We start from the raw sequence: 57,671 nt of genomic DNA, 5'->3' as shown, positions 1-57,671 counted from the left end.
TAGACGGCGCGGTCGACAATGCGACCGCTTTCCTTGAGCGGCCAGACCGGCGCAACGCGGCGGAAATTGAAGCCGATGCAATTATGCTCGGCCAGATCGTCAACCGAGCGCGGCGTGCCGCAGCGCTCCAGATAAGCGGGGGCCGCCACGATCTTGCGCCGCGCCAGACCGATCTTGCGCATCATCATGCTGGAATTTGCAAGCTTGCCGGTGCGAAAAGCCACATCGGTCCGGTCGCGATAGAGGTCGACAATCTCGTCGTTGAGCGACAGATCCACCACGATATTCGGATAGGCGCTAAGAAACTCCGGCAGCACCGGCTCCAGCCCCAGTGTGCCGAGTGCAACCGATGTGGTGATGCGCACCGTGCCGCCGGTGCTGGCCGAGCCTTGCGATAGTTCGCGCTCGATCTCGTCAAAGTCGTGCAGCAGCCCCTGACTGCGCTCATAATAGATGCGCCCTTCGGCGGTGAGCGACAGGCGGCGGGACGACCGCTCCAAAAGCCGCACGCCAAGCCGCGTCTCGATGCGGGAAATCAGCTTGCTGATCGTCGATGGATTCATGCGCAAAAGACGCGCAGCCTCCGAGAAGCTGCCCGCGTCCACGACCCGCAGGAACACCTGCATCTCACCGGCGCGATTATCCATCCATGACCCCATCTGTGAAATTGTTTCATAGATAATGTGGAACGACAGCGGATTTTCAAGTGGGAATGTTGGGCCTATCTCTTTGTGCATCACAGGATTCTAATGGATTCCTGACTGGAAGCGTTTGCCTCCCAAGCTTCGTGCGCCTCCGCGCGAAACGCCTCCAGCCAGTCAACAGGAGTTACAATGAAGATCGTCAACGCACACGGCGCGGCTATTCCCGCGCTCGGTTTCGGCGTTTTCCGTATGTCGGACGCCGAAGTGGAAGCCGTCATTCCAGCCGCACTGGAAACAGGTTTCCGCCATTTCGATACCGCTCAGATCTATCAGAACGAAGCAGCCCTTGGCCTAGCCTTGCAGAAGGCTGGCGCGCGTCGCGATGATCTGTTCCTGACCACCAAGGTCTGGGTCGATAATTATAGCGAAGAGAAGTTCGCTTCTTCCGTGACCGAAAGCCTCGACAAGCTGCAAGTCGATCAGGTCGACCTTTTGCTGCTGCACTGGCCAGCGCACAAAGTGTCGATTACCGAACAGGTCGATTTGCTGAATGCGGTTCAGGCTTCGGGCAAGACGCGCTTTATCGGCGTCAGCAACCAGAATATCGCGCAGATGAAAGAATCGATTGAACGCAGCCAAGCGCCAATCGTGACCAACCAGATCGAGGTTCACCCTTATCTCGACCAGAACGCGATTGCTGCTGCCGCCAAGGAAGCAGGCGTTGCCATCACTGCCTATTTCGGCATGGCCGATGGCGCGGTTCCGCGTGATCCGGCTTTGCAGGCCATCGGTGCGAAATACGGCAAGACCGCCGCACAGGTTGCGCTGCGCTGGCTCATCGAACGCGGTTTCATCGCGCTTTCGAAGACCGCCAAGCCGGAACGTGTCGCGGAAAACTTCGACCTGTTCGACTTTGAACTCAATTCTGAAGACATGGCGGCGATTGCAAAGCTCGCCCGTCCTGACGGACGTCTGGTCAGCCCTCCCGAGCTGGCGCCTGTCTGGGACAAGTAACACGGAGATTTCGCTATGAGTGCTTCAAACGCTCAGACAAGCGCAACCCAGGCGGCCGGTTTCAACTGGCCGCTTCTTGCGCTTGCAATCGGTGCCTTCGGCATCGGCACCACCGAATTTGCGCCAATGGGCCTGCTGCCCGTCATCGCCGATGGTGTGAATGTATCGATCCCGACCGCTGGCCTGCTGGTCAGCGCCTATGCGATTGGCGTCATGATCGGCGCGCCGATCATGACTCTGGCGTTCGGGCGTTTCGGCAAGCGCACCGCGCTGATGCTGCTGATGGCGATCTTCACCATCGGCAACATCCTGTCGGCCTTTGCACCGGATTACTGGACGCTTCTGGCTGCTCGTCTCGTGACGAGCCTCAACCACGGCGCGTTCTTCGGTCTCGGCTCCATCGTTGCAGCCAGCGTCGTGCCGCCAGAAAAGCGGGCCAGTGCTGTTGCGACCATGTTCATGGGTCTCACCATCGCCAATATTGGCGGCGTCCCGGCAGCAACCTGGATCGGCCAGCAGATCGGCTGGCGCATGTCATTTGCGGGAACTGCGGTTCTCGGCCTCGTCGCCATTGCCGCCCTGTGGCTTTCACTGCCGCGCGGTGAAGCGGGCAAGATGCCCGATATCCGTAAGGAAGTGGGTGTTCTGTTGCGTCCAACCGTGTTGAAGTCGCTGGCGACAACCGTGATGGGTGCAGGCGCGATGTTCACGCTCTACACCTATGTTGCCGCCGTTCTGGCTGATCGCACCGGCGCTTCGGAAGGTTTCGTGACGCTGGCGCTCGTCATTATCGGCGTGGGCTTTACCGTCGGCAATGCGCTGGGTGGCCGTCTGGCCGACTGGTCGCTGAATGGCGCAACGCGGATCTTCCTCGGCCTGCTCGCTGTCATCAGCTTCGTGCTGCCGCTCGCGCTCAACAGCCATGTCGGCGCGCTCATCAGCCTGCTGGCGTGGGGTGCTGCTGCATTCGCCATCGTGCCGCCGGTTCAGATGCGCGTGATGCAGGCTGCATCCGAAGCACCGGGTCTGGCTTCGTCGATCAATATCGGCGCATTCAACCTTGGCAATGCAGTGGGTGCCGCTCTCGGTGGCGCGGTGCTGAGCGCGGGCTACGGCTATGCGGCCATCCCGGTGGCAGGTGGCCTTCTGGCAGCGGCGGGTCTGCTGTTCACACTGTCACGCCGCCCGAAGGTGGAGCTTGCCCCCACAGCTTGCTGATAGATTTGCCCCGGCGCGCGCCTGATCAATCGAGCGTGCGCCGGAAGCGCAACAGAGCCATCGTGGCAAACAGAATAACGAACAGGATCAGCGCATTCACCTCGCCGGCAATATCGGCAAGGGTTGCGCCTTTCAGCATGACGGCGCGCACGATGCGCAGGAAATGCGTGAGCGGGAAAATCTCGCCCAAGGTCTGCGCCCAGTCGGGCATGCCCCTGAACGGAAACATGAAGCCCGACAGCATCAGCGACGGCAGAAAAAAGAAGAAGGTCAGCTGCATGGCCTGCATCTGCGTGCGCGAAGCGGTCGAAATCGTATAGCCGAGCAACACCAGCGACAAAACGAAGATCAGCACGCAAGCCAGAAGCAGCGCCAGCGATCCGATGAACGGCACGCCGAACAAAAGCTTTGCCGCAACCAGCACGACCACCACCTGCACCGCCCCCACAGCGAGAAACGGCAGCACCTTGCCCAGCATGATCTCGGCAGGCGTGGCAGGCATGGCCAGCAGGTTTTCCATGGTGCCACGCTCGGTTTCACGGGTCAGCGCCATGGCCGTCATCATCACCATCGTCATTTGCAAAATGACGCCGAGCAGGCCGGGCACGATATTATATTGCGACACGCCTTCCGGATTGTACCGACGATGCACGATCACCTGTAGCTGGCTGCGCGCGGCCTCCGTCGCTTCGGCCTGCTTGCCCTGCTCGCGCAACAGCGCCTGACTGGCCACAGTGCTCAGCGTCGAAATTGCCCCGCTTGCCACAGAAGGGTCGGTCGCATCGGCTTCGATGAGAATTTGCGGTGCATCGCCTGCATCCACCCGCCGTGCAAAGTCGGACGGGATGGTGACGACAAAGGAGACCGTGCCATTGGCAATCAGCGCTTCGGCTTCGGCGGCGCTTTGAACCACATGATCGAAGCGGTAATAGCCGGTGGTTTCCAGCGCCGAAATCATCGCCCGGGTGTAATGATCCTGACTGGTGACGACCACGGCGCTTGGCAAGCTTTTCGGGTCATTGTTGATCGCAAAGCCGAACAGCAGAAGCTGCATCAGCGGCACAACCAGCATCATGGCGAAGGTAATGCGGTCGCGCCGCATCTGGATGAATTCCTTCATCAGCATCGCGCCAAGACGCTCGAATGAAAACCAGCTGCCCGTCGTCATCCTTTGCTGCTCCCGGCCTTGTTACTCCCGGTGCTGGCTGCTTTCGACATATTGTCCTGCGCATTGGCCATGAACTGGATGAAGACATCCTCAAGGCTGGTTTCGCCCGCCTCGACGGTAATCCCGTCACGATGCCTGATCTTGTCGAGCGCAATTTCAAGCTTGGCCCGGTCGGAGCCGACAACGTGCAGCGTCGCCCCGAATGGCGCCACTTGCAGAACGCCCGGCTCATTCTCCAGTTCGCGCGCAACATCGCCCAACCGCTGGCCGCTGACGATGAAAGTCGTAAGACCCGCCTCGGCGATCACATCCCTGACCGTTCCCGTCGCCAGAAGCTTGCCATAGGAAATATAGCTGATGCGGTGGCAGCGCTCGGCTTCGTCCATGTAGTGGGTTGAAACCAGCACCGTCAGGCCACCATCGGCAAGGCGATGAATCTCGTCCCAGAAATCACGCCGCGCCTTGGGGTCGACACCGGCGGTCGGCTCATCCAGCAGCAGAAGCCTGGGCTTGTGCATGATACAGGCGGCAAGCGCCAGCCGTTGTTTCCAGCCGCCGGAAAGCGTGCCGGCAAGCTGATTGCCGCGCGATGTCAGCCCAAGCTCTTCCAGCGTGCGCGCCACATGGTGCCGCACCGGCTTCAGACGATAAAGCCGCGCCACGAATTCAAGATTTTCGGCGATGGTCAGGTCTTCGTAGAAGGAGAAGCGCTGCGTCATGTAACCGACCTCGCGCTTGATCTTCAGCCCTTCCGTGCGCAGGTCGAAACCCAGCACCTGCCCCTCGCCTTCATCGGGCGTCAGCAGGCCACACATCATGCGGATGGTCGTAGTCTTGCCGGAACCGTTCGGCCCCAGAAAGCCGACAATCTCGCCCTCCGCCACCGACATGCTCACATGATCGACGACAGTTGCGTCGCCAAACCGCTTCACCAGACCTTTGACATCAATGGCGTTCGACATGGCCGCCTCCGCCTACCGGGCAACCAGATCGACATCGACGATCTGGCCCGGCTGGAGCGGCGAAGCCGGATCGACTGGATGCGCCTCGACGAGATAGACAAGCTTCTGGCGTGTTTCGAGCGAATAGATCACCGGCGGGGTGAATTCCGGGTCGGGCGACCATAGCTCACCTTCGCCTTGAGGTCTGCTGCGCAGCCGTCGCAACGGACCGAGAGCAAATCTCCAACCCGGACAGAAGAGAACTTGGCTTCAGGAATATAGACTTTCAGTCTCACCGCGCCGTCCGGCAGCATGGTCAACACTGGCGCGGTCGGTCCGGCGGTGTCGCCCGGATTGCGGATGACATCGGTGATCCGCCCGGCAGCGGGCGCAACAATGGTACGCTTGGTCAGATGCCAGCGTGCGGAATCGAGCTGTGCGGCAGCGCTCTTGACCGCGTTTTCAGCGGCCTTGATTTCTTCCGGGCGGGCAGGCAAACGCCCCACGGCCAGATTGGCCATGCTCTGATTGATGGACGCTTCGGCCACTTCCACGCTGGTTTTGGCATCGTCCAGCTGGGCCTGCGTCATGACCCCGCGCTTTGTCAGGTCCTGCGTGCGCAAAAGCGTGCGCCGCGCATCGTCGGCCTGCGCATTGGCGGTACGCACCGACGCCTCCAGAACCGCAATTTCATCCGGGCGCTTGCCAACCTGCAAATCGGCAAGCTGCGCCTGGGCCTGCGCCAAAGCGGCTTCTGCCTGCGCAACGGCAATCTTCGCATCCGTCTCTTCGGTGAGCGCAATCGGCTTGTCCGGTTCCACACGGTCGCCGCGCTTCACCATGACGGATTGCACCTGCGCAACTTCCAGCGGGGCAAGCTGTACGAACTCGCCTTCGACATAGCCGACAGCCAGCGGCTGGCTGCTGCACGCCGCGAACAGATAGGACGCGAAAGGAACGATACAGAGAAGGCTCATTGCACTTCGTCCTTATTATGCTGTTCATCGCGGGCAGCGAGAATGGCAAACAGATTTTGCCGCGCGATGGCTGCAACCGCCTTGGCTTCATCGGGACCGAAAGCCGCCCAGCCCATGCGCCGCTTCACCGCCTCCTGCCCGATCCGGAAATAAACGACCTGTCCAAGCAGCGTGAAAACGGTAAGACGCGTTTGCTCGCTTTCTGCCGGTTCGCCAGTCGCCGCTTCCCAGACGGCGCAAAGCCGTTTGTGTGTCGGCTCGAAAACGCCGGAATAGATGCGGTCTAGCGCCGCTGTCGGATGCGCCAGCTCGCGCAACAGAAACTGAACGATTTCGCCGGATGCCGGTTGCGCCACGATAAACTGCACCATCCGCTCCAGCGCGAAACCCAGCTGCTGACGCGCAGCTTCCTTCGTGGTCGCAGGGGCACCAATTGCCCCGTAATGGCCAAGCGCCTGACCGGCAACACCTTGTATCGTCTCGACAATATAGTCGGCAGCAGCAAGCCGCAGCCCTTCCTTGCCGCCGAAATGATAGGCGATGGAGCCGATATTCGCCTTGGCATAAGCCGCGATCTCACGCGTCGAGGTGGCGTCGAAGCCTTTCGAACCGAACAGCTGCAAAGCCGCATGGATCAGCGCCATGCGCGTCTGGTCACTGGATAGTGACGGTTCGCTTTGGGCGGGGTTGGTGACGGTGCCAGTATTGCGCGGTTTTTTCATAATATAATTTAATCAATCGATTGATTAAATGTCAAGCAATCGAAAACTGCGTGAGGACATCGCGCAGTTTTCGGTCAGATTCGGCGAGGTTTTACGAAGGCCTCTCGCCCATCATTTCGCGCTGGCGATAACTTTCTCCAGCCGCGTCTGGACGATCTTCGGCTTCTTGGCGGCAACGATCTGTTCTAGATTCGCCGGATTATCACCGACTGCAATCACCGCAACCATGCCCATGGCGAAGTGCGGCGTGCATTTGACGAGATAGGCGCCTGGCTCCGTGACGGTCAGCACATAGTTCTCGTTCATCTTGCTTTTGAACGGGGCCACGCCTGCCGGGAGCATGTCCTTGACCGACTCGACATAATGCCCCTTGTCCACCGAGATGAAGGTTACCGTGTCGCCCGGTTTAGCCTTGATATAGGCCGGTTCGAACACCATGACGCCTTCAGCGCCCTTGTTCAGCATGTGCACTTCAATATTCTCAGCGAAAGCGGGGGCAGCAAGCAGGCCCAAGACACCGGCGGCAAGTCCCAACGCGGTCATACGCATTTTCATCTCGATCTCCATCACGAGCGCCGCGGCTGCCCAAGCGGACAGGCCGAAAGCGCCCAAACATGCGGGCAAAGCAGCCCGCAATCGGAAATCTAGTCCCTTCATTTCAGCTTTTCCTTGATTGCAATCAAGGAAGCAGAATGACAAACGGGTTCAGTGCAGGCCAAGATAGGCCTTGCGCACCTCAGCATTGTCCAGAAGCGAAGCGCTGTCACCTGACAGATGAATGCGGCCATTGACCATGACATAGGCGCGCTGCGACAGTTTCAGTGCGTGATTGGCATTCTGCTCGACCAGAAAAATGGTCTTGCCCATCGCGGCAATCTCTCCCAGCACCTCGAAGACGCGCTTCACGACCAGCGGTGCCAGCCCCAGCGAAGGCTCATCGAACAGGATCAACTCGGGCCGCGCCATCATGGCGCGCGCAATGGCCAGCATCTGCTGCTCACCGCCGGACATGGTGCCCGCAACCTGATTGCGACGCTCCTTGAGGCGGGGAAACAATTCAAACATGGTCGCGCGGTCGGCGTCGAAATGCTCCATCCCGACAGGCGTGGTGCCCATCATCATGTTCTCCTCGACCGACATTTCCTGATAGATTTGCCGCCCTTCCGGCACCAGCGCCACGCCCCGTCTGGAAATACGGTTGGTCGCCAGCCGGGAAATGTCCTCGCCACGATGAACGATCCTGCCTTTCGACGCGCGCGGCGAGCCGAAGATTGTCGAAAGCAGCGTGGTCTTGCCTGCGCCATTCGCGCCAATCAGGCTGACAATCTCGCCCTTGGAAATATGCACATTGACCGAGCGCAGCGCTTCCACCGCACCATAATGCGCGTGCACATCCACCAGCTCCAGAAGCTTGTCGGTTGCGCCCTGCCCGTTTGGTTCCGCCACCTGGCTCACGATTGCACCTCTTCTTCGCTGACACCGAGATAGGCAGCGATCACTGCCGGATCATTGGCCACCTGTTCAGGCGTTCCATCGGCAATGACCTCGCCGTGATCCAGCACGACAATGTGGTTCGATATACGCATCACCAGCCCCATATCGTGCTCGATCACCAGCACGGTCAGTTCCTGTTCGGCGCAAAGCCGCTGGATGATCTGGGAAAGCTCATGCGTTTCGGATGGATTCAGCCCCGCCGCCGGTTCGTCGAGACAGATAAGCTGCGGCCCGGTACACATGGCGCGGGCGATCTCCAGCCGTCGCTGCCGGCCATAGGGAAGTTCGCCAGCCAGCCGGTTGGCGTCTTCAAGCAGGTTCATCTGGCCGAGCCAGTAATAGGCGCGGTCCACCGCTTCGGTTTCCGCCTTGCGGAAGGCCGATGTTTTGAAGATGCCGCTCAACAGCCCGTTGCGGGTGGCAAGATGCTGGGCAACCAGCAGGTTCTCCACCACCGACATTTCCTTGAACAGCCGGATGTTCTGGAATGTGCGGGCGATGCCCGCCCGCGTCACCTGATGGGAGCCGCCGGTGATCGGCTTGTCCATATAAGCGCCGATGTCACGCGGGCCTTCCGGACCGTTGAGCACGATGCGGCCTTCGCTCGCGCGATAAAAGCCGGTGATGCAGTTGAACATCGTCGTCTTGCCAGCGCCGTTGGGACCGATCAGCGCGGTAATGCCGCCTTTCGCCACCGAGAAATTGACCCCGCGATTGGCGACGATGCCGCCAAACCGCATGGTGACATTTTGAACTTCGAGGATAGGCGCGTTCATCGGCTGGCCTCCATGGTCAATTGATCCGGCTTGGAGGAAAGCCCCGCCGTTACCACCGCCTCCGACGACGGGAAGAACGCCGGGCGCGTGACCCGCACCAGACCGCGCGGCTTCCAGATCATCATGACGACCATCAGCACGCCGAAAATGAAGACGCGATATTCTGCGAAGTCGCGCAGCAGTTCCGGCAGGATGGTCAGGACCAGCGCGGCGAGAATGACACCCACCGTCGAGCCGAGACCACCCAGCACCACGATGGCGAGGATGAGCGCGGATTCGAAGAAGGTGAAGGATGTCGGGTTCACGAAGCCCTGATGCGCCGCGAAGAACACGCCTGCAATCCCGCCCGTCGATGCGCCAAGCATGAAGGCGGAAAGCTTGATGAAGACGTGATTGACGCCAAGCGACCGGCAGGCAATCTCATCCTCGCGCAGCGCTTCCCACATGCGCCCCAGCGGCATGACGCGCAGGCGCTCCACCGTGTAGATCACCCCACAGACGACGAGGAACAGCACGAAATACAGAAACCAGAACTTGTAATCGGAATTATAGGCGATGCCGAAGAAGTCGTGGAACGGCGTGCCGCCCTGCTTTGCGGTCCGGCTGAACTCCAACCCGAAGAGCGTGGGCGCGGGCGCGGGGGCGCCGTTCGGTCCTCCGGTGAAGTCCAGCCAGTTGTTGAGCACAAGGCGAATGATCTCGCCGAAACCCAGTGTCACGATGGCGAGGTAATCGCCATGCATCTTGAGCACCGGAAAGCCGAGAATCATGCCGCAAAGGCCTGCGAGAAACGGCGCGATGACCAGCGCGCTCCAGAAGCCCAGCCCCAGATATTGCGAGCCGAGCGCCAGAAGATAGGCCCCCACTGCATAGAAGGCCACGAAGCCCAGATCGAGCAGGCCAGCCAGCCCGACGACGATGTTCAGCCCCAGACCCAGGAGGCAGTAGATCAGCGCCAGAATGGCGATGCCGAGGAAATATTTGTCGGCCACGAATGGCAGCATCAGCCCTGCCAGAAAAATCACCGCCAACAGCGGGGCTGCGGATTTTTCCTTGCCGGTCCTGACCGTGACGCCGCCGTTATTGCTGGACAAAAGGGCTTTCAGCCTCGCGCCAAACGGGCTCATGCCGATCAGCGAAAATATCAGCCGTCCGGCTGTGACGATGGCAGCAAGCGTGACGGCCCGCATCAACTCATTGCGGAAGGAAAAGCCGTCCAGCACGAGACCGGAGATAGGCCCAAGCAGGATCAGCGAAATCGTGAAAGTCAGCAGCGCTTCCTTGAAAAGCGCGAGAAGACGGTCGTTCAGCATGGTTTCCGGCCCCCTCAGACTTTCTGGATTTCCGGACGACCAAGCAGGCCGTAAGGACGGAAGAACAGAAGAACAATCAGCAAGGCAAAGGCAAAGACGTCCTTGTAGTCCGTGCTGACATAGCCGGCGAACAGTGCTTCGGTGAGGCCAAGCAATATGCCGCCGAGCACTGCGCCCGGCAGAGAGCCAATGCCGCCAAGTACTGCCGCCGTGAAGGCCTTGATGCCCATCACGAAGCCGATGAAGAAATTGAACGAACCATAGTTGAAGGTCACCAGCACGCCGCCGACGGCAGCCGTTGCTGCACCGATCACGAAGACGGTGGAGATGGTGCGGTCCGTGTTGACGCCGAGGATCGCAGAAATGCGGATATTCTGCTGGGTCGCGCGGCACTCCCGGCCAATGCGCGTATAGCCGATCACATAGGTCAGAATGCCCATGGCGACCAATGAGGCCAGCAGGATCACGGTCTGCATATAGGTGATCTGGGCGAAGTGCTGTTCGGTGCCGAACCGGAAAGCGCCCTGGATCAGCGTCGGCACGCCCTGATCGCGCGCGCCTTGTGAAATCTGAACATAGCTTTGCAGCATCAGCGATATGCCGATCGCCGAAATCAGCGGCGCCAGTTTGGTGGAGCCGCGCAACGGCCTGTAGGCCACGCGCTCGATCACCCACCCGTAGACCGCCGTGATGGCGCAGGTGATGATCAGGATCGAGATCAGCGCGAAAGGAACCGACTGAACGCCGAAGAAGCCCAGCACCGCAAGCGTGATCGCGGCAATATAGGCCGACACCATATAGACGTCGCCATGAGCGAAATTGATCATGCGGATGACCCCGTAGACCATCGTGTAGCCGACAGCGATCAGTCCGTAGATAGCGCCCAGCGTGATCCCATTGATCAGCTGCTGGGCCAGAATATAGAAGTCCATGGCAACCCCTTTTGCATTCAGAGCGACATGCGATCTGAACTCTTGGTCCGACGCATCCAGCCGAACAGCGTGACGTGCTGTGGATGCGGTTCAGGCAAGGAGGAACCAGCCAGACCGCAGGGTCTGGCTGGAGCTGGTAGAGCCTTAATTGACGAGAATTGGGGTTCCCTTGTCGTCGAAATTATAGAAGACGAACTTGAAATCCTTGATGTCGCCCTTCTCGTCCCACGTGATCTTGCCAATGGCGGAATCAACCGTGTTGTTACGCAGCCAGTTGGTCTGGGCCTTGATGTCGTCACCCGCCTTCAACGCAGCCACGATGGCCTGCGCATTGGCATAGCCATAGAGCGTGTAGTTGGCTGGCGTGATATTCGCCTTCTTCAGCGCATCCTGAACGCCCTTGGTCGACGGATCGGCCAGCGGGTCCGGCGTTGCCGAATAATAGACGTTCTTGAGATTGGCCGCGCCGCCAGCCGCCGCAATCAGCTCGGTCTGCGCGAAGGAATCGCCGCTCACCACGATCACATCCAGCCCCTGTTCCTTGATCTGGCGGATCAGCGGGCCGCCTTCCGGAATCAGACCGCCGAAATAAACCGCCGTTGCGCCGGAGCTCTTGATCTTGGTCACCAGCGCATTGAAGTCGCGTTCGCCGCGCGTCAGTCCTTCATAGAGAACCGGCTTGATGCCGCGTGCTTCGATGGTCTTCTTGACTGCATCGACCAGGCCCTGACCATAGGTGTCCTTGTCGTGGATCAGCGCGATCTTGTCCCGCTTCAACGTGTCAAGAATGAACGAACCGGCGACGACTGCCTGCTGATCGTCGCGCCCGCAACCGCGAAACACGGTTTCAAGACCACGCTCGGTCACCGTTGGATTGGTGGATGCAGGAGCCATCTCCAGAATGCCCGCATCGTTATAGATTTCAGAAGCGGGGATGGTGCTCGACGAGCAGAAGTGGCCGATCACCGCCTGAACCTTGTCCTGATCGACAAAACGGTTGGCAACGGCAATCGCCTGCTTCGGTTCACAGGCATCGTCGCCCTTCACCAGTTCGATCTGCTTGCCATTGATGCCGCCGTGTGCGTTCACATCGTTCACATAAGCGGAAACGCCGCTGTAAACCTGTTCGCCGAATGTCGCATTGGGGCCTGTCATCGGGCCTGCGACACCGATCTTGATCGTATCGGCGGCAAAGGCCTGCGACAGCAGAAGACCGGACGCGATGGCCGATCCGGCGAGAAGTCTTGCGATGGATTTCATGGAGTTTCCCTCTGGTTTTAACCGTTGTTCTTATCGAAGCGATTTCTGTTCCGATGGAAGTGTTCGAACCGCTCCAACTCTTTGCTTGCATGCATTTTCGGGGCAAAATCGCTTTATATTCTGACTGGAAAGGTTCTGGCCGCTTTCGGCCCTCACCATTTCCTCGCGACTGGTCGCATCGCGCCAATCATCTGATTTTGCTTGCCTATTACCTCCACCAAACAAAAGCCGGCCAGCTGAATCGCCGTTTTTGCGGCTTGTTTTCATGTTGACACATATATGATAAGTGACGTATTTAAAGATCGTCAAGTGGAAATACGAATGAGCGTGGCCCGACACCATCAAGACGCATCAATTCCAGACCCCGACGGCCCGATCTTCCACCCGCCTCCATACGACCCAGCACAAAGAAACGCCGTGATCGGCGACACGCCAGGAACCACAGGCCAGGGAGCCCAGACATGAACATGATCGCGTTCGAAAGCCGGCGCGCGGCGACCATCAAATCCTCACCGTCGATGGCCGTTTCGATGGCGGCCAAGGCCATGCGGGCCAGAGGCGAAAACGTCCTCGACCTGTCGCTCGGCGAGCCGGATTTTGATACGCCGTCGCATATTGTCGAGGCGGCAATCGGCGCGATGAGCAGCGGCATCACGCGCTATACCGCACCTGACGGCCTGCCGGAGCTGCGCCAGGCCATTGTCGATAAGTTCAAGCGCGAGAACGGTCTCGACTATGCGCTGGACGAAATTTCGATCGGTAATGGCGCAAAGCAGATCCTGTTCAACGCCTTTCTCGGCACGCTGGAGCCGGGCGATGAAGTGATCGTTCCTGCTCCTTACTGGGTGTCTTATACCGATCTGGTGATCCTGCATGGCGGCCTGCCGAAAGCGATCGCCTGCGGTGTGGAAGACGATTTCAAGATCACGCCGGAGCGGCTGGAAGCGGCAATCACCCCGAAAACCCGCTGGTTTCTGTTCAACTCGCCGTCCAATCCAACCGGCGCGATCTATACGGCGGATGAATTGAAGGCGCTGGGCGAAGTGCTGGCACGCCATCCGCGCGTCGCGATCATGTCGGATGAAATCTACGAACATATCGTCTGCGGCGACACACCCTTCACGTCATTCGCCATTGCCTGCCCCGATCTGCGCGACCGCACATTGATCATCAACGGCGTTTCCAAGGCCTATGCCATGACCGGCTGGCGCCTCGGCTATGCGGCGGGTCCGAAGGAACTGACCAAGGTGCTCAACAAGCTGCAATCGCAGAGCACCACCTGCCCCTCCTCCATCACGCAGGTTGCGGCCGCGGCCGCCCTCAACGGCCCGCAGGATTTCGTGCGGAAGGCGGTTGCGGAATACAAGGCGCGTGGCGAACTGGTGACAAAGGGCTTTGGCGCCATTGCGGGGCTTGAAGTGCGCGCGCCGGAAGGTGCATTCTATCTCTTCCCGAAATGCGCCGCCTATATCGGTAAAGTGACGCCGGACGGCACTCTGATTGCGAATGATACGATGCTCGCTTCCTATCTTCTGACCGAAGGCAAGGTCGCCACTGTGCCCGGCGCGGCTTTTGGCGTTGAACCTTATATCCGCCTCTCTTTTGCGACCTCCCGGGAAAACCTGACCGCAGCCATCGAGCGCACATCCGTTGCCCTCGCAAAACTTCGCTAATTAGGACCTCTTCATGACCCACTTTCAAAGAACGCTGTTGACCGGTGCTGCCGGTCGCCTCGGATCGGAGCTGCGCAAATCGGGAACACGGCTGGGCCAGACCGTACGCTTGTCGGCGCTGGAACCGTGTCAGGATCTCGCGCCGCATGAAGAGGACTTCCCCGCCGATCTCGCGGACTTTGACGCGGTTTCGCGCGCTGTCGAAGGCTGCGACGCCATCATACATATGGGCGGGCAGTCGGTGGAAGCGCCCTGGAAGACCATCCTCGATTCCAACATTTCCGGCGGCTACAATATTTACGAGGCAGCCCGCCGCCATGGCGTGAAGCGCATTGTCTTTGCAAGCTCCGTCCATGCCATCGGCTATTACGAGCGGACGGATACCATTGACGGCAATGTTCAGACGCGACCGGATAGCCTTTATGGCGTCTCCAAAACCTTCGTGGAAAATCTGGCCCGCTATTACTTCGACAAGTTCGGCATCGAAACCGTCTGCATCCGCATCGGCTCCTCCTTTCCGGAACCGACCGACCGTCGCCATCTGATCACCTGGCTGTCCTTCGAAGACTGCCGCCAGCTGGTCGAGAAGTGCCTGTCGGCACCGCGTGTTGGCTTCATGGTCGCCTATGGCATGTCGAACAACAGCGAATCCTTCTGGGACAACCGCACCGCTGCCGTGCTCGGCTACAAGGCCAAGGACAGCGCCGACGATTATCGCGACGCGGTTTTCGCCAAGACGCCGCAGGGCGATCCCAACGATCCGGCAGTCCGGTTTCAGGGTGGCAGCTTCTGCGCCGCCGGTCATTTCGAAGACGAAAACAAGTAGGCTTACAATGCAGGCTTCCAAGACTTCCTATGATGTCGTCATTGTCGGCGGCGCAGTTGTGGGCAGCGCGACCGCCTATTTTCTGGCGACCAACCCCGATTTCAACGGCACCATACTGGTGATCGAAAAGGACTGGACCTATCAGCGCTCGGCAACGGCGCTGTCGTCCAGCTCCATCCGCCATCAGTTTTCCAATGCCATTAATGTGCAGGTTTCGCGCTTCGGCACGGAATTCATCCGCAATTTCCGCGAAAACGTGGCCGTCGATGACGACACGCCGGAAATCGGCTTCCACGAAGCAGGCTATCTGTTCCTCGCCGCCGATGACCGCGGCGATCAGGTTCTGCGACGCAATCATGAAACGCAGGTTTCCTGCGGCGCGGAAGTTTCGCTGTTGGATGTGGATGGCCTTGGCCAGCGCTTTCCCTGGCTCAATCTTGAGGGGCTGACGCTTGGCAGCACCGGCGAACGCGGCGAAGGCTGGTTCGACAGTTCCGCGCTCATGCAGGGTTTCCGCAAGAAGGCGCGCTCGCTCGGCGTCGAATATATCGAGGACGAGGTGGTGGCCGTCAACCGTGAGGGCGACCGCATTGTTTCCGTGACCACCAAAAGCGGGCAGACGATTGCCTGCGGCACGATGGTCAACACGTCCGGCACCAACGGCAAGAAAGTCGCCCGCATGGCCGGGCTGGACATTCCGGTCGAACCACGCCGCCGTTCGCTGTTCGTCGTCGATTGCCGCACACCGCTGGAAGGCAAGGTGGGCCTGACCATCGACCCAAGCGGCGTGTTCTTCCGGCCTGAAGGCAAGTTCTATCTGATGGGCACCTATCCCAAGCACGACCCGGAAGTCGACCCGAACGATTTCGATGTCATGCATGACGAGTTTGACGAGGAAATCTGGCCGACCTTGGCCAATCGCGTTCCGGCTTTCGAGGCGATCAAGGTCGTCAACTCATGGGCTGGCCATTACGACTATTGCACGCTCGATCACAATGTCATTCTGGGACCGCATACCGAGGTGAAGAACTTCCTGTTCGCCAACGGGTTTTCCGGTCACGGATTGCAGCAGTCGCCAGCCATGGGACGCGGCTTGAGCGAACTGATCATCTATGGCGCGTTCAAGACGCTCGACCTCTCGCCCTTCGGCTTTGAGCGCGTGACGGCTAACCGTCCATTCCTGGAGGATGCCGTGATCTGACCGGCCTTGCAGACACAATCAAAAAGCCCGAAACCGTCACCGGTTCCGGGCTTTTCTTTTTGTTTCCGCTACTCAGTCCGTCAGCGCATCGCTGGCTGGTTCTTCCAGCAAGGAGCGATAACGATTGAGGCTTTCCTCCAGATGCGCCACCAGCGCATTGCGCGCCGCCTTTGCATCGCCCTGCGTGATCGCGGCAAGGATCATCGCGTGTTCCTTGTTGATCTTCTTGAGATAAGACCGCGAAGCCCGCACGGGCTGGCGGTGCTTCAGCAGCAGATCGAAGTTGATCTCGCCGATCACCGCTTCCAGAAAACTCGGGAAATGCGGATTGCGGGTTGCCCGCGCAATTGCAAGGTGGAAATCGAAATCGGCGCGTGCCTCGACTTCCGGATCATCGGTTTCCAGATTTTCCAGATGATCGTAAGCGCGGGCGATTTCCGCCAGCGCCTCGGGTGTGCGACGGGTGGCGGCAAGCGCCACCGACTGCATTTCCACACCAAGCCGCAATTCGAGAATCTGCATTGCGGAGCGAATATCGTCGATCCGGCTGATCTCGTAATTGAGCGCCTTCACGTCCTTGTCGGTGACATAGACGCCCGCACCCTGCCGCGTGGTGACACGCCCTGCCACCTTGAGCGAGGTCAGCGCCTCGCGGATGACGGTTCTGCTGACGCCAAACTCTTCACATAGCTGGGCGCTGGACGGCAGCTTGTCGCCCGGACCATAGAGACCCGAGTCTATCCGGGTCGTCAGTTCCGCGACGACAATTTCCGCCAGATTTCCGCGTTGGGTAATGATTGACACGACATTTAACTCCAGCGCTGGTTATTTGATTTTATAAATCACGTGATGACTAACTATAGAGGCAGTACCATTTCATTGAGTATCTGAACAGGATGCCGGATGGACCGGCGTTCAATCGCCTTGACCTGAGAACGGCAAGAATAGCCGGTGGCCATGACTATATCCTTCTCACCGGACGATGCGAGAATACCATTCCAGCTCGCAGCGAACAGCTTTTCCGAAATCGGGCGATTGCGGAGCTCGTGGCCGAAAGTGCCCGCCATGCCGCAACAGCCCGTTTCCGGTACATCCAGTTCCACGCCGATCTGCTGAAACACGGATTTCCATTGCTTCATCGATGATGGAACATTGCTGCGCTCCGTGCAGTGCCCCAGCAGACGCAGACGCTTTTCTTGCGCCGCATTGTCGAGACCGCGCAGACGGTCGCGATTGGCCTCCAGCCATTCCTGCACCAGATTGACCTGCGCCTTGATCCGCGCTGCCTCGACACCCTTATATTCGCTGCGATAGGTCAGCGTCATCGACGGGTCGAGACCGACCAGCGCAATGCCCATTTCCGCCAATTCGTTGAGATAGCGGACGGACTTCGACGCGGTTTTCTCGAAGGCGCCCAGATAGCCGTGGACGTGCAGCGCCTTGCCGTTCTGGTTGGGCGCGGCAAGATAGGGCGTGAAGCCCATCTTGCGAGCGAGTTGCAGAGCCGATAGCCCAACAGCCGGATCGAAATGGGCCGTGAAGGCATCCAGAACGAACACAACCGCCTCTTGTCGCTGCGCATCCGAAAGTTTCCGCATCCGCTCCGGCGTTGCGACAGCCACGCCCATGCGCTGCGCTTCACGTGTCAGCGACAAAGCGGGCATTTCCGGCAAGGCCGTCAGCCCGGCCCGGCGCATGGCAGCGCGACCCAGACCGGAGCGTACCCATGCATTGTACGCAGGCTTCAGCCGTGCAAACAAAGGCAGCGTGTTCTCGATGCTCGCCACCATCATGTCCTTGATCGGGCGGGCATAGCGTCCGTAGTAGATCTCAAGGAACTTGGCCCGGAACGCCGGAACGCTGACCTTTACCGGACATTGCCCGGCGCAGGCTTTGCAGGCGAGGCAGCTATCCATCGCCTCGCGCACTTCATGCGAGAAATCGTTGCGATTGGCTGGGTTGATAGAGTTCCACAGACGCACAGGCAGCGTACGAATGGCACCGGCGTTGCGGGCCTGTCCGGCTTCCTTGCGCGGGTCTTTTCCGCTCTCCGCCATCAGTCGCAGCCATTCGCGCATCAGCGAAGCGCGGCCTTTCGGTGAATAACGACGGTCCCGTGTTGCCTTGTAGGACGGGCACATCAGGCTGGCATCATCGAAATCGAAACAGGCGCCATTACCGTTGCAATAGGCGGCGTTGTCGAAAGCCTCGCGGATTTCCAGGCCGATGATCCGGTCGAACTGGCCACGCAGCGGCACTTCATCAATCTTCAACAACGCTTGCGAAGACGGCGTCGCGATCTTGCCGGGATTGAGCCGGTTGCGCGGGTCGAACAGACCCTTGATTTCCTGCAGGCTCGGATAAAGCGCGCCGAAGAATTCGGGTACATATTCCGAACGCACGCCCTTGCCGTGTTCACCCCACAGCACGCCGCCATATTTGCGGGTCAGCGCAACCACGCCGTCGCTGATCTTGCGTACCAGCGGCTCGTGATCGGTCCGCGTCAGATCAAGCGCCGGGCGCACATGCAGCACGCCCGCATCAACATGGCCGAACATGCCGTAGCTGAGGCCTTCCCCGTCCAGAAGCGCCCGGAATTCGCGAATATAGGCGGCAAGGTTTTCCGGCGGAACCGCCGTGTCTTCCACAAAAGGCACCGGACGCACCGGCCCGTCGACATTGCCAAGCAGACCGACCGAGCGCTTGCGCATCGTCCAGATTGCCTCGATATCCTTCGGATCGCGCGCAATAGTGTAAGGCTTGCCACCGCCGGACTGATCGGCATCGAGCGCAGCGACAACGTGCCGGAACTTGCTTTCAAGCTCATCTGCGTCATCGGCCACCAGCTCGACAATATTGATGCCATTGGTCGGGCTGCTGGCATCATCCGGGAAGAACCGCGCAATGCCCGGCCAGACAATATCCTTCTTGGCGAGCCCCAGCACCTTCTCGTCGATGGTTTCAACCGAAGCGACCTTCAGCGCGACCAGCGCGCGGGCATGTTCCAGCGCCGTATTGAAACTGTCGTAGCGGATATTGATCAGCAGCGCATGCGCCGGGATCGGCAGAAGATTGACCTCGATCTCCGCGATCATGGCCAGCGTACCTTCCGACCCGCACAGAATGGCGTTGAGGTCAAAGCGACCATCCTCGCGCCACAGATGCTTCAGATCATAGCCCGTCATATAGCGGTTGAGATTTGGGAAAATCTCGTCGATCAGCGCCCGCTTCTCGGTCGCGATGCGTTCGACGGCGCGATAAATCTCACCGACACGGCCCGGCTTCGCCTGAGCTTGCGCCAGCGCTGGCCCGTCGAGCGGGCGAGACCACAATTCCTCGCCATTGGTCAGGACGACCTGCAGCCCCAGAATGTGATTGCTGGTCTTGCCATAAAGGCACGACCCCTGCCCGCATGCATCAGTGCTGACCATGCCGCCAATGGTGGCGCGGTTGGAGGTGGAAAGCTCCGGTGCGAAAAACAGGCCATAAGGCTTCAATGCCTTGTTGAGCTGATCCTTCACCACACCGGATTGGACGCGGGCCACGCGCCGTTCCGTATCGATTTCCAGAATGCGGTTCATATGGCGCGAGCAGTCAACCACGATGCCGGAGGTCAGGGACTGGCCATTGGTGCCGGTACCGCCGCCGCGCGGCGAAATCACCACGTCACGAAATGCAGGCTGTTCCAGAACCGTGGCAAGGATTTTCAGGTCGTCGGTTCCCTTGGGAAACACGATGCCGGTCGGCTCCACCTGATAGATGGAATTGTCGGTGGAATAGACGGTACGCGAGCTGTCACCGACCTCCACTTCACCTTGAAAGCCCGCCTGGGCCAGGTGTTGCGAGAGTTCGAGTGTCAGGCCATTGAAGGGCTGTTTCCTGATCAGGGACGGAATCATGTGGGACTCAAAAAACCTCTTGCATCGCCTTCAACTTGGCATATAAGTGATAACATACAATTCTTCCCACGCAAGACCAATAAGAGGCGGAACGTGAAAGATCAGACCATTATCATTGTCGGCGGCGCTTCGGGACTGGGTTTGACGACAGCAAAGCTGATGGTGGAAAACGGAGCGGCCAAAATCGGCCTCATAGACCGCAATGCGGAACTACTCGCCAGTTCCGCAGAAACCTTGCGCGGACTGGGCGTTGAAGTCGCGACTTCGGTCGCAGATATTTCGCGAGCCGAATCTGCCCATCAGGGCTTCAACGACGTCGCCGGCAAGCTAGGCCGCGTGCATGCGCTCGTCAACAGCGCAGCCATCTATCCGCGCAAGCCAATCCTTGAAATCACGGATGAAGACTGGGATCTGGAAAACGCCATCAACGTCAAGGGCACCTATCACATGATGGTGGCCGCCGTTCTGCATATGCGACAGTTCGTCGATGTGCCTCACGTCACGGGCCGCATTGTCAATGTCACCTCGGTCGACGCCTTCAAGGCGCATCCGCAAAACGCGCATTATGCAGCCACAAAGGCGGCTGTCGTCAGCCTGACCAAATCCTTCGCGCAGGAATGCGCCAAGGACCAGATTCTGGTCAATTCCGTTGCACCGGCGGGCTTTGCCACCGACCGCGCCAAGGAATTGGGCTTCCTGCCGGAACTGGCCAAGGCAAGCGCGCTTGGACGCGCCGCCGAGCCGGTGGAAATGGCGCAGTGGATCGTCATGATGGCTTCCGGTCGCAATACCTATGCCACCGGTGAGAATGTGGTGGTCAGCGGAGGCTATATCTATGTCTGATCCCTACCGCGTTGCGCTTGTCACCGGCGCCACGAGCGGCATCGGCAAGGCCACCGTCGCGCGACTGCGCGAACGAGGACTGACCGTCTACGCCGTCGGTCGCAACAGTCAGGCGCTGGCGGCCCTTGCCGCAGAAACTGGTGCGCTCACGGTTGAGGCCGATGTGCGCGACACGAAGGCAATCGAGGCTGCGCTTTCTGGCGTCGAGGTCGACATCCTGATCAACAATGCGGGCATTCTTTCCACCCGCGCCTTGTTTCACGAGATTGACCCCGACGAGATCGACGCCATGGTCGATATCAATCTGAAAGCGCCGATGCATCTGACCCGCGCCTTTCTGCCCGGCATGGTGGCGCGCAAGCGCGGCCACCTCATCTATATCGGATCGAGCGGCGGTCAGGCGCCTTATCCGAATATGGGTGCTTACGGCCCCCCCAAGGCTGGCTTGAGCCTGTTTTGCGACAATCTGCGTTGCGATCTTCTGGGCACTTCGGTACGCGTCAGCGAAATCGTACCGGGCCGGGTGCAGACTGCACTCTACCGGACATCGATCCCCGACAATCAGGCACAAGCCGTGCTTTACGATGGCTATCGCCCGATCCAGCCGGAAAACATTGCCCAGATCATCGGTCAGGTGATCGAACTGCCGGTCTTTGTCGATGTTTCCCGCGTCGAAGTTTTCCCGACCGATCAGGCGACCGGCGGCGGCTCCATGGTCAAGTTTCAGGAAAACTAAGGCGAAGGCGACGCTCTGCGTCGCCTTTGTCGTTTCATCACCATCATACCGGGCATGGCTCGCAAGAGCCGCGCACCGAACAGCTATGCGCGCGCGAAAAGCCCACGCCATAGCCCTACCGATAGACAAGTAAAACTTGCCAATTGCCGGATTATCTTGATTTCGTGAAAACGCTCCGGCTGGCATGATCATTCACAAGGTGATCGCCGATAAGGCGCACAGGAAGGAATCAGGGATGCGTAACGGAGGCCAGCTTCTCGTCGAAAGCCTCGTCGCTTTGGGAGCCAGAAAATCTTTCGGCGTGCCGGGAGAAAGCTATCTTGCCGTGCTCGACGCATTGCACGATACCAAGGGCGCGCTCGACTTCGTGCTTTGCCGCAACGAAGGCGGCGCTTCCTTTATGGCAGCAGCCTGGGGCAAGCTCACCGGCGAACCGGGCCTCTGCTTCGTCACACGCGGCCCCGGCGTCACCAACGCCTCCATCGGCATTCACACCGCCACGCAGGATTCCGTGCCGATGCTAATCTTTGTCGGACAGGTCGGAACCGATATGAAGGGCCGTGAAGCCTTTCAGGAAATCGATTACCGCGCCGTCTTCGGCACCATGGCCAAATGGGCGACCGAGATCGACGATATCGACCGTATTCCCGAAATTCTGGCCCGCGCCTGGACGACGGCGACCACGGGACGCCCCGGCCCGGTGGTCATCGCCTTGCCGGAAGATATGCTGACCTCGGCAACAGATGCAGCCCCCCTTTCCGGCCCCGCAAAGATTAGCGAAGCCGCACCTTCCGCCGCCGCTCTGGACGACGTGCAGACCTTGCTCGGCGCAGCAAAGCGACCTGTCATCCTGATGGGCGGCATCAACTGGACTGAGGCCGGACGCGACGCCCTGCAAAACTTTGCTGAAGTCTCCGACATTCCGGTTGTCGCTGCCTTCCGCTATCAGGACCAGTTCGACAATTTCTCGCCCGCCTTCGTCGGCGAGGCAGGCGTCGGCATGCTGCCGCATGTCAAGGCGCTGATCCGCGATGCCGACCTTATCCTCGCGATCAATGTCCGCTTCGGTGAAATGACAACGGATGGCTATACGCTGCTTTCCGTGCCGGTTCCGGCGCAAAAGCTCATCCATGTTCACGGTTCGGACCGGGAGATCGGCAAGATCTACCAGCCCACGCTCGGTATTCAGGCTGGCCCCAATGCTTTCGTTACGGCCTTGAAGCCAATCAAAGGCGACTGGAGCGAGTGGCGGGCGGATGCCCGCGCCACTTTCGAGGCAAGTTTTTCAGCGCCTTCGCAGCCTTCGCCGGTCGATATGGTGGTGGCGATGGAGCATGTCCGCGATGTGCTGCCCGAAGACGCTATTCTCACCAATGGCGCCGGCAATTTCACCGTCTGGCCCAACAAATTCTTCAAATTCGGCAAGAAGAGCCGCCTGCTCGCACCGCAATCGGGCGCAATGGGTTACGGTCTTCCAGCAGCGGTTGTCGCGAAAGTGGCCTTTCCGGAGCGCACGGTTGTCTGCTTTGCCGGTGACGGCGATTTCCAGATGAACTGTCAGGAACTGGCGACCGCCAAACAGGCTGGCGCGCAACCCATCGTGCTCATCCTCAATAACGGTATCTATGGCACGATCCGCGCCCATCAGGAGCGGAATTATCCGGGTCGTGTTTCCGGCACAACGATGGACAACCCCGATTTCGTGGCGCTTGCCAAGGCCTATGGCTTTCACGCGGAGCGCGTGGAGCGGACGGAAGACTTCCCTGCCGCTTTTGCCCGCGCCCGCGCATCGCGGAGTGGCGCTGTGCTCGATCTCAACATTTCGCCCGAAGCGCTGACACCGCGCCAGACGCTCAGCCAGATGCGCGCCGCAGCCCTCGCTAAAATGCCCGTCTGATTGGATCAGATCAGCACTTTAGCTGCTTATTTTAACGCGCATCGTTTCCGAAAACCGTTTCGCACTTTTCGGAATGCGCTCTAAAAAGGAACCAGCATGAGCCAGACCATCCGCCTTGGCGCTGATATCGGCGGCACCTTCACCGACATCGCGCTCGAATGCAAAGGTGCGCTCTATTCCACGAAGGTTCTGACCAATTACAGCGCGCCCGAACAGGCGATCCTCGACGGCATTGCCATTGTGACCCGCGATGCGGGCATCAGCCCCGCCGATCTCGACATTGTCATTCATGGCACCACGCTGGCCACCAATGCGCTGATCGAGCGGCGCGGCGCGCGCACGGCCTTTGTGACGACGGATGGCTTTCGCGATGTCATCGAGATGCGAACCGAAAGCCGCTTCGAGCAATATGATCTCAATCTGCGCCTGCCAAAGCCGCTAATCCCGCGTGAGGATCGCTTTGCGGTCAAAGGGCGCATCGGCGCGCAAGGGCAGGAACTGCTGGCCCTCGACGAAGCGGCGCTGGAAGCCATTGCCGACACCATTGCAGCGGGCGGTTTCGGCGCTGTGGCCATTGGCTTCATCCACTCCTACATGAACCCGGATCATGAACGTCGTGCCCGCGATATCATCGCGCGCAAGGTTTCGGTTCCGGTTTCCATTTCCTCCGAAGTCTCGCCGCAGATGCGCGAGTTCGAGCGCTTTAACACCGTATGCGCCAATGCCTATGTGCGTCCGCAGATGGCCGATTATCTCTCCCGCTTGCAGGTGCGTCTGGCGGAGATGGGCGCGAAGTGCCCGGTCTTCCTCATCCACTCGGGCGGCGGGCTGATCACCGTAGAGACCGCATCCGAATTCCCGGTGCGTCTCGTTGAATCAGGACCGGCAGGCGGCGCGATCTTTGCTGCCGATGTGGCGCAGCGCTTTGGCCTCGACAGAGTGGTAAGCTACGACATGGGCGGCACGACCGCCAAGATCTGCCTGATCGAAGATTTTGCTCCCAAGACTGCCCGCACGTTCGAAGTGGCCCGCACCTATCGCTTCTGCAAAGGATCGGGCATGCCGATCTCCATTCCCGTGATCGAGATGATCGAGATCGGCGCGGGCGGCGGCTCTATCGCATGGGTAGACGCCATGGGCCGCATCCAGACTGGCCCGGAATCGGCAGCTTCCGAACCCGGCCCGGCCTCCTATCAGCGCGGAGGCGAACGCCCGGCCATCACCGATGCCGATCTGCTGCTCGGCAAGCTCGACCCGGACAATTTTGCCGGTGGCGCGATCCGCCTATCGGTAGAAAACGCCGCCAAAGCCGTAGCGCGCGATGTGGGAGACAAACTCAACATTGCCGTCGAGCCTGCCGCCTTCGGTATCTGCGAAGTGGTGGACGAGAACATGGCCAATGCCGCCCGCGTTCACGCAGTGGAAAACGGCAAGAACATTTCCGACAATATCATGATCGCCTTTGGCGGTGCTGCCCCGCTGCATGCGGCGCGCCTGTGCGAAAAGCTCGGCATCGACCAGTGTCTGATCCCTGCGGGTGCAGGCGTCGGCTCGGCCATCGGCTTCCTCAAGGCGCCTTTCGGCTATGAGGCGTTGGCCTCGAAGATCGTTCGCATGTCGGACTTCAAGGCTGCCAGCGTCAACACGCTTCTGGATGAATTGAAGACAACGGCGGAAGGCTTTGTCCGCGCAGGTACGAACGGTAAGGTGCTGCGTGAAATCACCGCCTTCATGCGCTATGTCGGTCAGGGTTGGGAAATCCCGGTGACGCTGCCCGACCGCAGCTTTACCGAAGCCGACGCAGAACTGATCCGCGACAGCTTCCGGCAAAACTATGCCCGTTTCTTCGGTCGCGCCATTGACGGGCTGGATGGTCTCGAAATCGAGATCGTGACCTGGTCGGTCAAGGCGCAGGACGAACGCCCCGCACCGGAACGCCATGCGCTGACCTTCGGTCGCGCGATCGTGGAAACGCCGGTTACCCGCGCCGTCTTCGACCCCGCACAGGCCGCCAATCTGACGACCGCCATTGTGGAACGCCACACGCTTGCACCCGGCGCGCGCGTCAGCGGCCCGGCCGTGATCGTCGAACGGGAAACCTCCACCGTCGTCACCTCGCCCTTCGATGTGGTCATGCAGGATGACGGCGCCCTTCTTCTCCTGCGCAAGGAAACAGCAGCATGAGCGACGCGACACAGGAAATCCGCATGCAGGTCATGTGGAACCGTCTGATCTCGGTTGTCGAGGAACAGGCGCTCACCCTTCTGCGCACGGCCTTCTCCACCTCGGTTCGCGAGGCGGGCGACCTGTCCGCCGGTGTGTTCGACCCGCAGGGACGCATGCTGGCGCAGGCCGTGACCGGCACGCCTGGACATGTGAACACCATGGCTGAGGCCGTGCTGCATTTCATGGCCGAAATCCCGCGCGAAGAGATGTATCCCGGCGACACCTATGTCACCAATGATCCATGGAAAGGCACCGGTCATCTGCACGACATCACCATGGTGTCGCCATCCTTCCTCGGCGACACGCTGGTCGGCTTCTTTGCCTGTACGGCGCATGTGGTCGATGTTGGCGGGCGCGGCTTCGGCGCCGACGGCAAGTCGGTTTATGAAGAGGGCATCCAGATACCGATCATGAAGTTTGCCGAGCGTGGCGCGGTGAACAAGGATCTGGTGCGCATGCTGCGCGCCAATGTGCGCGAGCCCAATCAGGTTGTCGGCGATTTCTATTCGCTCGCGGCCTGTAACGATGTCGGCCATAACCGCCTCATCGACATGATGCAGGAAATCGGCCTGACATCGCTCGACACGCTGGGCGAATTCATCTTTGCACGCACCCGCACCGCAACGCTGGATCGCATCCGCGCATTGCCGAAGGGCCAATGGTCGAACGAACTTGTCACCGATGGTTACGACAAGCCGATCAGCCTCGCGGCGAAGGTCGAGATTGCAGGCGATACGGTCAATGTCGATTTTGCGGGCAGCGATGCCGTCAGCCCATGGGGCATCAATGTCCCGATCATCTACACCAAGGCCTATGCCTGCTATGCCCTGAAATGCGTGATCGCGCCGGATATTCCCAACAACTGGGCCTCGCTGGAACTGTTCACGATCTCCTCGCCGGTCAATATCCTCAATGCCGAGCGCCCGGCCCCGGTTTCGCTGCGCCACGTCATCGGCCATATGGTTCCAGACCTCGTTCTCGGTGCGCTGGCCAAGGCCCTGCCCGGCCAGATTCTGGCCGAAGGCGCTGCCGCATTGTGGAATATCCACATTTCGGCGCGTCCCGTGGCGGGTCAAGCCGGACGCAAGGCCGAAATCCTGATGTTCAACTCCGGCGGTATGGGCGCACGTCCCGAACTTGACGGCCTGTCAGCGACCGCTTTCCCGTCCGGCGTGATGACCATGCCGATCGAGGCAACCGAGCATACCGGCCCAATTGTCGTCTGGCGCAAGGAACTGCGTCCTGACTCCGGCGGTGACGGCGAATATCGCGGCGGCCTCGGTCAGACGATTGAAATCGAGGCCATTCCCGGCCACAAATTTGATTTTTCGGCGATGTTCGACCGCGTTCACCATCGCGCCAGAGGCCGCAATGGCGGCGGCGAAGGCGCGCCGGGCGTGGTGGCGCTGGATGACGGCACCAAGCTGAAGCCGAAAGGCTGGCAGCATGTCCCGTCAGGACGCAGGCTGGTGCTGCAATTGCCGGGCGGCGGCGGTTATGGCGAGCCGCAAAACCGCGACCCGCAAGCCCGCGCGGAAGATATTTCGAAGGGCTATGTGTCGGCCAAGTGAAATAAAATGAAGCATCGGCCCGAAATCAGTTCTGATCTTCGGGCCGATGACATAGAAAATAGCGTTTCCGGCAAAATCGCGAAGCGGTTCGGCGCAGGACAAAGCGAATAGATGACCAGCCGGCATTTGTGATGGAGCGATATGAGCGAGCGGACAATCAGACTGCCCCCTCTCAACGCGCTGCGTGTGTTTCACGCGGTAATGCGCCATCGCAGTTTTCGCAGCGCCGCCGACGACCTTCTGGTCAGCCCGCAAGCCGTCAGCCAGCAGATCAAGCAGCTTGAAGAAACGACCGGCGTTCAGCTCTTTGAGCGGAAGGGACGCACGGTCGAACCGACCGAGAATGCCATTCTGCTCGGCCACTATGTCCAGTCCGGCTTTGCCGAGTTTGCCGAGGGTATCCGCCGCATCAGCAAGACCGGCCAGCGCGACCGGATCAACATCAATGCCAGCCCCTATTTTGCGACACGCTATCTGCTCGAAAAACTGGGGGGCTTTCGCGATATTGTGCCGGGCGCCGATCTGCGCCTGACAACCATGGTGGAGCTGCCGGATTTTGCCCGCGACGATGTGGATGTCGCCATACAATGGGGTTTTGGAGGCGATGTTCAGGGGAGCTGGAAAAACTATGAGACCCGGCTGCTGACCCGCGACGTGAAGGTGATCTGCTGCACGCCCGATCTGGCGCGTCAGATCGCGTCACCCGCCGATCTTATTCCTATGACGCTGCTGCATCCCGTGCTTTCGGGCGACCTATGGGCCGATGTTCTGGCGCATATGGGCGTCGCGTTCGATCCGGCGGCAGGCAATATGCGCCTTCAGGACGCCGCCACCATGCGCCGCGCGACCGTGGCGGGCCTAGGCATCGGGCTGCTCTCCATCGCTGACGCGGAGGAAGACCTCAAGCTTGGGCGTCTCGTCGCGCCTTTCGGGCGTGAGATCATGACCACCATGCCGGAAGCAAAAGTGCCGGGCTTTTATCTTGTCTTCCCGAAAGCGCATCTGCGGATTGCCGCCATTGCAGCCTTCTGCAAATGGCTGCAACAACAGGACTGGGATTTTAAACCCGTTCCAGCTTGATATGCGGCAGAGGCGGCAACTCGACCTCAATCGGATCGTCGGCCCGCACATGCCCACCGGACAGAACGATGGTCATGACGCCCGTCTTGCGGATCACTTCGCCATCGGGCGTCTTGTCGAGCACTGCCGAGAGAAGACCCTTCTGAAAGTTTTCGATCTGCGGGCACGGATTGCGCAGGCCTGTCACCTGCAACACCACATCCTTGCCGATTTTCAGCAATGCGTCCCTCGGCAGGCCCAGCAGATCAACGCCGCGCGTGGTGACATTCTCGCCAAGATCGGCAGGCGCAATGTGAAACCCTTTATCCGCCAGCTCGTCGAAAAGTTCGGCCTGAATGAGATGAACCTGCCGCAGATTGGGCTGGGTCGGGTCCACCTTCACGCGTGAGCGGTGCTTCACCGTTGTGCCCTGATGCGCATCGCCCTCGACGCCGAGCCCGGTCAGGATATGGATTTCCGGCACGGGCTGCTTGGAAAAGCGATGTTCGCCATCGCGTGCAACGGCCACGACAAATCCAGCACCCATGATCCTCATCCCATCTATCGCATTGGCCACCCTTTAATGAGGGGCCACTTATTGTTCTGGAGAGCATTTCTCGAAGGGAAAAAACTCTTCTGGCCTGCTATCATAGGTTATAAGACATTTATGTGAATGCAGGCAGGACGAGGCGCAGATTGCGACAGAAAAACGCGCGAGACGAGTTCCGCTGGGGAATATGGGGAACGGGCGCCATTGCCAGCGCCTTTGCCGCCGATATTGCGGCCATTGACGGCATGCGCGTTTCCGCCGTGTGCTCGCGCACGCTGGAAGCTGCGGAAGCCTTCGGCAACCGTGTCGGCGCCGACAAGACCTTCAACGCAGTGGGTACATTTCTTGCCGATCTGGATATCGATGCGGTCTATGTCGCGACGCCCAGCGCCATGCATGTCGCCCAGACCTTGCAGGTCATTGCCGCAGGCAAGCCCTGCCTGACCGAAAAGCCGCTGGCGCTTGATGCAGCCGGGGCAGCGCGCCTTGCCGCAGCCAGCGAAATCAGCCGGACTTTCGTGATGGAAGCGATGTGGTCGCGGTTTCTGCCTGCCATACAGGCGGCGAAGCGGCATATTGAGACCGGCACTATCGGCAAGGTCACGCGCATCAAAGCAGACCTCTCCTATCTTCGCGCCTACGATCGACAGAGCCGCTTCTTCGATCCCGAACTTGGCGGCGGGGCGGCATTCGACCTCGGCGTCTATCCGGTCTCGCTGGCGCTGTTCTTCATGGGAGCGCCGGAGCGCTCGCAGGGTCGCTGCAAGCGCGCGGACAATGGCGTCGACCTGCGCACGGAGATTGAACTGTTCTGGCCCGATGCAGAAGCCCGGCTTTCCTGCGGCTTCGACCGGGATGGCGACAATCGCATGCTGATCACGGGAACGAAGGGCGCGCTCCTGCTGCACGGACCTTTCCTGAAAGCCCAGCGTCTGACGGTCTATTCCGCTGGTGCACTGAAGTCGCCCTTCGGTCCGGGCAAAGGCTCCGGCCTGATCAGCAAGATCATCAACCGCCTGCCCCTGCCGGGCCGCAAAATCGAAAGCCACGCCTTTTCCGGCAACGGCCTTCAGTTTCAGGCACTTGCCGTGCGCGATGCCGTCGTGAACGGTGCGATTTCAAGTCCGGTCATGCCGCTGGCGGACAGTACAGCCGTAGCTGACATCCTGCATCGGATTGTGTCAAGGGATTAGAAACTGCTCTTCATCCTGTATGGGGCTGCACTGTCGCCAGCATTGTTGAGCGCCAGCGCGATTTCGGTGATGTGCAGTGCCACATCGCCGGAGAAGAACGCCGTCTCGCCCTTTTCGATAGCGCGTGCCTGATCGGCGATACCGCGCGCAAAATTGATCTGCGACGGATAGGATGGCAAAGCGGATTTGCTGCCCTTCGGATAGGGCAGCTTCTTGCCCGCGACGGGCTTCCACGACAGAAACTTGCCGATCCGTACTTCGAGAATGATGAACAGCCGCGCCCAGAACCGCGTTTTTTCATCCGCCTTTTCAAGACGCACGGGGGAGCGATTGTCCCAAAGATCATCGACACTGATCGAGCCCTTGTCGCCCACCACCGTCAGGCTGCGATCACGCGGCATCGCAAGACCCGATGTCAGTCGCGCCACGAGGCCCGACTTGAAACGCAGGCAACCGACCGAAAAATCGGGAGCCATCTGAAGATGCTCTGTGCCCGGCCCCTTGTCGGGAAAGGTGATTGCGGAGAAAGCCGTGACGCTTTCCACCGGACCAAACAACGAAACCAGCCATGACAGCGCATAGCCAGCATGTTCGAGCGTGCAGCCGATTTCAAATTCATGTAGACCGGGCCAGACCGCGCCGGATTGCGAGCGCCATGTCGACCATTTGTCGCGAAAAACGGGACCATCTTCCATCTGCGCATAGACGAGGCGCGGCGTGCCAACAGCGTCGATTGCGGACGAGACCAGCTGTTGCGCATCGCTGAGACCATTGGCAGGCGCTGCGGCCAATGTCAGGCCGCGACTGGCGGCAAATTCAACCAGCGCCTTGGCCTCATCGAAACTCATGGCAAGCGGCTTTTCGGAATAGACATGCTTGCCCGCCGCCAATACCGCCCGCGAAATATCGTAGTGGCTTTCCGGCGTCGTCAGATTGACCACGATCTGCACGTCCGGATCGGCCACCACGGCGTCAAAACTGTCATAGACCTGCGCGCCATAATGCGCTGCAAACGCCTTGAGCCGTTCCGGGGACCGATCATAAACGCCGCGCAGCACAAGCTCGGGGTAATTGCGCAAGGTGGTCATGTAATAATCGGCAACGAAACCTGTGCCGACAATCGCAATATTCATGAATGATCTCCGATAGGGGCGGCGCGCATTATCAATCCAGCCTTTTCGGTATGCTGATTCTGGATGTCAGACGCAGCCCGAAAATCCCGAACAGGGTGGTCAGCCAGACCGGATCAACACGCCGGAAAAAGAAACTTTCCATCATCGCGTTCAACGTGCAGAAGAACACGATCATCAGGAAATAATCTGCAAGAAGCAGGTTCTCGCGCTGCGGCCTGCACCGCATGTAATTGACCAGCGGCATTACGATGATCACCGTCACGCCACATATCAGTCCGGGAAGCCCCATGGCCACCACCAGATCGAGATAGCCATTATGGGCATGGACCATGTTGCGCACGTCCCAGCCGAGATAATAGGGCCTGGCCGCCTCCAGCGCCGTTGGCGATTTCCAGAAACTTTCATAGCCATAACCGGTCCATAATCGGCCCGGTAGATTTTCGATGGCGAATTGCCAGATCGACACGCGCCCGGTGAAAGTGGCGTCAACGCCCAGGCTTTCGACAAAGGAGCGGATCGGTTCGAACAGCACCGAGCCGAAGGTCAGTACGGCAAACGTAAACTGAATGGAAAAGATGGCAGCGACGGTGAGAAACCGCAGGCCGAGCGCACCCGGCACCATCACCAGCAGCATGGCCAGCGGCACGAGCGCCATGGTGGTTTTCGACCCGGTCTGCGAGACGAAGAACAGCGCCGACAGGCCGATCAGTGCGCCGCTGACGCGCCAGCCCCGCCGCCAGAGATAGAGCCCCGAAAAAGCGAAAGCCGCCATGACCGGACCGGCGACATTTTTATGGCTGAACACCCCGCGCCAGAGATAGGAATTCTGTGGCTCGATCGGGTCTGCCCCATGCGTGCCAAGCGACGGCAACAGCACCACACCGGCATAGGAAATGACCAGCACAACGGAGGCCACCGTCATCAACAGCCGCGCATAGTCATCGCCATCCTGCGGCAAGGCCAGCACCGCGACAACGCAGCAAACGCCGATCATCGTGAAAACCGCGCCGCGCATCACCACGCCGGGATAGACGCTCTGCATCAACGACGCGAACAACAGAAGAAACATCAGCGACCAGCCGAAGCCGACAATCCGCGCCACCTTTCGCGGGTCGGTCAACGTAGCAAGGGCCGCAATGACCCCAACGCCCAAAAGACTGAAACCAAGCTGGTTGATGATATCGCCGCTGCCGCCGCCGTCGGTTTCCGGTTCGGCCATGAAAGGGCGAAACGAAATCATCAAAATGCACATGACGACAATGGCGACAACGAGCGCGATCTTACGCATCTGCGCCCGGTGCGCTTCCGCAACTCCAGCCGCAGCAGCGCCGGGGGCGCGGCTGTCAGTTTTTGTCCGGGTTGCGATACTGCTCATTCTCATACCCAAAATGCGCCATGACCCGGCCCAATCCGACATGGATATAATAGGCGCCCACGGAAACCCACCGCGCCTGAACCGCCTTGTACAAGGCCTTGACCGGCGAGAAGCCGAGCAGAAGCGCACTTTTGACAAATACCCGCGCTGCACCCAACGGTTGGTCCTTGCGCTTGCGCCGCTCCATCATGGTTGAAATCATGCCGTTGCGCAAACCGCGCGCCCGGATCCAGTCGCCTTCCAGTCGCCGCGCCGGGACCGTTTCATGCACCGGCGCTTCCGCGCACCAGCCTGTCCTGAAACCCTTGGCGACGGAACGACTGATAAAATCGGAGTCGCCGCCGCCCGTGAAATTGAACATCGGATCGAGAAACGGAAAGCCCGCCGCTTCCAGCACTGGCCGTGCGACGGCGAGATTGCCCGATGAATAAAGCGTGGGCACCGGGCCGCTGCGCTGATAGGTCGGCAGGAACACCGGATGACGCGCCCACGCCTCAGACCCCGGGCGGTCGAAGACCGGCACCTGTGGACCGCCCACCAGATCGACGGAATAGCGTTCTGCTGCCGCCATCATGTTTTCCAGCCATGACGGATCGGCCAGTTCGTCATCGTCGATCACCAGAACATGTTTCATGTTCGGGAAATAACCGAGCGCCGTCAGCCAGGCAGCATTATAGGCGTTGCAATTGCCACGCTGCGTTTCAACGATCACCAGACCGCGATAGGTTCCAGCTGCAAACAGCGGTGCCGCAACCTTGGCGCCCGCTTGTTCCTCCGCCTCGTTTTCGACAACGATGATCGCGAATTGCCGGTCGGTCACCTGCGCCTTCAGGCTCTCCAGCGTTCGCAGAAGATGCTCGGGACGGCGAAAAGTCGGTAGCGTCACCACCACCTCGACATTCGTAAAATTCAAATGGGGTGTTTGAGTAATGACTTGAATGTGATTGGGAAGCTTCGGCGTCCTGTTGTCCATTATATTTTCAACCGCCGCCCTATCATCCGATGCAAAACCAATCGGTCCTTTTGTCGGAAATGCCCTAATTTTGACACGTAAACTGCTCTATGCCACATCAATTCTTCAATTGGTGCGGTTGTACTGAAAAACAGCACTCAACACGATTCAATAAATTGATTTCAAGCCCTATTTATCAGGCGAGCGTTTAAGGATCATTTACACCGCGCCGCTATGAATCAAGGCATAGAAATACGGCATATCCGCAGGAGTCGAATTGCAACCGTTGCGTCTCGTTTTCGTGACATCCCTCGTGCCCCACGAAGATGCTTCGACTGGATATGAAGTCGCCAATGCCGCTGTCATCAACGGGCTGCGCCGGGCTGGCGCACATGTCACCGTCATCGGCTTCACATGGCCGGGACGCAAGGCTGCCGCCGACGCGGATGTCGTGGTGCTGGGCGAAGTGGAAGTGCGCACCGAAGGTGCAAGCGCCACGCAGAAAATCGGCTGGGTTGTCAAATCCTTCCTCACCGGACTGACGGTTTCCTCCGCCAAGCTGCGCGTCATTCCGCCGATGAAACTGCATGAAGCGATTGCGGCTTGCGGCGATTTTGACGCCTATGTGCTGAACGGCGTGGCCCTTCCCGGCGCGTTCGAAGCCGTATTTCGTGACAAGCCGTCGCTTTTTGTTGCGCATAATGTGGAACACCGCTCGGCACGCGAAAACGCCGAAGACGCCAAGGGCATTATCCAGAAGCTTCTCTTCTCCCGCGAAGCCCGCATTCTCAAGCGGCTGGAAAAGCGGCTTTGTGACAATGCAGCCTTCGTCTTCACCTTTGCCGAGGACGATGCGCCAGCGCTAGGCCTCTCCCCGGAAAAAGCCGCGACCTTCCCGCTGGTCATGCCAGCCAGGCGCAAATCCGCCAGCCGCGATATCAAGTATGACCTCGCTTTGATCGGCACCTGGACATGGCATCCAAACCGGATTGGCCTTGAATGGTTCCTCAGAGAGGTCAAGCCGCTGCTGCCATCGGATATATCCATCGCGATTGCCGGCAGCACACCAGCCGACTTGATTGCCGCCTGGCCGGCTGTAAACTTCGTCGGCAAAGTATCGGACGCCACCGCCTTTGTTGAAAGTTGCGCCGTCGTGCCGCTGATCAGCCGCGCAGGCACCGGCGTTCAGCTGAAGACCATTGAAACCTTCGAGCTTGGTATGCCAAGCGTCGCCACGCCGCATTCCGTGCGCGGCATCGCGCGCATTCCCGAAAACTGCACTATTGCTGACGCGCCAGCGGAATTTGCCGCGGCGATCAAAATGCGCATCGCGCAGGCCCGCGCAGGTGACCGCCAGATGCTGGACGGCAAGGCCTTTACCCGCTCACAGATCGACGGCATGGATCAGGCGCTCACACGCGGACTGGATGCGCTTCGTCGGACCACGAAGCGCGCGGCGGGAGCGCAATGATGCTGGAACAAAGCCCCCGTCCGTCCCGCAATATTCTTGGCATCGATGTCGCCTGTTTCGACTGGAACGAAGCGCTCGACTTTTTCGACAAGACGCTTGAAGACGGACAGTTCCAGCGCGTGGCATGGCTCAACGCCCATTGCGCCAATGTTGCGCATGCCGATGCGACCTATAAGCAGGCTTTGCAGAGTTTTCTCGTGCTGCCCGACGGCGTTGGCGTCGATATAGCCAGCAAGATTGCCTATGGGCAGAAATTCCCCGCCAATCTCAACGGAACGGATTTCGTGCCGCGCCTGCTCGGCCATATCAAACGCCCGCTGCGTATCGGACTGATCGGTGGACGGCCCGGCATTCCCGAAAAGGCCGCGGAGGCGTTTCATGCGTTTGCGCCGCAGCATGACTACCGGGTCTATGCGGATGGTTTTTTCGCACCCGACCAGATGGCCGCAATCCTCGACCGGCTTGCAGGCGACAGGCCGGATATCCTGCTGGTCGCAATGGGCGTGCCGTTGCAGGAACTCTTCATCCAGACACATATCACCAAAGCGCATTGCACCATGGCCTGCGCGGTTGGGGCCTTGTTCGATTTTCAGGCGGGCGCAACCGAACGCGCGCCACAATGGGTGCGCCAGATGCGGCTTGAATGGGCCTATCGGCTGATGCGCGAGCCAGCACGACTGGCGGGACGCTATCTGGTCGGCAACCCGCTTTTCCTGTGGCGGGTCATGCTGAGCGGACTTTCGGGATATTTGATGCGGGATGGTCGATGAAGACGGCAATTGTCACGGCAAGCTACGACAAGGATTTCGAGCGCTGCAAATTGCTGTGCGAAACCGTGGATGAACATGTCTGCGGGTTCACCACGCATTATATCCTCGTCGAACCGCGCGATGTCGCACTATTCCAGCAGCTGGCTGGGCCGCACCGCATCATCATTGACGAGCGGGAATTGCTGCCATCCTGGCTGCATGTCTTTCCCGATCCAACCTCCTTCGGCAAGCGCCGCATCTGGCTGTCGCTGAAAGCCAAGCCGCTGCGCGGCTGGCATGTACAGCAATTGCGCCGCATTGCTCTGGCGAATGTGACGGGGGAAGACGGCTTTCTCTATACCGATTCCGACACCGCCTTCCTGCGCACTTTCGACTGCCGCAATCTCTGGCAGGGCGGCAAAATGCGCCTCTTCGTGCGTCCCGATGCGCTGGCCAAGCCTGAATGGCCCCTGCATCCGGTCTGGTCGGCCAATGCGGAAAAGCTGCTTGGCATCAAGGACCGCAAGAACGCACTCAACGATTATATCGGCCAGCTCGTTTCCTGGCGACGCGACACGATGCTGTCCATGTGCGAGCGCATCGAAAGCCATACGGGTCGCAACTGGGTGGCAGCTTTAGGGACAATCCGCAGTTTTTCGGAATGCTTCCTCTATGGCCGTTATGTCGATGACATACTCCATGGCGCGGGCCACTTTAGCGACACCCATGATCTGTGCCGCATGCAATGGTTTGCACCGCCACCAACCGAAGACGAATTCCGCACATTCATTGCCGAGATGGAGCCCTATCAGGTTGCCATCGGCATGCAGTCTTTCCTCGGTCTTTCGGTCAATGATATTCGCCGCATCATCGGCGCTTGAGTTTAGGCTTTCAGATGCGTTTGGCGGGTAGCCGCAGGCTCGTATAGGTGAAAACCAGCGACAGAATATAGAGCGCGCCGAATACGAGATTGAGGCCTGCAATCCAGTCATTGCCGCCACCGGAATGCCTCAGCAGCAGCCAGACAAACAAGGCCTTGGCCGCCGTCATGATGACGAGGCTGAGCGTGCGCAGGCCCGACTGGCCGCGCGCATAGAGAAGCTCGGTCTGATACTCGATGAGATTGCGGAACCCCGGCACCAGCAAGACCAGCGGCAGCAGGCTGACAATCGCCGCCACATTGGCGCCGAGCGCATTGGGAAATACCCAGAGGAAAATCGCAAGCGCCGCAAGGCCGCCCACCGAAACGGCGAACACCGCCGCTTCCAGTCCCGCACGAAGACGCAGGCTCGACAGCATGTCGGGCTTGCGCATCAGTTTTTGCACCAGCATCATATTGAAGGAGCGCACCGGCAGTGCCGTCAGGTCGACCAGCCGCATGACGATAGCATAAAGCCCGGCAATTTCCGGCCCGCCGACGCTGAGCACCAGCAATTTGTCCAGCTCGCTTTGCACATAAAAGAGCAGTTCCGCCCCGGCGACGGCAATCGAATCCGCGAAACGGCGGATATAGAGTTTGGGCCGAAAACGGATTTTCCTGCGCGGATAGAAATAGATCGACACAGCAAGCGCCACGGCATTGGCCGCGAGATACCACCATGCCCAATGGGCAACATCGTGTACCGTCGCCATCCAGGTGAACAGCACCGCTGCAACCGCCCGCGTGACCGTACCGAAAATGACGAGGCCCGCCGAAATGCCAAACCGGTTGAGGCCGTTATTGACGATGATGATAACTTCCGCCGAGCGCCAGAACAGGGCTTCCGCCACGATGATGATGGCGAAGGGCAGGAGTGTGATATCCCGGCTGAAGAACACCAGATAGACCAGCCACGAGCAGACGGCGAACAGCGGCAGCGATGCCACCGCCGCCATGAGATATCCGGCGCTATAGGTTCCGAGCAGATGCGGCTTGACTGTGGAGATGCGATAGAGCGGCGAGGTAAAGCCCAGCGACACGATGCGGGACAGCATGACGCCGGTGCCCGATGCCGTCGCGAAAATACCGAAATCGCCAGTCGGCAGCGTGTTGGCGAGCGCGATGAAATAGACCAGCGACACCACAAGCCGCCCGACTGAACCGGAGACGAGTGAGAGATAATCCCTGAGCATGCCGGACTTGAGGCCAGATTTCAGGCGGTCAAATTTCTGAAATGCTTTCGCTATCACCAACGAGCCTTTGTCTTCGTTGCATCGCTCACAATCTGGCATGTTTCACGGGCCGAAGCGAAAAGCCAGCGCAAAACCCGGCGTAAATCTGGAATGGTTAACCGGTAGCATTTTGCACGGGGACAATTTCTATACCATTAACCATTTTTTTCCCGTAGGGACTTACAATCACAACCCAAACGGGTTTTCAGAGTTCGGATATTTCAGGCAATGAGTAGCGATGATAAGCGTCATAAAGAGGAGAGCGGGAAACCCCTTCTCTCATTCTCCGACGCGCCCGCTGGCTTGAGCCGGACACCGACCTCCGCGGCATCGGCCCAAACGCCGCCTCAGACACCCTCTCAGACGCCCCCATGGACTCCACCCGCTTCGAAAGAGGAGCGCGAGGAATTCGGTCGCACCCACGATCTGAGCCCCGAACGGCTGACCGACGAAGAACTCACCGCCTTGCAAGAGCGTCTTGCGGCCATCGAAACCGAGCTTGACCGCAAGCTTGTCGCGCGTGAGCGACGCAGGCACGAACTGGTCGAGGACCAGCCCTCGCCTCAACCGATGCCCGAAACTGCGCAACCATTGGCAGAAGCGCCTGCCTCCACAGATCACACGGCAAAAACGCCGGATATGGATCACGCCGATGACAATAGCTGGCGCCCGCTGATCGACCCTTATGCGGCAATCGATGTGATCAAGGGATCGCGCAAGCTTCTGCTTGTCACGACCGTTCTCGGCGGCATCGCCGGTGTGCTGATCGCGCTTTCCGTGCCGACCATGTATGTCGCGACGACCGATGTTCTGGTCGATCCGCGCAACATCAAAACCGTTGGCACCGAACTGACCCCCGGCCAGTTGCCGACTGACGCTTCGCTGGCTGTGGCGGAAAGTCAGGCGCGCATCGTGGGTTCCAGCAGCGTGCTTTTGAAGGTGATCGACCAGACCAAGCTCACGCAAGATCCGGAATTCAATGGAACGCTGGTCCCGACCGGCGTAGCCGGTTTCTTTGCGCAGATCCGCGACATGCTGTCAGCCAAGAAGACGAGCGACAGTCAGGCGCTGGAAACGCGGGTTCTCTACAATCTCTACAAGGCGATGAAGATCGACCGCGATGCCAAGACCTTCATCTATTCGATTTCGGTCAAGACTCGCGATCCGCAAAAATCGGCTTCCTTGGCCAATACGATCAGCACGGTGTTTCAAAACGAGCTTGTATCGATGCAATCCGATGCGACCCGTCGCACATCGGAAGAATTGTCCACCCGGCTTGCCAGCCTGCGCGCAAGCGTCGAGCAGGCGGAAACAGCAGCGGCGGATTTCCGCGCCGCGCATGACCTCGTGGATGTCGACGGCAAACTTATCAGCGACAGTGACCTTGGCCGCCTTAACGAACAGCTTTCCAACCAGCGCGCCGAGACGATGCGGTTGCAAGCGCGTATCGAGGTGATGAACAGCGCCACGTCGGACAATGTGGTTGCCGGTACATTGCCGGAAGAGTTCCGGTCCAACACACTGACCGCCTTGCGCGCGCAATATGCGCAGGCAAGACAGGCCGCAAACGGCATGTCCTCACAGCTTGGGCCGCGCCATCCGCAATTGATCCAGGCGCAATCGCAGGCAGGTACGATCCTCGGCGATATCGACGCCGAGCTGCGCCGCGTGCGTTCCTCGCTTCAGGTCGAGGTTCAGCGTTCGGTTCAGCAGGAAAAGGAATTGTCGGCTCGTCTGGCGCAACTGAAAGCGCAACAGGCCAATAATAATAGCGATCTGGTCAAGCTGCGCGAACTGGAACGCGAAGCGGCAGCCCGCCGCTCCGTCTATGAAGCATTCCTCCTGCGTTCGCGTGAAACCGGCGAACAGGAAGGCCTCAACACGGTCAATATCCGTGTGCTTTCGGAAGCCCGCCCGCCGCTCGATCCTTCGGGCACATCGCGCAAGCTGATCGTGATTGCAGGATTGATCGCCGGTTTACTGGCGGGGCTGGCCATTACAGCCGTCCGCAACTTCGGACGGCTGCTGCGCCTTTCAAGATAGTTCGGGCAAGATAATCTTAGGCAGTGCGCGCAATCTCGGCGCGCGGCACCTTGCGACCGCTCGCGCGCAGAACGCCGTGGGCGCCGTCAAGGTGACCCGGCTTCAGTTCAAGCGCCAGAAAACGCCGCTTTTCATAAGGGCCGGGCATGGCCAGTTCGCCGGTCTTTTCTGCCGTGAAGCCGAAACGCTCGTAATATTCCGGATCGCCGACCAGCAGGATCGCGCCATGGCCAAGCATGGTTGCCTCAGCAATCGCGTGACGCATCAGGGCCGAACCGATACCGGTACCGGCAGCCGAGGGATCGACAGCGAGCGGCCCAAGCAGCAGCGCGGCAACCGGAAAGCCGAAGGCATCGATACCAGCCTGAACATTCCACAGGCGAACAGTGCCGGAGAGAACGCCATCGGCGCTCTCGGCAGCAAAGGCCAGCCCTGCGGCGGGCAGACGACCGCGCCGCAGCTTTTCCGAAGACTTTCTGCGACGGCCTTCGCCCATGGCGCGGTCGAGCAGCGCTTCACGCGCCAGCACGTGCTCCACCGTCTCGCCTGCTATTGCAAAAGCAGGCGCAGCAACGGGGGCAAAGCCCTGCACGAAGCCAGCGGCGTCATTGTCCTGAAAATCGAGAATTGCATTCATCACATCTATCCCCGCAAAGCGGCAGCAGCACACCCCGTCCAGTGCCTTGCGGCACCGGACAGATTGAGAGGATCATTCAGGTCTCTGACGGTATGATCTTATCCGAAAACCGGTTCCCACTTTTCGGGATCATACCGTACCTGAAAGATCAGATGACGTAGGATCGGAGCGGTTCGAAGCCGTTGAACGCCACCGCCGAATAGGTGGTGGTGTAAGCGCCCGTGCCTTCGATGAGGATTTCGTCACCGATGGTCAGCGAGACCGGCAGCGGATACGGCGTCTTTTCGTAAAGAACATCCGCACTGTCGCAGGTCGGGCCAGCCAGCACGCAAGGCTCGGTTTCGCTACCGTCATGCGGGGTCACGATCTGATAGCGGATCGCCTCGTCCATGGTTTCGGCGAGACCGCCGAACTTGCCAATGTCGAGATAGACCCAGCGCACATTGTCGTTGTCCGCCTTGCGGGAGACCAGAACCACTTCGGTCTTGATCACGCCTGCATTGCCGACCATGCCGCGGCCCGGTTCAATGATGGTTTCCGGGATACGGTTGCCGAAATGCTTGGACAGCGCGTCGAAGATCGCCATGCCGTAGGCCTGAGCGGTCGGCACGTCCTTGAGGTAACGAGTCGGGAAACCGCCGCCCATATTGACCATGCGCAGCACGATGCCTTCATCGGCAAGGGTGCGGAACACCGATGCCGCATCGCCAAGCGCGCGGTCCCAGGCGGAGAGGTCCGTCTGCTGCGAGCCGACATGGAACGATACGCCATAAGAGTCGAGGCCGAACACCTTGGCATGGCGCAGCACGTCGACGGCCATTGCAGGCACGCAGCCGAACTTGCGCGACAGCGGCCATTCGGCGCCTTCACCGTCGGTCAGAACGCGGCAGAAGACGCGGCTGCCAGGAGCGGCGCGCGCGACCTTCTCGACTTCTTCCACGGAGTCGACTGCATAAAGACGGATGCCCAGCTCGAAAGCGCGCGCAATATCGCGCTCCTTCTTGATGGTGTTGCCGTAGGAAATACGGCTCGGCGTCGCACCGGCTTCCAGCGCCATTTCGATTTCGGCAACCGAAGCCGTATCGAAGCAGGAACCGAGCGAAGCGAGCAGGCGCAGGATTTCCGGCGCAGGATTGGCCTTCACCGCATAGAAAATGCGGGAATAGGGCAATGCCTTCTCAAAGCTGTGATAGTTCTCGCGAACGACATCGGTATCGACGACGAGGCAGGGACCGTCCGGACGACGGGTATTGAGGAAATCAATGATGCGCTGTGTAGCCATGGTCGTTCTCCTGCGGCGACCCTAACCGGGCCGTTTTTGGTGCACAATCGCGAAAAGTTGCTGCCTTTTCTGCAAACTGCACATAAAAACAAATACTTAGAGGACCATCCCTATCTTGCGGGAATGGAAATTCTCTAAGAGACAAAGGTGCATGAGACCCTCGCCGCGAAGTCAGCCTTTGGAGGCGCTGATATCACACGAAAGAACATGCGGCGATGGAACAACGCTAAACCCGCGTTACTCCGCTTTGTCTGCCTTGGATTGGAATTGGAGAACCGCATCCGCACTACCGGCAATGAAGGTGTGCCTCTTCAGTAATTTCGGCTTTTGGACAGCCGAAAGACACTAGAAAGGCCCGCACCGTCGTTGCTTCAAGATGTCCTCGATCTGGCGGTTGGCCAACAGATCGACTGGAGCGGTTAGGTCCAGGTACCGTACCGAATTCCTCACCATTCGAGGATCGGCGGACACCCACAGGCACGTGCGACTTTGGGCAAGGGCGATATAAGCGCAAAGCCGTGACCATTCAATGACAAATGTTTGTCGAAACGAAATTATTTTTCCGCTGTTTCAGCGGGGCTGCCTGCTTGCCATTGTTCAGCAATAGTGAAACATTCCACCGGAAATTTTCACTTTCTATTCAGCATAATGGCAGATTTCTGCCTCAAGCGGTGAACAATGACCACCTTCGATCCCTTCAATGCGATCATCGCGAAGCCCGAAAATCCCCTTCCCCACGCGGAAAATGGCCCGCTTTTCGGCGAGCGGCTGGCGGTCAAGGACATTTATGATCTGGCCGGAATGGTCACCGGATGCGGCAATCCGCAGATTCTGGCCGAATCAGTACCCGCTGAAAAATCCGCGCCCGCGGTCGAAAAGCTTCTGGCGGCTGGCGCTGAAGTGATTGGCAAGGCACAGACGGACGAACTTGCCTTTTCGCTGATGGGGCAAAACTCGCATTACCCTCACCCGATCAATCCTGCCGCGCCGGATCGCGTGACCGGCGGATCGTCATCCGGTTCGGCGGCAGCGGTCGCCGCCGGGATAGCGGATATTGCTCTCGGCTCCGATACGGGCGGCTCCATCCGCGCGCCTGCTAGCTTCTGCGGCCTTGTCGGCCTGCGCACCACCCATGGCCGCATTCCCCTTGAAGGCATCATGCCGCTTGCGCCGTCGCTTGATACGATCGGCTGGTTTGCACGTGACATCGCGCTTTATGAAAAAGTGGGCGCGGTCCTGCTGGGTGAAGACAGCGGGTCATTTCAGCTGACGCAATTGCTTTATATGCCGGTTCTGGAGCAGCTGCTGCTCGGACAGGATGAAACCGACGCCTATCGTGCCATGTTCGGGGCGATCCGCCCGCATTTCTCCGGCCTGAAGGCGGCAAGCCAGCCGACCTTGTCCATCGACGAGCTTTATCTCACCTTCCGGCAGATACAGGGGGCCGAAGCATGGGCCACCCACGGCGCATGGATATCGTCTGGCGAGCGTCAGCTTGGACCGGGCGTAGCCGACCGCTTCGTTTTCGGATCGCAGATCACGCCCGACACACTGGCGCAGCAGCGGACACGACGGGCACGTTTCACGCAGGAGCTTGAAGCGATCATCGGCGATCATGCCGTGCTCGCACTCCCCACCGTTCCGGGCGCGGCGCCAATGGCCAACCTGCCGTTCGAAGATTTGCAGGCCTATCGGGAACAGGCCTTGCGTCTGCTCTGTCTTTCGGTGCTCTCAGGCCTGCCACAGATCACTCTGCCGCTCGGTCGTGTTGACGGCGCGCCCTTCGGCATTTCTCTCATCGGACCACGTGGCAGCGATCGGGCGCTGATCGCGCTTGGCAAAACCATCCTTGAAACGCAGGGCTAGAACAGATGGACACGCTGACACGTATGCGCGCCTTTATCGACGTGGTCGAGGCGGAAGGATTTTCCGCCGCAGCGCGAAAAATCGGGCGCTCCAAGGCTCTTCTGTCCAAATATGTGCGCGAGCTGGAAGACGAGCTGGGCGCACGCCTTCTCAACCGCACCACGCGTCAGTTCTCGCTGACCGAAGCGGGCCACACCTATTATCATCGCGCCGTGGAAATCATCCGCGAGATCGACGCACTTCAGGATGCTGTCAGCGAGACCAGTTCCGACGCGCGCGGGCGTATAAAACTGTCCGCGCCGCGCACCTTTGCCGATGCGGTGATCGGCCAGTCGCTGATTGATTTCTGCCTTGCTCATCCTGAGATCGTGCTCGACGTGCGGCTGGACGACCGTTTCGTCGATCTGGTCGAAGAAGGCTTTGACCTCGCAATCCGCATCACGCGCCTGCAGGATTCTTCGCTGATTGCAAAGAGGCTTTCGCCCTTCCATTCCATTCTGTGCGGCGCACCGGAATTGATTGCCCGCGTCGGCAAACCGGAACGCCCGGAAGACCTGACCGACCGACCCTGCATCATCGACACCAATGCCCGCTCGCGCAACAACTGGCACTTCCGCAACACGGACGGCTCGATGATGACTGTGCCGGTCAATGGCCCCATCGAGGTCAACAGCCCGGTTGCCACCAAGAATGCTGCGCTGGCGGGCCTTGGCTTCAGCATGCTGCCGGTGTTCATCGCAGAAGAGGAAATCGAGCACGGCAGGCTGGTCGCCTGTCTGGACGAGTTCATCGTCAAGGATGGCGGTATCTATGCGGTCTATCCGCATCGCCGCTATCTGCCGGCTAAAATCCGCGCGCTTGTGGATTTTCTGACCCAGTGGTTCAAGGACCGCGAGCAGAACACGTCCACAAAGCCCCAGACTTCATAAAACTATCGTCGTTTTTGGGGTAAGCGTCCCACTTTCGCCGTCTTCGGCTTTGAGCATTAGATAACTCTCACGGAAAGACTATATGCAGGTTTCGTCATCACGGTTCAAAGGCCGGTTCGCCCGGACCACCACAGCTGCATTTTTAGCGGCTGGCCTTGTGCCGACGGTTGCGCTTGCCCACCCGCATGTCTTTGCCGAAGCGCGTCTCGAACTGACCATTGCGCCCGACGGAACGGTTCAGCAGCTTGCCCATGTCTGGCGCTTCGACGATGTCTTTTCGTCGACCGTGCTGATGGAATTCGACAAGAATGGCGATCTGAAGCTCGATCATAAAGAACTGATTGATCTCGGCCATGTCATCAATGAGTCCATTGCGGAGTTCAAATATTTCCAGAGCGTTCTGGAGGACGGCAAGGATGTCGCAATGGCAAGGCCCAACGATCTTGCCGCCGACTTTACCGACAATCGCCTGCTGATCGTCTTCACGAGCAAGCCTGCCAAGCCGCTCAAGGTGCAACCCGGCCACAAGGTCAGTTTCGGCATTTATGACCCGACCTTCTATACCGCCATCGACTATGTGAGCGACAAGGATCTGGTCGTCAAAGGAATGCCCAAGGGCTGTAAATCGACCGTGGTGCGACCTGATCCCGATCAGGCTATTGCGCAAAATCAGGCGACGCTGACCGAGGCCTTCTTCAACGACCCGGCAGGCACCAATATGTCGAAGATTTTTGCCACCCGTCTTGAAATCGAGTGCGCAGCGAAAGGATAGACGAGCAGATGAAGAGAACGGCGACGCTCATACTCACCTCTTGCCTGATGATCATGGCTGCGCAGGCGTTTGCGCAATCATCTCTTGGCATCGGTGCGAATGAAGTGGCCATGACTCCAACCGGACCGTTTGCGCATATCATTCTCTGGATGAACGAGCAGCAGCGCTCGTTCTATCTCGCCATGACCACCGCGCTGAAAGCCATGCGCGAAGACCCGTGGCAGGCTTCCATTCTGATCGGTCTTTCCTTCATCTACGGCATCTTCCATGCGGCTGGTCCGGGTCACGGCAAGGCGGTGATCTCCTCCTATATGATCGCCAATGAAACGGCGTTGCGACGCGGCATTTTCCTGTCCTTCATCTCGTCGCTGCTACAAGCCATTATGGCAATTGTCGTGGTCGGCCTTGCATGGCTGGTGCTGCGCGGCACCGGCATTTCGATGAACCAGACCGCCCGCTATATGGAGATCACCAGCTTTGCGCTGGTGCTGTTCTTCGGCCTGTGGCTCCTGGCCCGCAAGCTGCCGCTTCTGTTCCGCAAATCCAAAGACGCTGCCCCCGAAGCGAGCCCCGCCGCAGCCCTTTTCGCGGGCACACCGCAACCGGCCATGGCGAGCGGCCCTGCCTGGCAAGGCAGCATCTCGCAGACGACGCGCGCGGCAGCAGGCGGCAGCGCGGTCAAACTCAACTACAAGCCCGCTGCGGCGGCAGCAGCTGCAACAGACCATGTCTTCATTGGTGAAAGCGATGTCTGCGCTGCCTGCGGCAATGCCCATATTGCCGACCCTTCGACGCTTGGCGACGATTTCAACTGGACGACCGCCTGGTCGGCCATTTTCTCGGTCGGCCTCCGTCCATGTTCCGGCGCGCTGATCGTGCTGACCTTCGCGCTGCTTAACGGCTTGATGATGGGCGGACTGCTCTCGGTCTTCGCCATGGCCTTCGGGACATTTATCACCGTGGCGGTGCTCGCCACACTGGCCGTCACGGCCAAAAATGTTGCACTGCGCTTTGCAGGCAGCAACGCCATGTCGGGCCGGTTGAAGGCAGCAGTGGAAGTCTGCGCCGCCCTCTTTATCGCACTCACCGGCGCACTTCTGCTAAGCGCATCGCTGGTCGGATAGAGCAGTGCTTCGCTATCCTGCTCGAAAGTGCAGGAAGCGGCTCCAAAACAAAATTCGATAAAACTGCTTTTTCGTTTTAACCACGGAAAACGGCGCTGCATTATTTAGAAATCGATACCATATGAAGACATTCTGTAAAATAATTTTCTAATATCCTAGCCAGATTGACTCGCTGAGATATCCCTCAAATGAACCGTTTCGATGGCTGGTAATTTCAAGAGGATATTTCTCAACATTAATTCATTTCAACGTGTGTGCTTCGTTTTTCCATAATCCGAAAGCCAATCAACACAGAAAGGAATTTTGGTTATGAAAATGAACGGGCAGCGCATTTTCTCTGCAGTCATCGCTCTGGGAATGCTCGGCGCAACATCAGGTGTGTCCTTCGCACAAACGACGGCAAGTGAGGCGACGGCAACCGAAGCAACAGCGCCAGCTGGCACCTACAAGCTTGATCCGACACATGCGGCCCTGCTGTGGTCCCTGAAGCATAACCAGATTTCCAACTATACGGCCCGCTTCGACAAGCTCGATGCCACGCTGCAGCTCGACCCCGCGAAGATTGAAAACTCCTCGATCGAAGTGACCATCGACCCCACCTCCGTCGCCACCGCCTATCCGGCGGACTACAAGGCCACCCATGCCGATTCCGGCTTTGCAACCTGGGATGAAGACGTCAGCCGTTCACCGAACTTCCTGAACAGTGACGCCCATCCGACAATCACGTTCAAGTCGACCAAGGTCACCTCGACCGGCGACACGACGGCTGACATTGTCGGCGACCTGACATTTCTGGGCGTGACCAAGCCCGTGACGCTGAAGGCGACGCTCATTGGCGCAATCGACAGCCATCCCTATGCTGGCGTTCCCGCACTCGGCTTCGCCGCAGAAGGAACCTTCAACCGCACCGAATTCGGTCAGGCGCTCGGCCCCGTGGGTCCGGACATCACCATCCGCTTCGACGGTGAGTTCATTCAGGAAGCAAGCTAACCTACGCTTGATTGACTAAATCGAATGCCCCACCGGCTGCGCCTCCTCCCAAGCCGTGCCGGTGGGTTTCGCCATTTCAATCACGAAATCCTTGTCCGAAACCGCATTGGCGACATTCGGCCTCGACCCGTCAGGATGACAATGAACACTCATCCCCAAGCTCCCAACCTATCATCGCCCTCAACACCCAATAGCCGCGGACAGGCCACGGCCAAACGCTACAGCACAGTGGCCATCCTGCTGCATTGGGCCATAGCCATTCTCGTCATCTCCATGATCCCTATGGGCTGGTGGATGGTCAGGGCCATCAACAATCCCGACACGCAGCAGCTCGCCTATCAGCTGTTTCAGCTCCACAAGTCCATCGGCTTTGCCATTCTGGCCTTGACCCTGTTTCGCGTGATCTGGCGTCTGACACATTCGGTTCCGGCACTGCCTTCCGACATGAAGGGCTGGGAACGCATGTTGGCGCGGGCGACCCACATTGCCTTTTATGCCCTCCTGCTGGCCATTCCGCTGACCGGCTGGGCCTATGTCTCAACCGGCTGGGCTATCAGCACGGATCGCCCGCTGATGGTGGCCACATCGTGGTTCGGCCTGTTCGACGTTCCGGCTATTCCGGCCATGGACGGCATGCGCGACATTGCCTTTGGTGCCATGGGGGCTCATGCCTATATGGCCTATGGGGGTGCCGCTCTCATTGTTCTGCACGTTGCCGCCGCGCTGAAGCACCAGCTGATCGATCGCGACGGCGTACTGGCCCAGATGCTGCCCTTCCTGCGCAGCAAGGACCATGGCGACGCAGTGCTCCCGGGCAGAGCCATGCTGCCGCGTGGCCTCGGCATCGCTTTCGTCGTCATGATCGGGCTCGCAAGCTACGCCATGCATCTGCCGACCACCCCGGCACCTGCGCAGCTTACCGTCGCGGCAGCGGAATCCGTCAACGTAGCGCCGCAAGCACCTGCGTCTCCCGCACCAGCCGCTGCACCAAGCGCCGAAGCGAATGCCACGGCCTGGGCCATTGACCCGGCTGCATCTGCCATCCGCTTTGCCGGCACGCATGCGGGCAAAAACTTTGCCGGACAATTCAGCCAATGGAGCGGCGATATTCGCTTCGATCCGGACAATCTCGCCGGTTCGAAAGCCGTCATCACGGTCAATACCGGCTCGGCGACAACCGGCGACGCCACGCAGGAAAGTTCGCTCAAGAACGGCGAATGGTTCAATGCCCGTCGCTTTCCCGATGCGCGTTTCGAGACCAAGAGCTTCCGATCCCTTGGCGGCGAGCGCTATGAAGCCGACGCTATCCTGACGATCAAGAACAAGGCCGTGCCGGTCGTTCTACCCTTCACCTACAAGCCCGAAGGCGACATTGCGGCAGTGGAAGGCAGCATCGAGCTTGATCGCGCAGCACTTAATCTCGGCATGTTCTCAGACCCGGCTGCCGAATGGGTGTCCAAGACGATTGCCGTCACAATCAATGTCACGGCAGCAAGGAGCTGACGCCCAAAGCAAAAATCCCGGCACATGTGCCGGGATTTATCTGCCTGTCTATTCAGGCTGTCTATGCTGGCTGGAACTGTTCTGGAGCCGCGGCCGCAAAGGCCGGTAACGCCGCGCAGGCCTTTGCCACAGCCGCAATACGCGGAAGATGCTGCCATTCGACGCCCCAGCGGCTGGCATTGTAAAGCTGGGGAACAAGCACGCAATCGGCCATGCCAGGCATGTCGCTATGGCAGAAGCGACCTTCAAACCCCGGATGGTCGAGCAGCTTTTCAAACGCTTCCAGACCACGGCGGATATTGTCGCTGTTCCATGCCGCGCGGGCTTCCTTGCCCGCCAACGCTTCTACCTGTGCCAAAACCCGAAGGTTGGAAACCGGATGGATTTCGCAGGCAATGGCTTCAGCCAATGCACGGACATGCGCCCTTCCCGCTGCATCACGCGGCAGCAAGGCCGGATCAGGCCGCGTTTCGTCCAGATATTCGATAATCGCCAGCGACTGGACCAGCACCAGCCCGTCGATTTTGAGAACGGGCACAAGCCCCTGCGGATGCAGCGCCAGATGCTCGGGCGACAACTGCGCACCTGCCGTCAGGTCCACCGGCACACGCTCATAGGCAATCCCCTTCAAGGCCAGTGCGAGACGCACGCGATAGGCCGAGGAGGAGCGCCAGTAATCATATAAAGTCACCGTCATGGCTGCGCCGGAAGAATTTGGCCGATACAGGGCCCAAAACCGATGCGATAGCCATCGCCTCTCGCTTCCGCAAACAGGCCAACCTCATCGCCATCCTCGATGAATGTGCGGCTTTCGCCATTCACCGTAACGGGGTTCTTGCCGTTCTGCGTCATTTCCAGAAGAGCGCCGGTCTGATCGAGGCTCGGCCCGGAAATCGTGCCGGAACCAAGCAGATCGCCAACCCGCATCGGGCAACCGGTTTCGGTATGATGCGCAAGCTGCTGCGCGCTCGAATAATACATGACATTGTAGTTCGTCTCAGCCATCTGCTGGCCGTTCATGGTCCAGCCGATAGCAAGATCGTAGAAGCCGGGACGGTCTTCATGCAGATATGGCAAAAGCGGATTGACGCGCTCTGCGCCTTCGCTGCGGAACGGTTCAAGTGCGGCCTGCGTCACAACCCATGCACCGATTGTTGTTCCCAGCGCCTTCGACTGGAAAGGCCCCAGCGGCTGGTACTCCCATGCCTGAACATCGCGTGCCGACCAGTCATTGAGCAGCACATAGCCGAAGATCATATCTTCCGCCTGCTCGACGCTGATGCGTTCGCCCATCGCACTGTCGATGCCGACAATGGCTCCAAGCTCCAGTTCCAGATCAAGCCTTTTGCAGCGATCCCACACCGGCCCCTGTTCACCTCTGGTTTGGCCCATCGGGCGACGGATCGGCGTGCCGGTCACCACAACGGAGGAGGCGCGCCCATTATAGCCGATCGGCATATGGGTCCATTGCGGCGGCAGCGCATTTTCCGGCCCGCGAAACAACACGCCCACATTGAAGGCATGGTTTTTCGACGCATAAAAATCAGTAAACTCCGTTACGCGGATCGGCAGATGCATCCGCGCATCAGCCATCGATACCAGGGGCAAGCTCGTATCGCCGCCCTCGCGCAACAGCTTCATCAGCGTTGCGCGTACTTCGTCCCATTTGGCGCGGCCCAATGCCATGAAACCATTGAGCTGCGCTTCAGCAAAAGTGCCGTTAGCATCGATGAGGCCAGCCGCTTCGCATTTGTCGAGATCGAGTATCATATCGCCGATGGCGACGCCGCAACGCGGTGCGTTTCCGCCTACCGAAAACACACCATAGGGCAGATTGTTCAGGGGAAAGGGGCAATCCGCATGATTGGCGCTCTCTACCCAGGACCGGATCAAAGCCAATGTCCGTCTCCTCGCTTCAGATTCATATTCTAGGAGTGCCAGCGCATAGGGCCCATGACACCCGGTTGATTGACATCACTTCACGCCGGGCGTGCCGTTGAACTTCTTTTCGAGATGGTCCCACACTTCGATATATTCCTGCTGCATCGGAGCCTCGCGCGCGGCGAATTCCGTCAGATGCTGCGGGAAGCGGGTCTCGAACATGAAGCTCATGGTATTATCGAGCTTTTCCGGACGCAGCTCCGCATTCGACGCGCCTTCAAATGCGTCGCGGTCGGGTCCGTGCGGCAACATGCAATTGTGCAGGCTGATGCCGCCCGGCGCAAAACCCTGCGGCTTGGCATCGTAGACGCCATAAATATTGCCCATCAGCTCTGACATGATGTTCTTGTGATACCATGGCGGACGGAAGGAATGTTCCGCCACCAGCCAGCGTTCGCGGAACAGCACGAAGTCGATATTGGCCGTTCCTTCCTGACCCGACGGCGCGGTCAGCACCGTGAAAATCGACGGATCGGGATGGTCGAACAGAATGGCGCCAACCGGCGAGTAGGTGCGGAGGTCATATTTATAGGCGCAGTAATTGCCGTGCCACGCCACGATATCGAGCGGCGAATGGTCAATCCAGCTCTCATGAAACTGGCCGCACCATTTGATGACAACACGCGAGCGCGCCTGTTTGTCTTCATAGGCCGCAACGGGGGATTTGAAATCGCGCGGATTGGCAAGGCAGTTCGCGCCGATAGGACCACGGCCGGGCATATCGAATTTCTGACCATAATTCTCGCAGACAAAGCCGCGGCACGGTCCCTCAAGCACTTCGACGCGATAAACGAGACCGCGCGGAATAATGGCAATTTCCTTCGGCTCAAGATCGATGATGCCAAGCTCCGTGCAAAAGCGCAGCCGTCCTTCCTGCGGCACGACCAGCAATTCGCTATCGGCGGAGTAAAAATACTCGTCCTGCATCGAACGGGTGATCAGATAGACATGGCTTGCCATGCCGATCTGGATATTGACATCGCCCGCCGTGGTCATGGTGCGCATGCCGGTGATCCACGTCAGATCCTCATCCGGCCCCGGCAGCGGGATAGGGTCCCAGCGATACTGGCCGAGACTGGTGATATTGCGCCGCTGCGGATCGCCGACCGGCAGATTGGGCGCAGTCTTCCAGTACGGCACGTCGATCAGCTGGAATCGGCCCGTATGATGGACCGACGGGCGAATGCGATAGCACCAGGTCCGCTCGTTTTGACCACGCGGCGCGGTGAAAGCGGTGCCGGACAGTTGCTCGGCATAGAGCCCGTAATTGCATTTCTGTGGTGAATTCTGACCTTGCGGCAATGCACCCGGCAGCGCTTCGGTTTCAAAGTCGTTGCCGAAACCGGGCATATAGCCCTCGACCGTTCCAGTCGTCACCGATGCGCGGACCATGCCCTGCGGGATTGCGTGAGCGGTCATGATTAATCCTCCCGGCAAATTCGTTGCTCCAACAACGATAATAACGTTGCGAATGCAACGAAGTCAATGCTTCTTGCGTGACACGTGTTTTTCCGTTGTATTTGCAATGAAACTCTGCTCCTTTCCTGAAAAAAGGAGACATGCATGGCATTCGAACTCGACGGTTTCCTGCCCTATCGGCTAAGCGTGGTGGCCGCGCGGATCAGCGAGCGCTTTGCAAAACGCTATGCCGCTGAAGCGGGGCTGACCATCCCCGAATGGCGCGTCTTGGCGCATCTCTATCGAAGTGGCGAAGTCAGCATCCGGGACATCAATACCCGCGTCAATCTGGACAAGTCGATTGTCAGCCGGGCAGCAACGCGCCTTGAAAGCGCCGGACTGCTGCATAAATCGGATAACAATGTTGACCGTCGATTGATTGTACTCGCGCTCACCCCTCAAGGGGAAGAGCTGATGCATCGCCTTGGCAAAATCGCCGACGAGTTTCAGGCGGAGATACTTAAAGATCTGGGCCCCGATGCCAAACATTTTCTCGAAGGGCTGACCCGCCTCTCCAGCGCGCATCCTTCGCGATAATCGCCGACCTTACCCGGCTTCAGTCACCTGCTTGACCGCCTTGTGCAGAGCAGCAATGCCCGTTTCCAGAGCTTGGCGGTCCTGCTCGGACATTGCGCTCAATATGGCGTTGGCTTTTGCATCGACTTCGCCGAAAGCCTTTTGAAACAGGGCTTGTCCCGCATTCGTGACCGCATAATGCCGCAAACGCCGGTCTTCTTCGGATATGGTCCGGATAATCAAGCCTTTCTCTTCCAGACGGCTGGCGGCGCGGCTGACCTGCACCTTGTCGAGAGAGGTGCGCTGGGCAAGCCGCACGGAATCGATGGAGCCTGCTTCCGCAAGCAGAAACAGCAGACGCCATTCCTCACGCATCAGCCCATATTCGTGACCATAAACAGCAACCAGCTGCCGGGAGAACGCTTCCGCGACAATCGCGAGCCGATAGGGAAAGAACGTCTCCATGCGCATTGCATGCCCCTCACAAAGTCTTTTCATTTCAATTATTTTCCCGGATTGAACAGACAATTTCAAAGGCTTTTTCAAGAGCGAGATCTAATCGGAGTGAAACGCGGGCTGATAAGATTACGCCCCAATGAAAAGTACCCGTACACCGCGGTTATCCTGTCCATTCGAACAGCCTTTTGAATTGATCCTCGCCCCTCCTGCAGATTGTAATCCCCGGAATCTGATCGTGACTATTTCATTGCATATGTAACGTTGCTATTGCAATGAACTTGACATCGTTGCAAATGATACGATTATAAGGTGCCGGTAGCGAGGAACCGGTATTCAAATGCTGGGCAGCGGAGGAGCACCCTTGAACACATCAGCACCGGCGGGCACAATGGATGCCGCGCAGACACAAAAATCATCAATACGGCTTCTTTTCGCGGCCAGCACGGGCACGATTATCGAGTGGTATGACTTCGCGGTTTTCGCTTTTTGCGCCGCACTTGTTTTCAACACAGCGTTTTTCCCTGTGGTCGATCCGATCACCGGCTTGATTGCCGCCTTGTCCACGCAGGCCGTCGGCTTCATTGCCCGTCCTGCTGGCGGCTGGTTCTTCGGTGTTCTGGGTGACAGGATCGGGCGCAAGCGCGCACTCGTCATCAGTCTTTTCCTGATGGGCGGCGCGACTGTCGCCATGGGCCTGCTCCCCACCTATCAGCAGATTGGCGTGTTCGCTCCGCTTCTGCTTCTCCTGATGCGCCTGCTGCAAGGTTTTGCCATCGGCGGCGAATCCACTGGCGCGCTGGTGCTGATCGCCGAAAGCCTTCCGGCAAAGCAGCGCGGTCTCTGGACCGGCTTTCCCATGATCGGCGGACCGGCTGGCAATGTACTTGCGACCGCCGTTATCGGTTTGGTCATCGGTCATTTCGGATCGGACGCTTTTGTAGAATGGGCCTGGCGTATTCCCTTTATCGCCTCCATTCTGCTGATCGGTCTCGGTCTATGGGTCCGGCGCAAGGTCGAGGAATCGCCAGCCTTTATCCATCTCCAGGAGCAGAAGACCGAAGCCGTCAAAGCCCCGTTGCGCGAAGCGATTACGACCCAGGGCGCAAACATGCTGCGCGTCCTGTTCGTCAAGGCTGGCGAAAGCGCGCTCTTCTACCTCTTCTCCACATTCTTCGTCGTATTGGCGACCGTGTTCCTGAAAGTCCCGCGTGAAGCTGCCCTTGGCGCTCTGTTCATTGGCTCCATTGCCGAAGTCGCCGTCATTCTGGCTGCCGGTGCCACAGCAGACCGTATCGGACGCAAGGCCGTTACGCTGGTGGGTCTTGTGGGTGGTATCGGCGCAGGGTTCTGGCTTTTCAGCCTGCCTCCCGGCGCAGACACCGCGACGCTCACCTGGGCAACCGTGCTGACGCTCTCCTTCCACGGCATTATCGTGGGTGGCATGTCGGCCTATTTCACCGAACTCTTCCCGGCACGCGTTCGCTACACGGCCATGTCGACATCCTATTCTGTCGCCACGGTGTTGGGTGGAGCGCTGGCCCCGATCATCGGCACGTGGCTGCTCGAGATATTCGGTACACCCTTTGCGGTCGCGATCTACGCCACATTGATGGCCATACCCGCGATCTATGTGATGATCACCACGCCGGAAACCAAAGGCCGCGATCTGGTGAACTAAAACACTTCGGATTTTTTAAAAGCCGCATCAGTGATGATGCCAAATGGAAAAAGAGAAGCCAAGCTTCACCGCTTTGTTTTATGTCTATGGCAGGAATAGAAACACGCGCGCAGCCAACCGGTCTTGACGACCAAAACTGCCCGTGCATAATTTTAAGCATTCACCAGGGGTGTCCCGGCAAGGGGCTGAGATACTGCTAGCGTGCGCAGTGACCCGTTGAACCTGATCCAGTTCATACTGGCGTAGGGACGGTGCAAATGCTGGAAGGCGAGCGTCAACTGGATGCTTCCTGATGGCGTTTTTTCATCCTTCCAACACTGGAACTGGGTCTCCAACATCACATCTTGGAGCCTCAACCATGTCTATCATTACTGGCAACACAGCCCCGACTGTTACCACTGGCCCTCTCCCCGCCTCACGAAAACTAAGCAAACCGGGAACGCTTTATCCGGATATCCGCGTCCCGATGCGAGAAATTGCGCTGCATCCCAGTTCAGGGCTGCCACCTGTTACGGTCTATGACCCGTCTGGCCCCTACACCGACGATCACACAACGATCAATATCGAAACAGGTTTGCCCCGACTGCGCGAAAGCTGGATCAGCGGGCGTGGCGATGTTGAAACCTATGAAGGGCGCTCGGTTCAACCCGCAGATAACGGCTTTGCGACAGGTGAACGACTGACACCGGAATTCCCTTTTCAAAATGCACCGTTGAAAGCAAGGGATGGCAAGGCGGTTACCCAGCTTGCTTATGCACGTGCAGGGATCATCACGCCCGAAATGGAATTCGTCGCCATCCGCGAAAACCTTGGGCGACAAGCTGTCCAGCATGAATTGCCGCGTGACGGGCAAGGTTTCGGCGCCAACATTCCCGACTATGTAACACCGGAATTCGTTCGCCAGGAGATTGCAGAGGGACGCGCTATTCTTCCTGCCAATATCAACCATCCTGAATCCGAACCGATGATCATCGGGCGGAACTTTCTGGTTAAGATCAACGCTAATATCGGTAATTCTGCCGTAACATCCTCTATGGGCGAGGAAGTTGAAAAGATGGTATGGGCGATCCGTTGGGGTGCCGATACGGTCATGGACCTTTCAACCGGGCGAAACATTCATAATATTCGAGAATGGATCATCCGGAACTCGCCAGTTCCAATCGGTACGGTACCGCTCTATCAGGCTCTGGAGAAGGTCAATGGTATCGCCGAAGATCTGAACTGGCAGATCTATCGCGACACATTGATCGAACAGGCCGAACAAGGCGTTGATTATTTTACCATACACGCTGGCGTGCGGCTTTCTTATATCCACCTCACCGCCAATCGCGTAACCGGCATCGTTTCACGCGGCGGTTCGATCATGGCGAAGTGGTGCCTACACCATCACAAAGAGAGTTTTCTCTACGAACATTTCGAAGAAATTTGCGATATCTGTCGGGCTTACGATGTCTCATTCTCCCTTGGCGACGGTCTGCGTCCGGGATCAATCGCAGATGCCAATGACGCGGCACAATTTGCCGAACTGGAGACGCTAGGAGAACTGACCCAGATAGCCTGGTCCAAGGATTGCCAGGTAATGATAGAAGGGCCGGGCCACGTTCCGATGCACAAGATCAAAGAGAACATGGACAAGCAATTACACACATGCGGAGAGGCGCCATTCTATACGCTCGGACCGCTGACCACTGATATCGCACCCGGTTATGACCATATAACCTCGGGAATTGGTGCAGCGATGATCGGCTGGTTCGGCACCGCCATGCTTTGCTACGTTACCCCGAAGGAGCATCTTGGCTTGCCCAATCGCGACGATGTTAAAATCGGTGTCGTCACCTATAAGATAGCCGCTCATGCCGCAGACCTCGCAAAAGGGCACCCGGCAGCGCGTATTCGTGATGATGCGCTATCGCGGGCTCGGTTCGAATTCCGTTGGGAAGATCAGTTCAATCTTTCACTGGATCCAGAGACCGCACGTTCTTATCACGACGAAACCTTGCCCAAGGAGGCTCACAAGGACGCTCATTTCTGCTCCATGTGTGGTCCCAAGTTCTGTTCGATGCAAATCTCACATGAGATACGCGCAGGATCGCAGGAAGATTCGAGTATAAAGCCGGCTAATGAATACAGTTTCTAAATAGGCGCATTAGCACTATAAGTCGTCTTACACAGACAAAGCATAGGCACCCGCGCCTGGATCTTTTTCGGCGACGGGCATTCTGTATGGCTGAGGCTGGGACCTGACCACTGGGTGGGGCCCTCCTCTGTCATCGCCAACATTAAGCACCACCAGCCCCGGTTCTCATGCGCTGGGGCTTTTCTGTATTTGTTGTGGTCTGGCTATTTCCAAGTTTGGGGATTGTTTTGCGTGAGGGACGCTGCGTTGAGCCCTCTGCGTCTTCTCGCGCCCCTTAAACGCCAAAAGCCCGCTTTGTTAGCGGGCTTTTTGGAATGGTTGTTTGACTGTTTGGTTGCGGGGGCAGGATTTGAACCTGCGGCCTTCAGGTTA

General features: G+C 58.9%; 49 protein-coding genes, 1 pseudogene and 1 riboswitch (1 of these 51 running past the window's edge). Of the genes and pseudogenes, 25 read left to right on the top strand and 25 right to left on the bottom strand.

What is annotated here, in order from left to right; genetic code table 11:
• On the bottom strand, window positions 1–647 hold the 5' portion of the coding sequence (locus tag ACTJKP_RS05525; protein WP_440629961.1) for a LysR family transcriptional regulator. It extends 256 nt beyond the left edge of the window; the window shows 647 of its 903 coding nt (coding positions 1–647); it begins with the start codon at window positions 645–647; the stop codon falls past the left edge of the window.
• Between the two features lie 186 nt (window positions 648–833).
• On the opposite strand from ACTJKP_RS05525, the gene ACTJKP_RS05520 reads away from it, so the two are divergent.
• Both ACTJKP_RS05520 and ACTJKP_RS05515 read left to right on the top strand, forming a co-directional pair.
• Entirely contained in the window at window positions 834–1,658 is an 825-nt protein-coding gene (locus tag ACTJKP_RS05520) for an aldo/keto reductase (RefSeq protein WP_440629960.1), read from the top strand.
• A 15-nt stretch (window positions 1,659–1,673) separates the two neighbouring features.
• Complete coding sequence (locus tag ACTJKP_RS05515) at window positions 1,674–2,876, top strand: MFS transporter (protein WP_440629959.1); 1,203 nt, start codon at window positions 1,674–1,676, stop codon at window positions 2,874–2,876.
• Window positions 2,877–2,901: 25 nt separating this feature from the next.
• Here the strand turns inward: ACTJKP_RS05515 and ACTJKP_RS05510 are convergent, their stop codons facing one another.
• The 10 genes and pseudogenes from ACTJKP_RS05510 to ACTJKP_RS05465 all read right to left on the bottom strand — a co-directional run bounded on the left by ACTJKP_RS05510 (window position 2,902) and on the right by ACTJKP_RS05465 (window position 12,459).
• Window positions 2,902–4,044 carry an ABC transporter permease gene (locus ACTJKP_RS05510; RefSeq protein ID WP_440629958.1) on the bottom strand — a complete coding sequence of 381 codons (1,143 nt, stop codon included), beginning with the start codon at window positions 4,042–4,044 and terminating at the stop codon, window positions 2,902–2,904.
• Window positions 4,041–5,006, bottom strand: coding sequence for an ATP-binding cassette domain-containing protein (locus ACTJKP_RS05505; RefSeq protein ID WP_440629957.1), 966 nt, complete (start codon window positions 5,004–5,006; stop codon window positions 4,041–4,043). The genes ACTJKP_RS05510 and ACTJKP_RS05505 overlap by 4 nt, the downstream gene beginning before the upstream one ends.
• A gap of 12 nt (window positions 5,007–5,018) precedes the next feature.
• Window positions 5,019–5,962: pseudogene (locus tag ACTJKP_RS05500) on the bottom strand (HlyD family secretion protein).
• A complete protein-coding gene (locus ACTJKP_RS05495) occupies window positions 5,959–6,684 on the bottom strand; it encodes a CerR family C-terminal domain-containing protein (RefSeq protein ID WP_440629956.1) in 726 nt (241 codons plus the stop codon). Before ACTJKP_RS05495 ends, ACTJKP_RS05500 begins: the two are co-directional and overlap by 4 nt.
• Before the next feature lie 111 nt (window positions 6,685–6,795).
• Complete coding sequence (locus ACTJKP_RS05490; RefSeq protein WP_182520037.1) at window positions 6,796–7,233, bottom strand: pseudoazurin; 438 nt, start codon at window positions 7,231–7,233, stop codon at window positions 6,796–6,798.
• 156 nt (window positions 7,234–7,389) lie between these two features.
• Window positions 7,390–8,139, bottom strand: a complete 750-nt coding sequence (locus ACTJKP_RS05485) for an ABC transporter ATP-binding protein (protein ID WP_440629955.1) — start codon at window positions 8,137–8,139, stop codon at window positions 7,390–7,392.
• Window positions 8,136–8,954, bottom strand: a complete 819-nt coding sequence (locus ACTJKP_RS05480) for an ABC transporter ATP-binding protein (protein WP_138783422.1) — start codon at window positions 8,952–8,954, stop codon at window positions 8,136–8,138. Before ACTJKP_RS05480 ends, ACTJKP_RS05485 begins: the two co-directional genes overlap by 4 nt.
• A complete protein-coding gene (gene livM, locus ACTJKP_RS05475; protein ID WP_440629954.1) occupies window positions 8,951–10,267 on the bottom strand; it encodes a high-affinity branched-chain amino acid ABC transporter permease LivM in 1,317 nt (438 codons plus the stop codon). The genes ACTJKP_RS05480 and livM overlap by 4 nt, the downstream gene beginning before the upstream one ends.
• Before the next feature lie 14 nt (window positions 10,268–10,281).
• On the bottom strand, window positions 10,282–11,199 hold the full coding sequence (locus ACTJKP_RS05470; protein ID WP_078339029.1) for an ABC transporter permease subunit: 918 nt from the start codon (window positions 11,197–11,199) through the stop codon (window positions 10,282–10,284).
• Between the two features lie 144 nt (window positions 11,200–11,343).
• Window positions 11,344–12,459, bottom strand: coding sequence for a branched-chain amino acid ABC transporter substrate-binding protein (locus ACTJKP_RS05465; protein ID WP_440629953.1), 1,116 nt, complete (start codon window positions 12,457–12,459; stop codon window positions 11,344–11,346).
• A gap of 461 nt (window positions 12,460–12,920) precedes the next feature.
• On the opposite strand from ACTJKP_RS05465, the gene ACTJKP_RS05460 reads away from it, so the two are divergent.
• The 3 genes from ACTJKP_RS05460 to ACTJKP_RS05450 are packed head-to-tail and all read left to right on the top strand — an operon-like array spanning window position 12,921 to window position 16,159.
• Window positions 12,921–14,132, top strand: a complete 1,212-nt coding sequence (locus tag ACTJKP_RS05460; protein WP_440629952.1) for a pyridoxal phosphate-dependent aminotransferase — start codon at window positions 12,921–12,923, stop codon at window positions 14,130–14,132.
• 13 nt (window positions 14,133–14,145) lie between these two features.
• Window positions 14,146–14,958, top strand: a complete 813-nt coding sequence (locus tag ACTJKP_RS05455) for an NAD-dependent epimerase/dehydratase family protein (RefSeq protein WP_440629951.1) — start codon at window positions 14,146–14,148, stop codon at window positions 14,956–14,958.
• 7 nt (window positions 14,959–14,965) lie between these two features.
• A complete protein-coding gene (locus ACTJKP_RS05450) occupies window positions 14,966–16,159 on the top strand; it encodes an NAD(P)/FAD-dependent oxidoreductase (RefSeq protein WP_440629950.1) in 1,194 nt (397 codons plus the stop codon).
• 72 nt (window positions 16,160–16,231) lie between these two features.
• Here the strand turns inward: ACTJKP_RS05450 and ACTJKP_RS05445 are convergent, their stop codons facing one another.
• The gene (locus tag ACTJKP_RS05445) at window positions 16,232–16,963 is read right to left on the bottom strand and encodes a FadR/GntR family transcriptional regulator (protein ID WP_078339034.1); all 732 of its coding nucleotides are present in this window, start codon (window positions 16,961–16,963) and stop codon (window positions 16,232–16,234) included.
• Window positions 16,964–17,016: 53 nt separating this feature from the next.
• A complete protein-coding gene (gene ydiJ, locus ACTJKP_RS05440; RefSeq protein ID WP_440629949.1) occupies window positions 17,017–20,058 on the bottom strand; it encodes a D-2-hydroxyglutarate dehydrogenase YdiJ in 3,042 nt (1,013 codons plus the stop codon).
• A 93-nt stretch (window positions 20,059–20,151) separates the two neighbouring features.
• On the opposite strand from ydiJ, the gene ACTJKP_RS05435 reads away from it, so the two are divergent.
• The 6 genes from ACTJKP_RS05435 to ACTJKP_RS05410 all read left to right on the top strand — a co-directional run bounded on the left by ACTJKP_RS05435 (window position 20,152) and on the right by ACTJKP_RS05410 (window position 28,411).
• A complete protein-coding gene (locus ACTJKP_RS05435; protein ID WP_440629948.1) occupies window positions 20,152–20,901 on the top strand; it encodes an SDR family NAD(P)-dependent oxidoreductase in 750 nt (249 codons plus the stop codon).
• Window positions 20,894–21,637: an SDR family oxidoreductase gene (locus tag ACTJKP_RS05430; protein WP_440629947.1), complete on the top strand. Its 744-nt coding sequence runs from the start codon at window positions 20,894–20,896 to the stop codon at window positions 21,635–21,637. The genes ACTJKP_RS05435 and ACTJKP_RS05430 overlap by 8 nt, the downstream gene beginning before the upstream one ends.
• Before the next feature lie 235 nt (window positions 21,638–21,872).
• On the top strand, window positions 21,873–23,534 hold the full coding sequence (locus ACTJKP_RS05425; protein WP_440629946.1) for a thiamine pyrophosphate-binding protein: 1,662 nt from the start codon (window positions 21,873–21,875) through the stop codon (window positions 23,532–23,534).
• Window positions 23,535–23,630: 96 nt separating this feature from the next.
• Entirely contained in the window at window positions 23,631–25,718 is a 2,088-nt protein-coding gene (locus ACTJKP_RS05420) for a hydantoinase/oxoprolinase family protein (RefSeq protein WP_440629945.1), read from the top strand.
• The gene (locus tag ACTJKP_RS05415; RefSeq protein ID WP_440629944.1) at window positions 25,715–27,331 is read left to right on the top strand and encodes a hydantoinase B/oxoprolinase family protein; all 1,617 of its coding nucleotides are present in this window, start codon (window positions 25,715–25,717) and stop codon (window positions 27,329–27,331) included. The genes ACTJKP_RS05420 and ACTJKP_RS05415 overlap by 4 nt, the downstream gene beginning before the upstream one ends.
• Before the next feature lie 141 nt (window positions 27,332–27,472).
• A complete protein-coding gene (locus ACTJKP_RS05410; RefSeq protein WP_440629943.1) occupies window positions 27,473–28,411 on the top strand; it encodes a LysR substrate-binding domain-containing protein in 939 nt (312 codons plus the stop codon).
• On the opposite strand, the gene ACTJKP_RS05405 is transcribed toward ACTJKP_RS05410, so the two are convergent.
• Window positions 28,392–28,937: an MOSC domain-containing protein gene (locus ACTJKP_RS05405; RefSeq protein WP_078339041.1), complete on the bottom strand. Its 546-nt coding sequence runs from the start codon at window positions 28,935–28,937 to the stop codon at window positions 28,392–28,394. The genes ACTJKP_RS05410 and ACTJKP_RS05405 overlap by 20 nt on opposite strands.
• Window positions 28,938–29,086: 149 nt before the next feature.
• Here ACTJKP_RS05405 and ACTJKP_RS05400 point away from each other — a divergent pair, with 149 nt between their 5' ends.
• A complete protein-coding gene (locus ACTJKP_RS05400) occupies window positions 29,087–30,133 on the top strand; it encodes a Gfo/Idh/MocA family protein (RefSeq protein ID WP_440629942.1) in 1,047 nt (348 codons plus the stop codon).
• Here the strand turns inward: ACTJKP_RS05400 and ACTJKP_RS05395 are convergent.
• From ACTJKP_RS05395 to ACTJKP_RS05385, 3 genes are read right to left on the bottom strand one after another with little or no spacing between them, the layout of a single operon-like run.
• Window positions 30,130–31,266, bottom strand: coding sequence for a Gfo/Idh/MocA family protein (locus tag ACTJKP_RS05395; RefSeq protein ID WP_440629941.1), 1,137 nt, complete (start codon window positions 31,264–31,266; stop codon window positions 30,130–30,132). The two genes, ACTJKP_RS05400 and ACTJKP_RS05395, sit on opposite strands and share 4 nt — an antisense overlap.
• 31 nt (window positions 31,267–31,297) lie before the next feature.
• Complete coding sequence (locus tag ACTJKP_RS05390) at window positions 31,298–32,641, bottom strand: O-antigen ligase family protein (protein WP_440629940.1); 1,344 nt, start codon at window positions 32,639–32,641, stop codon at window positions 31,298–31,300.
• A complete protein-coding gene (locus ACTJKP_RS05385; protein ID WP_440629939.1) occupies window positions 32,610–33,614 on the bottom strand; it encodes a glycosyltransferase family 2 protein in 1,005 nt (334 codons plus the stop codon). Before ACTJKP_RS05385 ends, ACTJKP_RS05390 begins: the two co-directional genes overlap by 32 nt.
• A 256-nt stretch (window positions 33,615–33,870) precedes the next feature.
• Between ACTJKP_RS05385 and ACTJKP_RS05380 the strand changes: the two genes are divergently transcribed.
• Genes ACTJKP_RS05380 through ACTJKP_RS05370 form a run of 3 tightly spaced genes read left to right on the top strand, consistent with a single transcriptional unit; the run spans window position 33,871 to window position 36,694 of the window.
• Window positions 33,871–35,064: a glycosyltransferase family 4 protein gene (locus tag ACTJKP_RS05380; RefSeq protein WP_440629938.1), complete on the top strand. Its 1,194-nt coding sequence runs from the start codon at window positions 33,871–33,873 to the stop codon at window positions 35,062–35,064.
• The gene (locus ACTJKP_RS05375) at window positions 35,064–35,834 is read left to right on the top strand and encodes a WecB/TagA/CpsF family glycosyltransferase (protein ID WP_440629937.1); all 771 of its coding nucleotides are present in this window, start codon (window positions 35,064–35,066) and stop codon (window positions 35,832–35,834) included. Before ACTJKP_RS05380 ends, ACTJKP_RS05375 begins: the two co-directional genes overlap by 1 nt.
• Complete coding sequence (locus ACTJKP_RS05370; protein WP_138783405.1) at window positions 35,831–36,694, top strand: DUF6492 family protein; 864 nt, start codon at window positions 35,831–35,833, stop codon at window positions 36,692–36,694. Before ACTJKP_RS05375 ends, ACTJKP_RS05370 begins: the two co-directional genes overlap by 4 nt.
• Window positions 36,695–36,704: 10 nt before the next feature.
• Here the strand turns inward: ACTJKP_RS05370 and ACTJKP_RS05365 are convergent, their stop codons facing one another.
• The gene (locus tag ACTJKP_RS05365; RefSeq protein WP_440629936.1) at window positions 36,705–37,982 is read right to left on the bottom strand and encodes a lipopolysaccharide biosynthesis protein; all 1,278 of its coding nucleotides are present in this window, start codon (window positions 37,980–37,982) and stop codon (window positions 36,705–36,707) included.
• Between the two features lie 210 nt (window positions 37,983–38,192).
• Between ACTJKP_RS05365 and ACTJKP_RS05360 the strand changes: the two genes are divergently transcribed.
• Window positions 38,193–40,007, top strand: coding sequence for a GumC family protein (locus ACTJKP_RS05360; RefSeq protein ID WP_440629935.1), 1,815 nt, complete (start codon window positions 38,193–38,195; stop codon window positions 40,005–40,007).
• Between the two features lie 16 nt (window positions 40,008–40,023).
• On the opposite strand, the gene ACTJKP_RS05355 is transcribed toward ACTJKP_RS05360, so the two are convergent.
• Complete coding sequence (locus tag ACTJKP_RS05355; RefSeq protein ID WP_440629934.1) at window positions 40,024–40,644, bottom strand: GNAT family N-acetyltransferase; 621 nt, start codon at window positions 40,642–40,644, stop codon at window positions 40,024–40,026.
• Window positions 40,645–40,792: 148 nt separating this feature from the next.
• Complete coding sequence (gene odc2 / locus ACTJKP_RS05350) at window positions 40,793–41,926, bottom strand: ornithine/lysine decarboxylase (protein WP_078339051.1); 1,134 nt, start codon at window positions 41,924–41,926, stop codon at window positions 40,793–40,795.
• Between the two features lie 678 nt (window positions 41,927–42,604).
• On the opposite strand from odc2, the gene ACTJKP_RS05345 reads away from it, so the two are divergent.
• The 5 genes from ACTJKP_RS05345 (at window position 42,605) to ACTJKP_RS05325 (ending at window position 47,607) form a co-directional block, all read left to right on the top strand.
• Window positions 42,605–43,792, top strand: a complete 1,188-nt coding sequence (locus ACTJKP_RS05345) for an amidase (RefSeq protein ID WP_440629933.1) — start codon at window positions 42,605–42,607, stop codon at window positions 43,790–43,792.
• 5 nt (window positions 43,793–43,797) lie between these two features.
• Entirely contained in the window at window positions 43,798–44,721 is a 924-nt protein-coding gene (locus ACTJKP_RS05340) for a LysR family transcriptional regulator (RefSeq protein ID WP_440629932.1), read from the top strand.
• Window positions 44,722–44,803: 82 nt separating this feature from the next.
• Window positions 44,804–45,493, top strand: coding sequence for a DUF1007 family protein (locus tag ACTJKP_RS05335; protein ID WP_440629931.1), 690 nt, complete (start codon window positions 44,804–44,806; stop codon window positions 45,491–45,493).
• An 8-nt stretch (window positions 45,494–45,501) separates the two neighbouring features.
• Window positions 45,502–46,617: a nickel/cobalt transporter gene (locus tag ACTJKP_RS05330; protein WP_440629930.1), complete on the top strand. Its 1,116-nt coding sequence runs from the start codon at window positions 45,502–45,504 to the stop codon at window positions 46,615–46,617.
• Between the two features lie 309 nt (window positions 46,618–46,926).
• Window positions 46,927–47,607: a YceI family protein gene (locus ACTJKP_RS05325; protein ID WP_440629929.1), complete on the top strand. Its 681-nt coding sequence runs from the start codon at window positions 46,927–46,929 to the stop codon at window positions 47,605–47,607.
• 15 nt (window positions 47,608–47,622) lie between these two features.
• Here ACTJKP_RS05325 and ACTJKP_RS05320 read toward each other — a convergent pair whose 3' ends face one another.
• Window positions 47,623–47,760 (bottom strand): hypothetical protein, encoded by a 138-nt coding sequence (locus tag ACTJKP_RS05320; RefSeq protein ID WP_440629928.1) that lies wholly within the window; start codon window positions 47,758–47,760, stop codon window positions 47,623–47,625.
• On the opposite strand from ACTJKP_RS05320, the gene ACTJKP_RS05315 reads away from it, so the two are divergent.
• A complete protein-coding gene (locus tag ACTJKP_RS05315; protein WP_440629927.1) occupies window positions 47,749–49,110 on the top strand; it encodes a cytochrome b/b6 domain-containing protein in 1,362 nt (453 codons plus the stop codon). The genes ACTJKP_RS05320 and ACTJKP_RS05315 overlap by 12 nt on opposite strands.
• Window positions 49,111–49,171: 61 nt before the next feature.
• Here ACTJKP_RS05315 and maiA read toward each other — a convergent pair whose 3' ends face one another.
• From maiA to hmgA, 3 genes are all read right to left on the bottom strand, one after another.
• Window positions 49,172–49,807, bottom strand: coding sequence for a maleylacetoacetate isomerase (maiA, locus tag ACTJKP_RS05310; protein WP_440629926.1), 636 nt, complete (start codon window positions 49,805–49,807; stop codon window positions 49,172–49,174).
• Entirely contained in the window at window positions 49,804–51,009 is a 1,206-nt protein-coding gene (fahA, locus tag ACTJKP_RS05305; RefSeq protein WP_440629925.1) for a fumarylacetoacetase, read from the bottom strand. The genes maiA and fahA overlap by 4 nt, the downstream gene beginning before the upstream one ends.
• A 75-nt stretch (window positions 51,010–51,084) precedes the next feature.
• A complete protein-coding gene (hmgA, locus tag ACTJKP_RS05300; protein WP_440629924.1) occupies window positions 51,085–52,470 on the bottom strand; it encodes a homogentisate 1,2-dioxygenase in 1,386 nt (461 codons plus the stop codon).
• Window positions 52,471–52,614: 144 nt separating this feature from the next.
• Here hmgA and ACTJKP_RS05295 point away from each other — a divergent pair, with 144 nt between their 5' ends.
• On the top strand, window positions 52,615–53,046 hold the full coding sequence (locus ACTJKP_RS05295) for a MarR family winged helix-turn-helix transcriptional regulator (RefSeq protein ID WP_078339061.1): 432 nt from the start codon (window positions 52,615–52,617) through the stop codon (window positions 53,044–53,046).
• 9 nt (window positions 53,047–53,055) lie between these two features.
• On the opposite strand, the gene ACTJKP_RS05290 is transcribed toward ACTJKP_RS05295, so the two are convergent.
• A complete protein-coding gene (locus tag ACTJKP_RS05290; RefSeq protein WP_440629923.1) occupies window positions 53,056–53,496 on the bottom strand; it encodes a MarR family winged helix-turn-helix transcriptional regulator in 441 nt (146 codons plus the stop codon).
• Window positions 53,497–53,845: 349 nt separating this feature from the next.
• Here ACTJKP_RS05290 and ACTJKP_RS05285 point away from each other — a divergent pair, with 349 nt between their 5' ends.
• A complete protein-coding gene (locus ACTJKP_RS05285) occupies window positions 53,846–55,162 on the top strand; it encodes an MFS transporter (RefSeq protein WP_440629922.1) in 1,317 nt (438 codons plus the stop codon).
• A 155-nt stretch (window positions 55,163–55,317) separates the two neighbouring features.
• Window positions 55,318–55,429: riboswitch (TPP riboswitch) on the top strand.
• 91 nt (window positions 55,430–55,520) lie between these two features.
• Window positions 55,521–57,299 (top strand): phosphomethylpyrimidine synthase ThiC, encoded by a 1,779-nt coding sequence (thiC, locus tag ACTJKP_RS05280; RefSeq protein WP_440630129.1) that lies wholly within the window; start codon window positions 55,521–55,523, stop codon window positions 57,297–57,299.
• Window positions 57,300–57,671 lie beyond the last annotated feature (372 nt).

It is taken from the genome of Brucella sp. 22210, from assembly GCF_052045675.1.
GTDB lineage: Bacteria > Pseudomonadota > Alphaproteobacteria > Rhizobiales > Rhizobiaceae > Brucella.
The sequence above is the reverse complement of the archived record's forward strand: the minus strand, read 5'-3'. Positions and strand labels throughout refer to the sequence as shown.

Bases quoted from the DNA above. Each gene is read 5' to 3' on its own strand.
- ACTJKP_RS05470 (WP_078339029.1), bottom strand. From the start codon at position 11,199: ATGGACTTCTATATTCTGGCCCAGCAGCTGATCAATGGGATCACGCTG.
- ACTJKP_RS05340 (WP_440629932.1), top strand. From the start codon at position 43,798: ATGGACACGCTGACACGTATGCGCGCCTTTATCGACGTGGTCGAGGCG.
- ACTJKP_RS05320 (WP_440629928.1), bottom strand. From the start codon at position 47,760: ATGAGTGTTCATTGTCATCCTGACGGGTCGAGGCCGAATGTCGCCAAT.
- odc2 (WP_078339051.1), bottom strand. From the start codon at position 41,926: ATGGCTACACAGCGCATCATTGATTTCCTCAATACCCGTCGTCCGGAC.
- ACTJKP_RS05460 (WP_440629952.1), top strand. From the start codon at position 12,921: ATGAACATGATCGCGTTCGAAAGCCGGCGCGCGGCGACCATCAAATCC.
- ACTJKP_RS05385 (WP_440629939.1), bottom strand. From the start codon at position 33,614: ATGGACAACAGGACGCCGAAGCTTCCCAATCACATTCAAGTCATTACT.
- ACTJKP_RS05425 (WP_440629946.1), top strand. From the start codon at position 21,873: ATGCGTAACGGAGGCCAGCTTCTCGTCGAAAGCCTCGTCGCTTTGGGA.
- ACTJKP_RS05370 (WP_138783405.1), top strand. From the start codon at position 35,831: ATGAAGACGGCAATTGTCACGGCAAGCTACGACAAGGATTTCGAGCGC.
- ACTJKP_RS05330 (WP_440629930.1), top strand. From the start codon at position 45,502: ATGAAGAGAACGGCGACGCTCATACTCACCTCTTGCCTGATGATCATG.
- ACTJKP_RS05315 (WP_440629927.1), top strand. From the start codon at position 47,749: ATGAACACTCATCCCCAAGCTCCCAACCTATCATCGCCCTCAACACCC.
- ACTJKP_RS05390 (WP_440629940.1), bottom strand. From the start codon at position 32,641: ATGAGCAGTATCGCAACCCGGACAAAAACTGACAGCCGCGCCCCCGGC.
- ACTJKP_RS05290 (WP_440629923.1), bottom strand. From the start codon at position 53,496: ATGCGCATGGAGACGTTCTTTCCCTATCGGCTCGCGATTGTCGCGGAA.
- ACTJKP_RS05515 (WP_440629959.1), top strand. From the start codon at position 1,674: ATGAGTGCTTCAAACGCTCAGACAAGCGCAACCCAGGCGGCCGGTTTC.
- ydiJ (WP_440629949.1), bottom strand. From the start codon at position 20,058: ATGATTCCGTCCCTGATCAGGAAACAGCCCTTCAATGGCCTGACACTC.
- ACTJKP_RS05450 (WP_440629950.1), top strand. From the start codon at position 14,966: ATGCAGGCTTCCAAGACTTCCTATGATGTCGTCATTGTCGGCGGCGCA.
- ACTJKP_RS05465 (WP_440629953.1), bottom strand. From the start codon at position 12,459: ATGAAATCCATCGCAAGACTTCTCGCCGGATCGGCCATCGCGTCCGGT.
- ACTJKP_RS05510 (WP_440629958.1), bottom strand. From the start codon at position 4,044: ATGACGACGGGCAGCTGGTTTTCATTCGAGCGTCTTGGCGCGATGCTG.
- ACTJKP_RS05325 (WP_440629929.1), top strand. From the start codon at position 46,927: ATGAAAATGAACGGGCAGCGCATTTTCTCTGCAGTCATCGCTCTGGGA.
- ACTJKP_RS05420 (WP_440629945.1), top strand. From the start codon at position 23,631: ATGAGCCAGACCATCCGCCTTGGCGCTGATATCGGCGGCACCTTCACC.
- ACTJKP_RS05520 (WP_440629960.1), top strand. From the start codon at position 834: ATGAAGATCGTCAACGCACACGGCGCGGCTATTCCCGCGCTCGGTTTC.
- livM (WP_440629954.1), bottom strand. From the start codon at position 10,267: ATGCTGAACGACCGTCTTCTCGCGCTTTTCAAGGAAGCGCTGCTGACT.
- ACTJKP_RS05295 (WP_078339061.1), top strand. From the start codon at position 52,615: ATGGCATTCGAACTCGACGGTTTCCTGCCCTATCGGCTAAGCGTGGTG.
- ACTJKP_RS05395 (WP_440629941.1), bottom strand. From the start codon at position 31,266: ATGAATATTGCGATTGTCGGCACAGGTTTCGTTGCCGATTATTACATG.
- ACTJKP_RS05355 (WP_440629934.1), bottom strand. From the start codon at position 40,644: ATGAATGCAATTCTCGATTTTCAGGACAATGACGCCGCTGGCTTCGTG.
- ACTJKP_RS05345 (WP_440629933.1), top strand. From the start codon at position 42,605: ATGACCACCTTCGATCCCTTCAATGCGATCATCGCGAAGCCCGAAAAT.
- ACTJKP_RS05495 (WP_440629956.1), bottom strand. From the start codon at position 6,684: ATGAAAAAACCGCGCAATACTGGCACCGTCACCAACCCCGCCCAAAGC.
- ACTJKP_RS05455 (WP_440629951.1), top strand. From the start codon at position 14,146: ATGACCCACTTTCAAAGAACGCTGTTGACCGGTGCTGCCGGTCGCCTC.
- ACTJKP_RS05410 (WP_440629943.1), top strand. From the start codon at position 27,473: ATGAGCGAGCGGACAATCAGACTGCCCCCTCTCAACGCGCTGCGTGTG.
- ACTJKP_RS05375 (WP_440629937.1), top strand. From the start codon at position 35,064: ATGCTGGAACAAAGCCCCCGTCCGTCCCGCAATATTCTTGGCATCGAT.
- ACTJKP_RS05430 (WP_440629947.1), top strand. From the start codon at position 20,894: ATGTCTGATCCCTACCGCGTTGCGCTTGTCACCGGCGCCACGAGCGGC.
- ACTJKP_RS05360 (WP_440629935.1), top strand. From the start codon at position 38,193: ATGAGTAGCGATGATAAGCGTCATAAAGAGGAGAGCGGGAAACCCCTT.
- ACTJKP_RS05335 (WP_440629931.1), top strand. From the start codon at position 44,804: ATGCAGGTTTCGTCATCACGGTTCAAAGGCCGGTTCGCCCGGACCACC.
- hmgA (WP_440629924.1), bottom strand. From the start codon at position 52,470: ATGACCGCTCACGCAATCCCGCAGGGCATGGTCCGCGCATCGGTGACG.
- ACTJKP_RS05490 (WP_182520037.1), bottom strand. From the start codon at position 7,233: ATGCGTATGACCGCGTTGGGACTTGCCGCCGGTGTCTTGGGCCTGCTT.
- ACTJKP_RS05505 (WP_440629957.1), bottom strand. From the start codon at position 5,006: ATGTCGAACGCCATTGATGTCAAAGGTCTGGTGAAGCGGTTTGGCGAC.
- maiA (WP_440629926.1), bottom strand. From the start codon at position 49,807: ATGACGGTGACTTTATATGATTACTGGCGCTCCTCCTCGGCCTATCGC.
- ACTJKP_RS05405 (WP_078339041.1), bottom strand. From the start codon at position 28,937: ATGGGTGCTGGATTTGTCGTGGCCGTTGCACGCGATGGCGAACATCGC.
- ACTJKP_RS05415 (WP_440629944.1), top strand. From the start codon at position 25,715: ATGAGCGACGCGACACAGGAAATCCGCATGCAGGTCATGTGGAACCGT.
- ACTJKP_RS05480 (WP_138783422.1), bottom strand. From the start codon at position 8,954: ATGAACGCGCCTATCCTCGAAGTTCAAAATGTCACCATGCGGTTTGGC.
- thiC (WP_440630129.1), top strand. From the start codon at position 55,521: ATGTCTATCATTACTGGCAACACAGCCCCGACTGTTACCACTGGCCCT.